The organism is Lactococcus sp. S47, assembly GCF_016517475.1.
Taxonomy (GTDB): domain Bacteria; phylum Bacillota; class Bacilli; order Lactobacillales; family Streptococcaceae; genus Lactococcus; species Lactococcus lactis.
This window is the reverse complement of the sequence record NZ_JACVUB010000006.1, coordinates 115343-172133: the sequence shown is the minus strand read 5'-3', so window position 1 is coordinate 172133 and position 56791 is coordinate 115343. Positions and strand designations below refer to the sequence as shown.

At 34.9% G+C, this 56791-nt stretch carries 60 protein-coding genes and 1 other RNA gene (2 of these 61 cut by a window edge); 37 read left to right on the top strand and 24 right to left on the bottom strand.

Translation table 11 applies throughout. The annotated features are described in order from the left end of the window. The 5 genes from cydC to lmrA form a co-directional block, all read left to right on the top strand. On the top strand, window positions 1-579 hold the final stretch of the coding sequence (gene cydC / locus IAE52_RS08015) for a thiol reductant ABC exporter subunit CydC (RefSeq protein WP_109990721.1). It extends 1143 nt beyond the left edge of the window; the window shows 579 of its 1722 coding nt (coding positions 1144-1722); the start codon falls outside the window, past its left edge; the stop codon is at window positions 577-579. A gap of 293 nt (window positions 580-872) precedes the next feature. Then, window positions 873-1748, top strand: a complete 876-nt coding sequence (locus tag IAE52_RS08010; protein WP_003129644.1) for a MarR family winged helix-turn-helix transcriptional regulator — start codon at window positions 873-875, stop codon at window positions 1746-1748. Window positions 1749-1773: 25 nt separating this feature from the next. Continuing rightward, window positions 1774-2262, top strand: coding sequence for a flavodoxin domain-containing protein (locus IAE52_RS08005; protein ID WP_033898739.1), 489 nt, complete (start codon window positions 1774-1776; stop codon window positions 2260-2262). Window positions 2263-2288: 26 nt separating this feature from the next. Next, window positions 2289-2963, top strand: a complete 675-nt coding sequence (locus IAE52_RS08000; protein WP_033898741.1) for an SGNH/GDSL hydrolase family protein — start codon at window positions 2289-2291, stop codon at window positions 2961-2963. A 101-nt stretch (window positions 2964-3064) separates the two neighbouring features. Next, the gene (gene lmrA / locus IAE52_RS07995; RefSeq protein WP_032943351.1) at window positions 3065-4819 is read left to right on the top strand and encodes a multidrug efflux ABC transporter LmrA; all 1755 of its coding nucleotides are present in this window, start codon (window positions 3065-3067) and stop codon (window positions 4817-4819) included. A gap of 18 nt (window positions 4820-4837) precedes the next feature. Here lmrA and IAE52_RS07990 read toward each other — a convergent pair whose 3' ends face one another. The 4 genes from IAE52_RS07990 to IAE52_RS07975 form a co-directional block, all read right to left on the bottom strand. Continuing rightward, window positions 4838-5449 (bottom strand): TMEM175 family protein, encoded by a 612-nt coding sequence (locus tag IAE52_RS07990; RefSeq protein ID WP_015426050.1) that lies wholly within the window; start codon window positions 5447-5449, stop codon window positions 4838-4840. Window positions 5450-5519: 70 nt separating this feature from the next. Next, the gene (locus IAE52_RS07985) at window positions 5520-6164 is read right to left on the bottom strand and encodes a DedA family protein (RefSeq protein WP_010905527.1); all 645 of its coding nucleotides are present in this window, start codon (window positions 6162-6164) and stop codon (window positions 5520-5522) included. Window positions 6165-6370: 206 nt separating this feature from the next. Further along, a complete protein-coding gene (locus IAE52_RS07980) occupies window positions 6371-8365 on the bottom strand; it encodes an ATP-binding cassette domain-containing protein (protein ID WP_058206616.1) in 1995 nt (664 codons plus the stop codon). Window positions 8366-8471: 106 nt separating this feature from the next. Beyond that, window positions 8472-8690 (bottom strand): zinc ribbon domain-containing protein, encoded by a 219-nt coding sequence (locus IAE52_RS07975; protein ID WP_003129656.1) that lies wholly within the window; start codon window positions 8688-8690, stop codon window positions 8472-8474. 209 nt (window positions 8691-8899) lie between these two features. On the opposite strand from IAE52_RS07975, the gene IAE52_RS07970 reads away from it, so the two are divergent. Next, entirely contained in the window at window positions 8900-9562 is a 663-nt protein-coding gene (locus IAE52_RS07970; RefSeq protein ID WP_003129657.1) for a YoaK family protein, read from the top strand. Between the two features lie 31 nt (window positions 9563-9593). Here the strand turns inward: IAE52_RS07970 and IAE52_RS07965 are convergent, their stop codons facing one another. Next, the gene (locus tag IAE52_RS07965; protein WP_081199383.1) at window positions 9594-10580 is read right to left on the bottom strand and encodes a zinc-binding alcohol dehydrogenase family protein; all 987 of its coding nucleotides are present in this window, start codon (window positions 10578-10580) and stop codon (window positions 9594-9596) included. Between the two features lie 167 nt (window positions 10581-10747). On the opposite strand from IAE52_RS07965, the gene IAE52_RS07960 reads away from it, so the two are divergent. From IAE52_RS07960 to ffs, 5 genes are all read left to right on the top strand, one after another. Further along, window positions 10748-11857 carry a vitamin B12 independent methionine synthase gene (locus IAE52_RS07960; RefSeq protein WP_003129660.1) on the top strand — a complete coding sequence of 370 codons (1110 nt, stop codon included), beginning with the start codon at window positions 10748-10750 and terminating at the stop codon, window positions 11855-11857. A gap of 125 nt (window positions 11858-11982) precedes the next feature. Then, on the top strand, window positions 11983-12735 hold the full coding sequence (locus IAE52_RS07955) for an MBL fold metallo-hydrolase (RefSeq protein ID WP_017864291.1): 753 nt from the start codon (window positions 11983-11985) through the stop codon (window positions 12733-12735). Continuing rightward, window positions 12723-13661 (top strand): metallophosphoesterase, encoded by a 939-nt coding sequence (locus tag IAE52_RS07950; protein ID WP_109990722.1) that lies wholly within the window; start codon window positions 12723-12725, stop codon window positions 13659-13661. The genes IAE52_RS07955 and IAE52_RS07950 overlap by 13 nt, the downstream gene beginning before the upstream one ends. Next, entirely contained in the window at window positions 13662-14129 is a 468-nt protein-coding gene (gene tadA, locus IAE52_RS07945) for a tRNA adenosine(34) deaminase TadA (protein ID WP_003129664.1), read from the top strand. It begins immediately after the preceding gene. A gap of 15 nt (window positions 14130-14144) precedes the next feature. After that, an RNA gene (gene ffs / locus IAE52_RS07940) (signal recognition particle sRNA small type) lies at window positions 14145-14230 on the top strand. Window positions 14231-14313: 83 nt separating this feature from the next. On the opposite strand, the gene IAE52_RS07935 is transcribed toward ffs, so the two are convergent. The 7 genes from IAE52_RS07935 to IAE52_RS07905 form a co-directional block, all read right to left on the bottom strand. Then, entirely contained in the window at window positions 14314-15507 is a 1194-nt protein-coding gene (locus IAE52_RS07935; RefSeq protein ID WP_200136767.1) for a site-specific integrase, read from the bottom strand. Between the two features lie 58 nt (window positions 15508-15565). Next, window positions 15566-15778: a DNA-binding protein gene (locus tag IAE52_RS07930; protein ID WP_200136766.1), complete on the bottom strand. Its 213-nt coding sequence runs from the start codon at window positions 15776-15778 to the stop codon at window positions 15566-15568. Continuing rightward, window positions 15771-16367: a replication protein gene (locus IAE52_RS07925; RefSeq protein WP_200136765.1), complete on the bottom strand. Its 597-nt coding sequence runs from the start codon at window positions 16365-16367 to the stop codon at window positions 15771-15773. Before IAE52_RS07925 ends, IAE52_RS07930 begins: the two co-directional genes overlap by 8 nt. 166 nt (window positions 16368-16533) lie before the next feature. Next, a complete protein-coding gene (locus IAE52_RS07920) occupies window positions 16534-17136 on the bottom strand; it encodes a hypothetical protein (RefSeq protein ID WP_200136764.1) in 603 nt (200 codons plus the stop codon). Next, window positions 17136-18206, bottom strand: a complete 1071-nt coding sequence (locus tag IAE52_RS07915) for a cell division protein FtsK (RefSeq protein WP_200136763.1) — start codon at window positions 18204-18206, stop codon at window positions 17136-17138. The genes IAE52_RS07920 and IAE52_RS07915 overlap by 1 nt, the downstream gene beginning before the upstream one ends. Then, entirely contained in the window at window positions 18206-18523 is a 318-nt protein-coding gene (locus tag IAE52_RS07910) for a hypothetical protein (RefSeq protein WP_200136762.1), read from the bottom strand. The genes IAE52_RS07915 and IAE52_RS07910 overlap by 1 nt, the downstream gene beginning before the upstream one ends. A 258-nt stretch (window positions 18524-18781) precedes the next feature. Beyond that, a complete protein-coding gene (locus IAE52_RS07905; RefSeq protein WP_200136761.1) occupies window positions 18782-19276 on the bottom strand; it encodes a hypothetical protein in 495 nt (164 codons plus the stop codon). A 596-nt stretch (window positions 19277-19872) separates the two neighbouring features. On the opposite strand from IAE52_RS07905, the gene IAE52_RS07900 reads away from it, so the two are divergent. The 16 genes from IAE52_RS07900 (at window position 19873) to IAE52_RS07830 (ending at window position 33081) form a co-directional block, all read left to right on the top strand. Next, entirely contained in the window at window positions 19873-20160 is a 288-nt protein-coding gene (locus IAE52_RS07900) for a hypothetical protein (protein WP_200136760.1), read from the top strand. Next, on the top strand, window positions 20160-20519 hold the full coding sequence (locus tag IAE52_RS07895) for a hypothetical protein (protein ID WP_200136759.1): 360 nt from the start codon (window positions 20160-20162) through the stop codon (window positions 20517-20519). The genes IAE52_RS07900 and IAE52_RS07895 overlap by 1 nt, the downstream gene beginning before the upstream one ends. Next, on the top strand, window positions 20510-21799 hold the full coding sequence (locus IAE52_RS07890; protein WP_200136758.1) for a hypothetical protein: 1290 nt from the start codon (window positions 20510-20512) through the stop codon (window positions 21797-21799). The genes IAE52_RS07895 and IAE52_RS07890 overlap by 10 nt, the downstream gene beginning before the upstream one ends. 1 nt (window position 21800) lies before the next feature. Beyond that, entirely contained in the window at window positions 21801-22184 is a 384-nt protein-coding gene (locus IAE52_RS07885; protein WP_200136757.1) for a hypothetical protein, read from the top strand. A gap of 11 nt (window positions 22185-22195) precedes the next feature. Next, complete coding sequence (locus IAE52_RS07880) at window positions 22196-22519, top strand: hypothetical protein (RefSeq protein WP_200136756.1); 324 nt, start codon at window positions 22196-22198, stop codon at window positions 22517-22519. A gap of 181 nt (window positions 22520-22700) precedes the next feature. Next, complete coding sequence (locus IAE52_RS07875) at window positions 22701-23477, top strand: ABC-three component system protein (RefSeq protein WP_200136755.1); 777 nt, start codon at window positions 22701-22703, stop codon at window positions 23475-23477. After that, window positions 23461-23685 (top strand): ABC-three component system middle component 7, encoded by a 225-nt coding sequence (locus IAE52_RS11715; RefSeq protein WP_370568107.1) that lies wholly within the window; start codon window positions 23461-23463, stop codon window positions 23683-23685. The genes IAE52_RS07875 and IAE52_RS11715 overlap by 17 nt, the downstream gene beginning before the upstream one ends. Beyond that, window positions 23666-25288 carry a DUF2326 domain-containing protein gene (locus tag IAE52_RS07870; protein WP_200136754.1) on the top strand — a complete coding sequence of 541 codons (1623 nt, stop codon included), beginning with the start codon at window positions 23666-23668 and terminating at the stop codon, window positions 25286-25288. The genes IAE52_RS11715 and IAE52_RS07870 overlap by 20 nt, the downstream gene beginning before the upstream one ends. Window positions 25289-25825: 537 nt before the next feature. Continuing rightward, window positions 25826-26821: a LacI family DNA-binding transcriptional regulator gene (locus IAE52_RS07865; protein WP_200136753.1), complete on the top strand. Its 996-nt coding sequence runs from the start codon at window positions 25826-25828 to the stop codon at window positions 26819-26821. A 73-nt stretch (window positions 26822-26894) separates the two neighbouring features. Further along, window positions 26895-27209, top strand: coding sequence for a PTS sugar transporter subunit IIB (locus tag IAE52_RS07860; protein ID WP_200136752.1), 315 nt, complete (start codon window positions 26895-26897; stop codon window positions 27207-27209). Between the two features lie 58 nt (window positions 27210-27267). Continuing rightward, window positions 27268-28548, top strand: coding sequence for a PTS sugar transporter subunit IIC (locus IAE52_RS07855; protein WP_233610970.1), 1281 nt, complete (start codon window positions 27268-27270; stop codon window positions 28546-28548). A gap of 60 nt (window positions 28549-28608) precedes the next feature. Next, entirely contained in the window at window positions 28609-29712 is a 1104-nt protein-coding gene (locus tag IAE52_RS07850; RefSeq protein ID WP_200136751.1) for a DUF871 domain-containing protein, read from the top strand. Then, window positions 29705-31714: an alpha-amylase family protein gene (locus tag IAE52_RS07845; RefSeq protein WP_200136750.1), complete on the top strand. Its 2010-nt coding sequence runs from the start codon at window positions 29705-29707 to the stop codon at window positions 31712-31714. Before IAE52_RS07850 ends, IAE52_RS07845 begins: the two co-directional genes overlap by 8 nt. Window positions 31715-31724: 10 nt before the next feature. Further along, complete coding sequence (locus IAE52_RS07840; protein WP_200136749.1) at window positions 31725-32066, top strand: PTS lactose/cellobiose transporter subunit IIA; 342 nt, start codon at window positions 31725-31727, stop codon at window positions 32064-32066. Continuing rightward, on the top strand, window positions 32063-32314 hold the full coding sequence (locus IAE52_RS07835; RefSeq protein ID WP_200136748.1) for a SemiSWEET transporter: 252 nt from the start codon (window positions 32063-32065) through the stop codon (window positions 32312-32314). The genes IAE52_RS07840 and IAE52_RS07835 overlap by 4 nt, the downstream gene beginning before the upstream one ends. Window positions 32315-32556: 242 nt before the next feature. After that, on the top strand, window positions 32557-33081 hold the full coding sequence (locus IAE52_RS07830) for a hypothetical protein (RefSeq protein ID WP_058211476.1): 525 nt from the start codon (window positions 32557-32559) through the stop codon (window positions 33079-33081). 32 nt (window positions 33082-33113) lie between these two features. Here the strand turns inward: IAE52_RS07830 and IAE52_RS07825 are convergent, their stop codons facing one another. From IAE52_RS07825 to IAE52_RS07790, 8 genes are all read right to left on the bottom strand, one after another. Continuing rightward, window positions 33114-33524: a PaaI family thioesterase gene (locus tag IAE52_RS07825; protein ID WP_109990723.1), complete on the bottom strand. Its 411-nt coding sequence runs from the start codon at window positions 33522-33524 to the stop codon at window positions 33114-33116. A 41-nt stretch (window positions 33525-33565) separates the two neighbouring features. Then, window positions 33566-33703: a hypothetical protein gene (locus IAE52_RS07820; RefSeq protein WP_155273343.1), complete on the bottom strand. Its 138-nt coding sequence runs from the start codon at window positions 33701-33703 to the stop codon at window positions 33566-33568. A gap of 174 nt (window positions 33704-33877) precedes the next feature. Then, window positions 33878-34990, bottom strand: coding sequence for an o-succinylbenzoate synthase (menC, locus tag IAE52_RS07815; protein ID WP_200136747.1), 1113 nt, complete (start codon window positions 34988-34990; stop codon window positions 33878-33880). Next, window positions 34987-36342, bottom strand: coding sequence for an o-succinylbenzoate--CoA ligase (gene menE / locus IAE52_RS07810; protein ID WP_200136746.1), 1356 nt, complete (start codon window positions 36340-36342; stop codon window positions 34987-34989). The genes menC and menE overlap by 4 nt, the downstream gene beginning before the upstream one ends. A 126-nt stretch (window positions 36343-36468) precedes the next feature. Continuing rightward, a complete protein-coding gene (menB, locus tag IAE52_RS07805) occupies window positions 36469-37311 on the bottom strand; it encodes a 1,4-dihydroxy-2-naphthoyl-CoA synthase (protein WP_003132444.1) in 843 nt (280 codons plus the stop codon). Between the two features lie 386 nt (window positions 37312-37697). Further along, a complete protein-coding gene (gene menH, locus IAE52_RS07800; RefSeq protein WP_033898767.1) occupies window positions 37698-38513 on the bottom strand; it encodes a 2-succinyl-6-hydroxy-2,4-cyclohexadiene-1-carboxylate synthase in 816 nt (271 codons plus the stop codon). After that, complete coding sequence (gene menD / locus IAE52_RS07795; protein ID WP_109990727.1) at window positions 38503-40185, bottom strand: 2-succinyl-5-enolpyruvyl-6-hydroxy-3-cyclohexene-1-carboxylic-acid synthase; 1683 nt, start codon at window positions 40183-40185, stop codon at window positions 38503-38505. Before menD ends, menH begins: the two co-directional genes overlap by 11 nt. A 52-nt stretch (window positions 40186-40237) precedes the next feature. After that, complete coding sequence (locus tag IAE52_RS07790) at window positions 40238-41377, bottom strand: isochorismate synthase (RefSeq protein ID WP_233610969.1); 1140 nt, start codon at window positions 41375-41377, stop codon at window positions 40238-40240. 413 nt (window positions 41378-41790) lie between these two features. On the opposite strand from IAE52_RS07790, the gene IAE52_RS07785 reads away from it, so the two are divergent. Genes IAE52_RS07785 through IAE52_RS07775 form a run of 3 tightly spaced genes read left to right on the top strand, consistent with a single transcriptional unit; the run spans window position 41791 to window position 44602 of the window. Continuing rightward, complete coding sequence (locus tag IAE52_RS07785; RefSeq protein ID WP_003132449.1) at window positions 41791-42372, top strand: GNAT family N-acetyltransferase; 582 nt, start codon at window positions 41791-41793, stop codon at window positions 42370-42372. Between the two features lie 6 nt (window positions 42373-42378). Beyond that, window positions 42379-43659, top strand: a complete 1281-nt coding sequence (locus IAE52_RS07780) for a DRTGG domain-containing protein (RefSeq protein ID WP_109990729.1) — start codon at window positions 42379-42381, stop codon at window positions 43657-43659. A 19-nt stretch (window positions 43660-43678) separates the two neighbouring features. Continuing rightward, the gene (locus IAE52_RS07775; protein ID WP_109990730.1) at window positions 43679-44602 is read left to right on the top strand and encodes a bifunctional oligoribonuclease/PAP phosphatase NrnA; all 924 of its coding nucleotides are present in this window, start codon (window positions 43679-43681) and stop codon (window positions 44600-44602) included. A gap of 128 nt (window positions 44603-44730) precedes the next feature. Here the strand turns inward: IAE52_RS07775 and IAE52_RS07770 are convergent, their stop codons facing one another. Then, window positions 44731-45699 carry an asparaginase gene (locus tag IAE52_RS07770; RefSeq protein WP_026138879.1) on the bottom strand — a complete coding sequence of 323 codons (969 nt, stop codon included), beginning with the start codon at window positions 45697-45699 and terminating at the stop codon, window positions 44731-44733. Between the two features lie 194 nt (window positions 45700-45893). On the opposite strand from IAE52_RS07770, the gene IAE52_RS07765 reads away from it, so the two are divergent. The 3 genes from IAE52_RS07765 (at window position 45894) to IAE52_RS07755 (ending at window position 49286) form a co-directional block, all read left to right on the top strand. Continuing rightward, window positions 45894-47282 carry a Cof-type HAD-IIB family hydrolase gene (locus IAE52_RS07765; RefSeq protein ID WP_012897434.1) on the top strand — a complete coding sequence of 463 codons (1389 nt, stop codon included), beginning with the start codon at window positions 45894-45896 and terminating at the stop codon, window positions 47280-47282. Between the two features lie 89 nt (window positions 47283-47371). Next, complete coding sequence (locus IAE52_RS07760; protein ID WP_003132455.1) at window positions 47372-47716, top strand: hypothetical protein; 345 nt, start codon at window positions 47372-47374, stop codon at window positions 47714-47716. Window positions 47717-47774: 58 nt separating this feature from the next. Next, a complete protein-coding gene (locus IAE52_RS07755; protein WP_010905537.1) occupies window positions 47775-49286 on the top strand; it encodes a flotillin family protein in 1512 nt (503 codons plus the stop codon). A 36-nt stretch (window positions 49287-49322) separates the two neighbouring features. Here the strand turns inward: IAE52_RS07755 and IAE52_RS07750 are convergent, their stop codons facing one another. From IAE52_RS07750 to IAE52_RS07740, 3 genes are all read right to left on the bottom strand, one after another. Next, window positions 49323-50675: an aspartate kinase gene (locus IAE52_RS07750; RefSeq protein WP_003132457.1), complete on the bottom strand. Its 1353-nt coding sequence runs from the start codon at window positions 50673-50675 to the stop codon at window positions 49323-49325. Window positions 50676-50904: 229 nt separating this feature from the next. After that, window positions 50905-51771, bottom strand: a complete 867-nt coding sequence (locus IAE52_RS07745) for a patatin-like phospholipase family protein (RefSeq protein WP_109990731.1) — start codon at window positions 51769-51771, stop codon at window positions 50905-50907. Continuing rightward, entirely contained in the window at window positions 51761-52237 is a 477-nt protein-coding gene (locus IAE52_RS07740; protein ID WP_025016742.1) for a MarR family winged helix-turn-helix transcriptional regulator, read from the bottom strand. The genes IAE52_RS07745 and IAE52_RS07740 overlap by 11 nt, the downstream gene beginning before the upstream one ends. 127 nt (window positions 52238-52364) lie before the next feature. Between IAE52_RS07740 and IAE52_RS07735 the strand changes: the two genes are divergently transcribed. The 4 genes from IAE52_RS07735 to dnaB form a co-directional block, all read left to right on the top strand. Further along, window positions 52365-53033 carry an HAD family phosphatase gene (locus IAE52_RS07735; RefSeq protein ID WP_109990732.1) on the top strand — a complete coding sequence of 223 codons (669 nt, stop codon included), beginning with the start codon at window positions 52365-52367 and terminating at the stop codon, window positions 53031-53033. A gap of 93 nt (window positions 53034-53126) precedes the next feature. Then, the gene (locus IAE52_RS07730; protein WP_003132463.1) at window positions 53127-55091 is read left to right on the top strand and encodes a DHH family phosphoesterase; all 1965 of its coding nucleotides are present in this window, start codon (window positions 53127-53129) and stop codon (window positions 55089-55091) included. Then, window positions 55088-55540: a 50S ribosomal protein L9 gene (gene rplI / locus IAE52_RS07725; protein ID WP_003132464.1), complete on the top strand. Its 453-nt coding sequence runs from the start codon at window positions 55088-55090 to the stop codon at window positions 55538-55540. The genes IAE52_RS07730 and rplI overlap by 4 nt, the downstream gene beginning before the upstream one ends. Before the next feature lie 5 nt (window positions 55541-55545). Continuing rightward, window positions 55546-56791, top strand: partial view of a replicative DNA helicase gene (gene dnaB / locus IAE52_RS07720; RefSeq protein WP_003132465.1) — the 5' portion only. 122 nt of this gene lie beyond the right edge of the window; 1246 of the gene's 1368 nt are visible here — the first part of the coding sequence; the start codon lies at window positions 55546-55548; the stop codon falls past the right edge of the window.

The following is a 56791-nucleotide window of genomic DNA, read 5'->3' as shown; positions in this document are numbered from 1 at the left end:
ATCAGAGGAGATTTAGTTCCCCAAAGTGGAAGTATTCAATTTTCTGGTGTTGAGCCATCTAAAGCTAAAAATGTTGAAGAAAAAATTGGTATCATTAATCAATCCCCTTATCTTTTTGCGACAAGCCTTCGTTCTAATTTGACTTTGGCGAAACTCAATGCCAGTGATGCTGAAATTTGGGAAGCTCTTGAATTAGTTGGCCTCCGTAAAATGGTTGAATCATTACCTCAAAAACTTCTGACACCAGTAGATGAAGCGGGAGAACGATTCTCTGGTGGAGAACGTCAACGCTTAGCCTTGGCACGGGTTCTTTTATCAGATGTTGATGTTGTAATTCTTGATGAACCAACTGTATCACTTGACCCAATCACAGAAAATCAACTCTTAAGTCTCTTTTTTGAACAGCTTCGTGATAAATCAATTATTTTTATTACTCATCATTTATTAGGTGTTCATCATATGGACCGAGTTCTATTTTTAGAAAATGGCTCGATTAAATTTGATGGAAAACCCGAGTCATTATTGGAGAATAACCCAACATTTAAAGAACTTTATCAACTTGATTTAGGAAATGAATAATATAAAAAATCAGTCTATGGGCTGATTTTTTTAATTTAGTTAGTTTTTGTGTTGACAAAACTAATTAAATGTTTTATAATCTTTTTTGTTAGGTAAATAAAAAATAAACTAACTAATTAATTTAAACTTTTCAAGAAATTAAAAGATAGTAAAGGAGAACCAATGATTAAGATGATAAAAATAATAATTCAAAAATTGAATTGGTTCATCAGACTTATTGAAGGCCCAGATGAACGACTAATCTATGCTTTTGATGACGAATTACAAAGAATTTGATATAAGGAGAATACATAATGTCAGAACAAACAAACAACTTATTGAATCTATTTTCAAAACTATTGCACAATCCAAACATCCTTTTTGCTTTAAGAGCAGATGGGATTTCAAAACAAATGAAAAATCGCGGTAACCGCAATGGAGCTCAAGGTTTACTCGTTGAATTATGGAATAAAGATGGTCTAACCAATGCAGAAATTGCCGAACTTCTTGATATTAAACCTTCAAGTGTAACAGCTCAGGTTAAACAATTAGAAGAAGCGGAAATGGTTATTCGTAAACAAGATGAGAATGATAAACGTGTCAGCCGCATTTTCTTGACTGATAAAGGTCGTGAAGCTCAAGAAACACGTGATACAATGCATAATGATATTTCAGAAACAATTTTTGGCAATCTAACAGATGAAGAACAAGAACAATTAGCCTTTCTAATGGAAAAATTAGTAGAAAATAACGACGCACGTAATGATCAAGATTTCCAACGAATGGCACAATTTTTCGGAAATCCATTTATGGAAAATATGATGAATGCTCATGACCGTCATGCATTTGGGAATCACATGCGCCGTGAAATGCAAAATTGGCAACGTGAAATGCGTCGTTCATCTCAAGAGATGAAACGTGGACAAAATCGTATGCGTCGTGACGAACGCTCACAAGCTCCGTTTGGTGAAGATTGGAAAGCCTTTGGTAAGCAGCTCAAAGATAGCTTTAGAAATAATTTTGGTGGAAGAGATCAAGCCGATTTTAATGAACATTGGGATCACTTTTCAGATGAAATGAAAAATCGTTTTGGTGATTTTGACGGAAACCGTCGTCCAGATTTTGATTCTAAACCAAAGACAGACAAAAATAAAGAACCTAAAAAACCAGAAAACTGGGATGATTTCTAAGGATTGAATAGATAAGGAGCGGAAAATGAGAACACTCATCGCTTACGCTGGTAAGACAGGAAATACTGCCAAGTGCGCTAGAAAGCTAGCGATACATTTAAATCAGGTCACACTTGTGGATTTAAATGCTGAAGTAGTAAATCCTAAAGATTTTGATGCTGTGATTGTTGCCAGCCCTGTTTATAGTCATAAATTTGAACGTTCAGTAGGCAGTTTCTTAAAAAAATATCAAGAAATTTTGCAAACGAAACCTTTTGCGGCATTCGTTACAATGGTTGAATATGATAGTTTTACGAAAGTGATTAAAAAAGAAATCGCCGAACCTTTGCGCAAAAATGCTGTAGCTATCGCAAACTTTGGAGGGGAGGTAAATAATTTGACCCCTTTTAACTGGCACGATAAAATTATTGCAAAATCAATGATAAAGCTAGAGTCTAAAAAACACCCGATTGAGTTTTTACCGGAAGCTGAGAAACAGTTTGTGGCTCAATTAAACAAAGTAGAGTGGATTTAAAATAGCTAAATTTATAGGAGAAGATAATGTCAAAAGAAACCAAAGCTCTTACGATAAACCCTCAGCTTGCAGCTTTTCAAGAAGAACTTCTTAAAAACTATGACAAGGCAAACCTATCAGCAAAAAAGGGACAAACTTTATTTGTTGGCTCATCATTAATGGAGATATTTCCTATTGAGAAGTGGGAGGAAGCTGGAGAAGTTACTTTTTCACACTATATCTACAATCGGGCGGTTAGAGCCACGACGACCTCATTTTTATTAGAACACATAGAGAGTCAAATTTTTAATTTGGAACCCTCAAAAATCTTTATTAATATTGGAACGAATGATATCGGTTTTGAGATTCCAGAAGAAGAGTTTTTGAATAACTATGATCAAATTCTTTCTCAAATAGAAAGTAAATTACCTCAAACGCAAGTTTATGTGATGCGCTACTATCCGATTAATACGGTTGATTTTGGTCAAGACTCAGATGAAAAAACTTTATTTGAAACGAGAAGTAATAAAAAGTTTCAAAAAGCTTCAGATAAAATAAAAAAACTTGCAGATAACCATCATTTTCACTTTATTGATGTTAATGATGGTTTATCTGATGAAAATGGCAATTTGAAAAAAGAATTAACTTTTGATGGAGCGCATCTAAATCCAGCGGGCTATCAACTTGTCTTAGAAAACCTCAAAGTTTATTTGGAAGAATAAAAAATAAATTAAGATAAAAAGTAATTGAAATCATTTCTTTTCGTCTTGAAATTCAATAATTAGAAAAAGGAAGTAAGCAAACAATGGAAAGAGGTCCACAAATGGCCAATCGTATCGAAGGAAAAGCGGTTGACAAAACATCCATTAAACATTTCGTCAAATTGATTCGTGCTGCAAAGCCACGTTATCTTTTCTTTATCATTGGGATTCTAGCAGGAATCGTTGGAACACTAATTCAATTACAAGTCCCCAAAATGGTTCAACCACTTGTTAATAGTTTTGGACATGGAGTAAACGGTGGCAAAGTTGCCTTAGTTATCGCTCTTTATATTGGTTCAGCTGCTGTTTCGGCTATTGCAGCAATTGTCCTTGGGATATTTGGTGAATCAGTTGTAAAAAATCTAAGGACGCGTGTCTGGGATAAAATGATTCATCTGCCAGTAAAATATTTTGATGAAGTTAAAACAGGAGAAATGAGTTCTCGTTTAGCCAACGATACCACCCAAGTTAAAAATTTAATTGCAAACAGTATTCCACAAGCTTTTACGTCTATTTTACTTTTGGTTGGTTCAATTGTCTTCATGCTTCAGATGCAATGGCGTTTGACCCTTGCCATGATTATTGCTGTTCCAGTAGTTATGCTCATTATGTTCCCGATTATGACTTTTGGCCAAAAAATTGGGCGAACTAGACAAGATTCTTTAGCAAATTTCCAAGGGATTGCTAGTGAATCATTATCAGAAATTCGCTTAGTAAAATCTTCAAATGCTGAAAAACAAGCCTCTAAAAAAGCAGAAAATGATGTCAATGCCCTTTATAAAATTGGGGTAAAAGAAGCCATCTTTGATGGTTTGATGTCACCAGTTATGATGTTATCAATGATGCTGATGATCTTTGGACTTCTTGCTTACGGAATTTATCTCATCTCAACAGGAGTCATGAGTCTTGGAACTTTGCTTGGAATGATGATGTATTTGATGAACTTAATCGGAGCCGTACCAACTGTAGCAACTTTCTTTACAGAACTTGCTAAAGCTTCAGGATCAACAGGTCGTTTGACCGAATTACTTGATGAAGAACAAGAAGTACTTCATCAAGGAGAAAGTCTTGATTTGGAAGGAAAAACCCTCTCAGCTCGCCATGTTGACTTTGCTTATGATGATTCTGAACAAATTTTACGTGATATCTCTTTTGAAGCTCAACCTAATTCAATTATTGCCTTTGCCGGACCTTCAGGTGGTGGTAAATCAACAATTTTCTCTCTTTTAGAACGTTTTTATCAACCAACGGCAGGAGAAATTACAATTGATGGTCAACCGATTGATAATATTTCTTTGGAAAATTGGCGGAGTCAAATTGGTTTTGTCAGTCAAGATTCAGCAATTATGGCTGGAACCATTCGTGAAAATTTAACTTATGGACTTGAAGGAGACTATACAGATGAAGACCTTTGGCAAGTTCTTGACTTAGCTTTTGCAAGAAGCTTTGTTGAAAATATGCCTGATCAACTTAATACGGAAGTTGGTGAACGAGGTGTGAAAATATCTGGTGGTCAAAGACAACGTTTAGCGATTGCTCGTGCTTTCTTGAGAAATCCAAAAATCCTGATGCTTGATGAAGCAACGGCTAGTTTAGATAGTGAATCAGAATCAATGGTTCAAAAGGCTTTAGATAGTTTGATGAAAGGTCGCACAACGCTCGTAATTGCGCATAGACTTTCAACAATTGTTGATGCGGATAAGATTTACTTCATTGAAAAAGGTCAAATCACAGGGAGTGGCAAACATAATGAACTTGTTGCCACACATCCACTCTATGCTAAGTATGTTTCAGAACAATTGACTGTTGGTCAATAAACTAAAAAGCTCAACGATTTAAGTTGAGCTTTTTTTATTTTGACTTCTTATTGTCGCAATAATCATTTCTCCTGCTGTATAAATGAATACAAAAGGGGGATAGAAGAAAGTGATAATGAAGCTAATGACCATTCCAATCTTCCAAAAAGGATTCCGTAAATAGTGATAAACTTCCATTTGAGCGATTAGTTCAGCCTTTTCTTTAGGATTGTCAGCAATAAAACAATCGGTCATATAACTATATGCAAATCCCCAAATATAAATCATCACGATAAAGAGTAGGGCAGGTGCTTTTGGTGAGTGGATTCCGAAATCATGAAAGAAGTCCATTGTGCGTCCAGCCCAAGCAGAAAGTACAGGAAGCATTGATAATGAGAGTACCCAAATCATGCAACTATGATAGATTCGACGAGTGATTTTCTCAGCCTGTGAAAGCATATATTGTTGATTAAACCAAGAAGTTGTAACATAGATAAAACTCAAAAGGTAAGCAATCAGATAGACGAGATTATCTTTCAAAAAATCAAGAATTCCACCTGTTTTAGGTAATTCGAATTCTAATAACATAATAGTCATTATTACTGCAATAATTGCATCAATAAAACCGGCTAAACGCCCTTTAGATACCATAAAATCTCCTTTGTATTACCAATTATAACAAAAGTTAATGAAATTTTATAAAAAAAATAAGCATTAAAGCTTATTTTTCTGTATCAGATGAATAGTTTTTATTTTTGGGGAAAAATCGTTTCTTGACAAAGATAAGAATCGCAAGGATGAAAATAATCCCTAAAATCACAACCACAACTGAAGAGTAAGAATCAAGAATTCCAGCAATCATCTCCCAGTTATCACCAAGAGCGGCTCCAAGGCACACTAGAACAATGTTCCAAATAAGTGTTCCCAAGGTTGTTAAAATAAGAAAACTTGGGAGTTTCATTTTAGCAGAACCAGCAGGGATTGAAATTAGACTTCTAATTAAAGGAATGAATCGACAGAAGAAGATTGTTGCATATCCTCTCTTTAAAAACCATTTTTCAGCTTTTGTGATGTCCTCTGGTTTAAGACGAAGTACTTTTCCTAAACGTCCAGAAACTAATTTTTCTAAGCGTTCAACGCTTAAAAGACGACCGACGAAGTAGAGTATCAATGCACCAAGCACAGAACCAATAGTGGCTGCGATAATCATGCCGATAATCCCCAGTTCGCTATAAGTAGTCATGAAACCACCGAAAGTTAAGATTACTTCGGAAGGAATTGGTGGGAAGATGTTCTCAATCATAATGAGAAAGGCAACACCAAAGTAGCCAAATTGGTTCATGACTTGGATAATTATTTCTTGCATTAATACTCCTTTTATTTGTCTATTACTTTAATTCTAACATAAGGCTGGAAGGCCACCAAACAATATAAAGTACAAAAAATAGGCTTTGTCTTTTGGCAAGGTCTATTTTTTGAAATCATAGGTTTACTGACAGAGGCTGTCAGTAGATAAACTTCATCTACAAGTTCTGTCAGTCATTTGAAATGACTGACAGAAGAATTTGTATGTTATTCAGAAGCGAGGGCTTCAATTGTGTTCAAACGTGCTGCACGTCCACTTGGAGCTAAACTTGCGAGGAGAGCAATTAATACAGCAACGATAATCGCAAAGATAATGTGTCCACCAGAAATTTGAACGATACTTGCCCCGTCAAGGAAACTACTTAGAGCTTTATTGATGAGGAATTGTCCGAGGTAGGCAAATCCAATAGCGATAGCGGCTGATGACAGACCAAGAATCAAGCTTTCAGCGGTGAAGAGACGAGAAATATCTTTCTTACGTCCACCGAGTGCGCGGATAACACCAATTTCTTTTGTCCGTTCAGCAACAGACATGTAAGTAGTAACAACAATCATAAAGATTGAGACAATCAAACTGATTCCGGCAATAGCGGCAAGAACATAGCTGACGATATTTGTAATATTAGTGATGACATCGAGGAATGAAGTAACACTATATGTAACAAATGCTTTTGTTCCATCAATTTTCAAGTTTTGGATGTCAGAAGTTGTTGATTTGACATTATCTACTTTATTAACTGTAACTACTGCATAAGTGGCATCACTATCTGCATTAGCAGATTCAAGAGCAGCTTTGACAGTATTGTAAGTGGCAATTAGGCTGCTAGAAGAGCTTGCTGGGCCTTGAGGATTTTTCAAAATACCAGATACAGTGAATTCTTTTGTAACTTCAACACTTGCTCCAGCAGCTGTTTTAGCTGGAATTTTTAAAGTAATTTTCTTACCAACTAATGATTTATAATCTTTATTTAATTCTTTAGCATCACTAGCATAGATTGCGATTTCGCCATCAGCAGGTTTTGAACCAGCAACGTAATCATCATTGATATTTGATTGAGTCCAAGTATCAAGAGTCATTAAACCAGATTTAGATTTATCACTGGCAGTAAGTGTTCCTAAGCCAGAAATTGAATAAGTTGGCTCAACTTTTTTGACGTTATCAACTTTTTTCAATTTTGAAAGATGAGCACTGTCAAGGTTAGTAGCAGCATTCCCAAGTTCCTGTTGCGTTTGTTGGAGTGCTTGCTCATTTCCTAATTTATTATCAGTTGTTGTCCGCTTGAAGATGGTAACCACATTCGGATTGACACTTGAAGTAATGGTGTCATTCATATATTTGGTTGCACCATTTCCTAGTCCTAAGAAAAAGATGACTGAGAACAGACCGATTGCTGTTCCGATTGCAATTAATAAATTAATTTTCCAAGAGTGAGTAAAGTGTTTAAAGGCTGTTCTGAAAGTATCACGATATGACAATGCTTTTGAGTTCATCCGTTGATGTGATTCAACAGGATAGGGTTCTTTTAGACGTTCGTCACCTGTGATTTGTCCATCGGCCAAACGGATAATTCTTGTACCGTAATCAGCAACTTCTTGTGAGTGAGTAACGACGATTACTGTCTTACCAGATTGAGCAATTTGACGTAAGAGTGCTAAAACTTCTTTCGTGTTTTGTGAGTCAAGAGCACCAGTAGGTTCATCAGCAAGAATAATTTCAGGGTCAGAAGCTAGGGCACGCGCGATTGCGACTCTTTGTTTTTGTCCTCCAGAAAGTTGTGATGGATTTTTCTTACGGTGTTCGTAAAGACCAACTTGTTTTGTGAGCTCAATCGCTCTTTCATGACGCTCTTTATCAGATAAGCTTGTCATTTTAAGACTGATTAAAATGTTATCTAATACACTCAAATAGCTAACAAGATTGAAAGATTGGAAGATGAAACCGATAGTATCTCGACGGTAAGCATCCATATCTTTTTCTTTTTTTGTTTTTTGAGCAAGGCCGTCAACGATGACATCCCCCTCATATTTACGGTCAAGTCCTCCAATGATATTCATCAGAGTTGACTTACCTCCCCCGGATTCTCCTAGGAGACTGACGAAATCACCACGTTCAAACTCGAGGTTGATTCCTTTGAGGACAGGAAATTCTTCTTTTCCAAGAAAATAGGATTTCCTAATATTTTTTAATTCCAAAACGGCCATAAAGACTCTCTTCCTTTTCTTAAAGTATGTACTTTACATTATAACTTAATTTTCTTAAATAAAAATAAGACCTAAGTCTTATTTTCAAATTTATTGACTACCTAAGCTAACCGTTCAGTAAAAAATCTAAAATATTCATTCCCGTACTCGTTTGTGCTTTGTAGAGTTCTGTATAACCACATTGAGAACAAGAAATAGTAATAAATTTCTTATTTTGAACATCAAAAATCTTTGAAAAATTTCCACCGGTTGCTTGAAGTTGATCTTCTTCAAAATTATGATTGCCACATTTGATACAAGTGTATTGTTGTTGATAGCCGTTCATTTTAACTCCTCCTCGTTAGTAAAGTGAAAAATCGCTTGTCTTCTTAATTATTTAAATCCATTATAACTCAAAAAAGTTGTTTCTTTTAGTCTTTTGAATCCGCTTCACTATTTAATATATTACTTAAATCTAGAATAATAAATAAAAAAGTGAAATTGAAACCATTATTGAAAAACAATGAGAATAATCTTTGTGATATAATTCTAATTATGGATAGACAAGTTAAAGAAAAACTGCGTATTGCATTAATTTTTGCATTAAATGCAGGTTTTATGGATGGTTTCTCATTTTTTCATTTTAATGACCGTTTTATTGGTGCACAATCAGGGAATGTTATTCAGGCGGGGATTAATATTGCTAAAGGAGATTTTGCTAGGTTTTGGGATTTTGCAATTCCGATTATCTTCTTTATATTAGGAGTAATGACTCGGGGCTTTTATTCTCACTATTTGATGAAACGTCGCCGTTTTGATGCCTCTTATTTGTTATTGGTTCAATGGTTAGGGGTGACAATTTTTGCCTTGGCTTATGGTTTGGGCTTGAAGATTCCTGTTTCCTTTTATGTTGGGATTTTCTCTTACTTTATGGCGATTCAATATGATACTTTTACAAAAGTTCATGGTCGTGCTTACGGAAGTATCTTTATGACAGGTAATATGAAGTCCATGTCGGCAAATCTTGCTCAGTATATCATTACCAAAGATAAACAAAAACTCCGGTCAGTTGGTATATATGCCGCGCTTATCAGTATTTTCTTTGCTGGAGCAGCTATTGCAACACTTGCTGGAAATTGGTTTGGAAGTTGGACAATGATGGGCTCTACTTTCATGATAGGGGCCGTTTATCTAATTGTTCGTTTTGATGAAATATAAAAATCCTCAAATAAGAGGATTTTTTTAAGCGTTAAGATAGGATAATTTTCCCTATTGTATGATTTTCTTCAATGAGTTCATGAGCTTTTTTCACATTCTCAGCGGTAATTGGTCCGAGATTCTGAGTCATTGTACTTTTTAGAACGTCATTATCTAGCCATTCAGAAACTTTATTTAAAATATCATGTTGACTTTGTAAATCGGATGTATTTGAGACGACTTTTGTAAACATCCATTCAAAGTTAAAACGTGCAGATTTATGAGCTAGTTGATCTAAATTAATAGCTTGCCCTGGTTCAACAATATTTGCAATCGAACCTTGTGGCGCAATTAACTCATTTACTGCTGGCATATGTTCAACAACGGCATTTAAAATTAAAATATAATCTACAAACTTAAAGCCAAGTTCATGAACTTGAGGAACCAAATTTTCATGATGATTGACGGTATAATCGGCGCCAAAATTTTTGACCCATTCAATGGCTTGAGGATTTGATGCCGTAGCAATCACTGTCAATCCGGCATTTTTGGCCATTTGGATTGCTACTGAGCCAACACCCCCTGCACCATTAATAATGAGGAGTGATTTTCCTTTGGATTCATCAGTCACTTCTAGTTTTTCAAAGAGAAGTTCATAGGCAGTCAAACTTGTTAGAGGCATAGCGACTGCTTTTTCTTTGGTCAGATTTTTGGGAGCAAAACCAACAATTCGTTCATCAACGGCTTGGAATTCAGCATTTGAACCTGAACGAGTAACATCACCGGCCCAAAACACTTTATCCCCAACCTTAAAAAGCTTAGTTTCACTCCCAAGTTCGACGACAGTTCCTAAACCATCCCAACCTAGAATTTTTGGTTCTGCTAAATTGCCTTTAATCCCTTTTCTAACCTTTGTATCAACTGGATTGATTGAGATTGCCTCGACTTTTATCAATAAATCATGGGGTCTTAAGATTGGCTTTTCTATTTCAAAGTCAATAAAATTTTTGCTAGAATCAATAGTTCCAATTGCTTTCATCTCTCTACCTCTCTTATAAGTAAAAGTTTATACCAGTCTGACTCCTAAGTCAATCACTTGAATTTAATATTAAATATTTACATCATGTCATTAAAAATTTCTAAGACCAAAGAAATGACGCTTTGCTACAATGGAATGAGTTAAACTAATAGAATCTAGGTAATTTCATGACAAAAACTTATAAGCATTATCATTTTGACCACGTTGGAAGTTTTCTCCGTCCCCAAACTTTAAAAGAAGCACGTTTGGCTTATTCAGAAGGGCAACTTCCATTAAGTGACTTTAAAAAAATTCAAGAATCTGAAATTAAGAGATTAGTGAAAGAAGAAGTGAACGTTGGCCTTAAAGCGGTGACAGATGGAGAATTTAATCGTTCGTGGTGGCACTTAGATTTCCTCTGGGGGCTTAATGGAGTTGGGACTTATGAACAAGAGGATTCTTATAAATTCCATGGTGCAAAAACAAGGACAACTAATATTGAATTGACTGGTAAAGTAGCTTTTAACCCAGAACATCCCTTTTTTGCGGATTTTAACTATTTAAAAAGTCTTTTACCAGAAGGAGTTGAACCTAAAGTTACTATTCCTTCACCTTCGTTAATTCCAAATCGTGATGGTCGTTCAGACCGTTGGCCAGAATTTTATGGAAGTTGGGAAGAATTCTTAGATGATTTGGCTCAAGCTTATCATGAAACTTTGCTCCATTTTTATGAATTGGGTGCGCGTTATATTCAACTGGACGATACGACTTGGGCTTATCTTATTGCCAGATTATTAGATGATCCAGAAAACCATGAAAAGTATGTTAAGATGTGTGAAGACATTGTCTATCTTGTTAATAAGCTCTTGAAGGATTTGCCTGAGGACTTGAGAGTTTCAACTCATATTTGTCGAGGAAATTTCAAATCAACTTATTTATTTGAGGGTTCTTATGAGCCTGTGGCAAAATACTTAGGTCAGCTTAATTATGATACTTTCTTTTTAGAATACGATGATGCTCGCTCAGGTTCTTTTGCTCCCTTAGCAGAAATTTGGAATCAAAGAAAAGATGTCTTGCTTGTGTTAGGACTTTTCACTTCTAAACATCCAGAACTTGAAAAGTATGAAGACATTAAAGCTCGCTTAGACGAGGCGCTTGAATCGATTCCACTTGAAAATTTGGCACTTTCAACACAATGTGGATTTGCTTCTACAGAAGAAGGAAACGATTTGACTGAAGAAGAAGAATGGGCTAAATTAGCACATATTAAAAAGATTGTGGATAAAATTTGGAAATAAAGTAAAAGTGGTGGATTCTACCACTTTTTTTGTTTGTCAGTAAAGATTAAATGGCGCATAAGCTAAATTAGCTTTGCTTTGTTATAATAGACTTAAGCAAAAAATAAAGAAAGCGAGAAAAAAATATGAAATTAACAGCACTAGGTGTTTGGGGCGGATATCCTACGCGCGATGCCGGAACAACCTCTTATCTTTTACAATCAGAATCAGGCTTTAACATGCTTTTAGATTGTGGTTCACGCGCAGTGACAGAACTTGAACATGAATTGCAACCAACTCAACTTGATGCAGTTATTTTGAGTCATTATCATGAAGACCATATTGCAGATTTGGGGGCTCTTCGCCAATATCGTCAGCTTTATCCATTGGGTCAAGATGGTTGGGATGGAATGATGTTGCCTATTTATGGCCATGGGGAAAATGAATATGAATTTTCTAAATTAACTTTGGATAAGGTTTCGGAAGGTCATCTTTATGATGTCGAAAATGGAACAAAAGTTGGTCCTTTTGATATTACTTTTCTAAAAACAGTTCATCCTGTGGTGAATTATGCCATGCGCATTGTTGAACGCAGAACGGGACAAGTTTTGATTTATACTGGAGATACGGGTTATTTTGATGAATTGACTGACTTTGCCAAAGAGGCTGACCTTCTTCTTGCTGATGTTTATTTCTTTAAAGATAAAGCAAAAATGCCTAATCACTTATCATCAATTGAAGCCGGTCAAATTGCTAAGGATGCAAAGGTTAAAAAATTAATTTTGACTCATCTGCCACAATTTGGTGATTTGGATATTTTACTGACAGAAGCAAAAGAAGCAGCGGGGGATGCTGTCATTACTGATTTAGCAGTTCCGCATAAAAAATGGCAACTTTGATAAGCCCTTTTAAAAAGCTAATTTTCCTCATTTCATTTGTTATTTTACTGACAGGAATTTTCTTTGGCTTTGTCAGTATCCAAAATTGTGTGCTTAATTACAATCCACCAAAAACGAAAAGTCAGATTGAACAATTGGTTAAAAAAAGTGCTGACAGTTCTAAAACGAGGTTTGTCAGTGATGATAAGCACTATCATCGTAATTTATTTGTTTCTGACATTCATGGACGCTTATCTGGCTTGAAAAAAACGCTGACAGAGATTCATTTTAGTAAAAATGACCGGCTTTTTGTCTTGGGAGATAGCATTGATCATGGCCGTTTTGGCTTTGATGCTTTACTTTATTTGTTGAAAACTTTGCCAGATGCTGGTTATCATGTGACAGTCATGATGGGAAATCATGAGCAAATGTGGTCAGAACTTGCAAGTGACGGTAAAACGGATGAAGAGCAACTTTCTAATGCAATTGGAACGATTGATATTTATGAAGGGGCTCCACCAAATGGCTGGCAGTATTCAATTGAAAACTGGAAAAAACTGTCAGTTACTGACAGACAATTTTTACTGACAGAAATGAAAAATAACTTTGGTCAGCCAGAACAGTTGATTGAAAAAATTGGAAATAAGTGGGTGGTACTCTCTCATAGTGCAAAAATGAGCCTTTCTTATGAAAAAGAGAAGACAAAAGATTTGTTTTGGGAACATTTGCCAGGTGATTCTTTTGAACGGCGAAATAGTGTTGCTAAAGCTGTGGGCGTACCAAACACTGATGTTCAGGTCTTTGTTGGTCATGTGAGTGGTTTTTTATTTGGGAAACATCGAAACTATATTTGTTTAGATAATACAATTGTCAATGGGACATTAGAACAATTTGAAGCAGTTCCAGTCAAAATATATTGTCTTGAACAAGAGAAATTTTTAGGATAAATGAATTTTACAGAAGAAGAAAAAGAATTTTTTATGAAGGAAGCACTCAAAGAAGCGCAGAAAGCAGCTGAAAATGAGGAAGTTCCGATTGGAGTTGTCATTGTCAAAGACGGCGAAATTATTGCGCGTGATTTCAATAGGCGAGAGCTTGATGGTCGGGCGACACATCATGCTGAAGTTTGTGCGATTGAAGCGGCAAATCAGGCAGTGGGAAATTGGCGACTTCTTGATTGCGCCCTCTTTGTTACCATTGAACCTTGTGTCATGTGTGCCGGAGCAATTGGGTTAGCGCGGATTCCACAAGTTTACTTTGGAGCGACAAATCCTAAATTTGGAGGAACGGTCAGTCTTTATCAGATTTTAGAAGACAAGCGACTGAATCATCGAGTCCAAGTAGAATCGGGGATTTTAGAAGACGAGTGTGCAAAAATCATGCAAGATTTCTTTAAAAATAGACGAAAAAAATAAATTGTGTTATAATAGTTTTCGGAGCAATAAGTTTCTTACGAAGCGTGTCAGGACCTGACGGTAGCAGCACTAAGTATGGAGCTTATGTGCTCTTTTTTTTTTGTTCAATTTCAAACTTCATGAATGTTTCATCAACAGTTCATAAAATCAATTGTTTCACTTCATAACAGAATTTTTATTTTCCTCATATTTCATTATATTCAATAATTTTTGGGGATTTCTTGGGGATTTTTTGATTATTAAAATTTTGTCCCCATGAAGTACTAGAATCTAAAGCTTGGCGCAGAGTTATACGATTCTCAGGTAAAATATGTGTATAAACTCCCATCATCATTCGAGGATCTTTATGTCCAACACGTTCCATAATCATTTTTTCGGGAACTCCCTTATTGACCAAATAAGTTATATGGGAATGCCGAAGCATGTGAAGTGAAAAATAATCAGGATTTTTGCCGAATAATTGTGTTTTAGCACCTTCATATTTTAGAAACTGTGAAAGACCAGTGTAATTAATTTGTTTCCTTTTTTCTGTAACAAATATAAACTCAGAATTATATTTCTTGAAGTTTTGCACAATGTTAAGACAATGAGAATTAACATCAATCTCTCTGATAGAATCAATTGTTTTAACATTGCCCAGTCGTCGCCGCTTTGTATCCCATGACTTTGTTATTGAAATTCTTCCATTCAATAAGTCTACATCAGACCAATTTAGAGCGAGGGCTTCTCCAATTCTAAGCCCAGTCCAAAAAAGAAATTCAATTAAATCGATTTTTCTATGTGTTTCATCATTGCTGGCATCAAATCTCATTTGCTTAATAAGTAAGTTAAATTCATCAAGTGTAAAAAACTTTTGTTTTAGCTTGGCAACACTCTCTTTAGTTCGTGTATCTTTTGGAAGATCAAGGCGGTCAATAGGATTAGATTCAATGTATTCTGCAACGTATGCATATTTAAAAATACTATTGATTCCACGCTTTAAAGCATGCATTGTTTTGATAGACTTTGAATTAAGTACAATATAGTCTTGTATATCTCTTGCTTTAATATCTTTGATTTTCTTTTTTCCAAATGTTTTCAAAAATACATTTAAAAAACAAGATTCTTGATAAAAAGAAGAAGGAGCAAGTTCCATTTTTCTTTTCTTGCTAGACTGATTACTCACTTCAGTAACAGTAATTGACTCTATCTTTTTCTCTTTAATTTCCCTTTTTTTAGTTTTCTCCTTAATTTTCCTCTCAATTAAGTTGAGTGCTTCTCTTTGTGATTCTCGTGTTTTTGATTTCATTGTTACACTAACTTCATGCCAACTTCCATCTGTATCTCTATACTTTTCACGGAAACGATATTTACCATTGGGCATTTTTTTTATATTCATAATTTCTCTTTTCTATTCAAAAAAGAGAGTAAATAGATACTCTCATTATAGCACAGGATCAAAGGGTTTTTATACGTTGGTTTGATTTCCAACGTAGGAAATCTTCAAAACCAGAAATACTGACTCTCACTGATTTAACTCCCCATTTAAGAATAATATTATGAAAATCAGGATTTCGTCGAACCTCTGTTAGGATATTATCTAAAGTACGAGGTGGAATGCTGAATATTTCAGCAATTTCTGATTTTTTTGCATATACTTTTTTAGTCATTTTTATACTCCTTTATGTAAATTTGTGGTTTGCTCAAATTGTAACGTTTTGAATCAAGATAAATTTTGAAAAAATAACTCTTGTCAAAAACAAATTGTAAAAAGTGGGGGTAGTGTTCCGCAATTAAATCTGTAAAGTCCGCAAATTCTTGGACCTCTGAATCTCTCATGACTTGATAAAGTTGCCCCAGTAAATCAGGGCTATTCTCCGTAAGGAATTGTTCAAGGTTGAATCCACAGCCACTTTCAATTTCATTGATATCGTATTTTGTTTTATCAGGGTTTTCTGCATGTGTGAAATAATCAAACATGCCTTTGGGGGACATTACCACTTCCACGTGTGAAGGGGCATTTAATTTCTCTGAAACGAGGTCGGATACTTGTGTGTAGCTTTTGAGTGATTCAAAGAATAAAGCCCCGTGTTTATGTGATTTTTTAAATTCGCCAGTTGTTGAATTGACGTCTTTATCATGCCAAGGGCTTAAAATAAATGGTACATGGAGTTCTTCAAGCCTTCCCAGATAATCCTCAGGAGTAGATTCCTGATAAATTAAGAAAGCCCACTTGTTCGAACGTTTCTCTTTTTTCATAATTTTCTCATTTCATGATTAATGATTATTGATTCAATGGGGGTCGTAGTAAGCCCCATTGAATCTTTTATTTTTGTGTTTAGAACAAACCCTTTGGAGAAGAGCTTGTGTTGATTTGAAACAGGGGGCTTTTTTGTTTGCCTTTGGCACAAAAGCCCCCTGTTTTTTATCTTTTTGTCCCTTTTAGCCAAAGGGCTTGTTCAATACGTTCAAAGTTTGAAATGAGGTATTGAGGGTAGCGACTGGCAATTTCCTCTTTTATCTCATTTTCAAGTGCTTTTAGTATTTTTTGAGCCTGATAACTTTTGGGCAAGCTTAAATAAAGGATGAGTTCCTTCTCGTTGAGTTCTAGTATTAGTTTTCTAACCGCTTGATTATACTTTGAGAGCGTTAAATCTTGAGCAGAAGTGCTTTCCTCTTTTGAGTTCTTACGTTCATCCTGAAGGAGAAATTTTCTAAGGCGATAAGAGCCACGAATAGACAGGTAAAGATTTTTTATTCGGTCTTTTTTGAAACGCTCAATTACTTCTAAACTAAGGAATAAAAAAGAGAGACAAGCGAGGGTTATTGCAATCAAGATAAAGAGATGATGAATAAAGAGAAAGTGAGTTAAAAAGGATTTGAGTTGGGGGAAAGAGGCTGAAACCTTCAATCTTTCATTTAGCCAGTTCAGTAGTTCAAAGAGGAGCGAGAGGACAAAGGCGATGAAAGCAGAGAGGATTCCCTTTCTAAAGGCAATAAACCGCCTCATGAAACATGTTTTTTTCATTATAGTATCCCTTCTTGTGTGTAGAATGTTGGGGTTAAAAGTGGTAAGACTTGATAAGGATGCTCATTATCAATGACTTGGATTAAGCCCGTTCCTTTTCCAATTGGAATAACGATTCCTGAGGGGTCTAAATCGGGGAAAAGAAATTGAATCGTTTTAGAATTAATATTTCCAATCTGAATCAAAACATTCATTTGTTCTCTGACCGAAACAGGAACGGCATTATAATCAAAACGTTGGCTTACTAATACGAGGTGGCAACGGGTGGCACGTCCCAATAATGCAATGGTGCTTAAAAGAGAGAGAAAACTCTCTTTAATGGTTTTATTCACCCCCTCTGTTAACGCGAGCGTTTCATCAATAACAAGGGTAAAATGTTCGAATTCATGATGTGGATTTTCAAAAAGAATCGCTTGTCTTTCATAGATGACAGCTATCATTTTACTTAGGGTGTCATTAATTTCACTAACAAAATCACTCTTACTCCGATTTGAAGAGGGATGGATTACAGGGATATGATGTGTTTTCGCCCACCGTGAAGGAGTATCATATTTGGGGTCACAAATGATGAGTTGTGACATGGTAGCGAGCATTTCAAGGAGATAGGTTAAGGCATAACTTTTTCCTGAACCGCTATTTCCGGCAATCACAATGCCTGTTACTTTATCAAAATCAAGCGTTAAGTTTTCCATGAGTGGAATTTTATTGCCTTTATTTTCTTGTGCAAAAGTGGTTAAATTCGGAATGACTAACCGTTTAGAGATTCCTTTAAACCAAGGGAAGAACAAAGCTCGTTGAACATGAAAATCATCGGAATCTAAAGGGACAAAGTAAGCGGAGTTTTGTTTTAAGACGGTATATTGTGGATAGAGTGACGCATTCGCAATCACAAATATTTTTTGATACAAGTCATTATCAATCAAATAGCCCGCAGGCAAGCGAGGGATAAAATAGAATCCCTCTGCTTTGACCTCCAAGCCAAAAGCGTTACAATAACTTGTTTCACCATCTACATTTAAAGCCATGTTTAGACTTTGAAGGAGATAGCGCTCAAGTTCATCTAGTGTCATTATTTCACAACTTTCAATTTTTTAGCTTTGAAGTAGACATTTGATCGAATCTCAATGCCTTCTAATTGTTCGAATTCAACGATCGAGAGAAAGTCTGGAAGTTCTGGTTCCTCTTCAAATTTAATGGTAAAAGGATTCAATCCTTTTTGAATGAACCACAATTTATAACCTGTGATTTCGTCCGTTCGTTTGTTATCAATAAATTTGTGTTGTATTTCAATAAAAGAAGTCACACATTGAATGGGTAAGCTAAGGTCAATATGTTTTTTTGCAGTATCGACACTGTAACTGTTTGAGCGAGTATTATTTAATTTCATTGGGATTTCCTCCATAAAAGATTGACTGTCAGCACACAGCCAAGTGAAGTGCTTAATTCTTCATGACGAATAAACACGAGTGACGACCAAAAGATTGTGCTGAAATCCTTTGATGAACACTATTATAAATGAGATAAAAAATAAAAGATATAGGAGTGCGCCCCCTTTTTTTGAAGGGCAAAAATCCTGATTTAAAAAGCTTTCTTATTTGAAGTTCTTTGAAAATAACAAAAAAGTATAGGAGTGAATTCCTATACTTTAAATTTTTTCCCAATTTTCATACCCATTTTCTGTTAAAAATTTATTAATTTCACTGAAAGGTTGAAGATAGTAGGTATTGATTAAATAGTCAAAAATTCTATCTTTTTCACTCTCACCAAAGCAATAACCATAGAGATTTAAAATAAACATTGAAATTTTAGGAGGAAGATGTAGGACGATACAAAGGCGACAAAGTTTTTCCTTTGACGGAGTTGTATTTTTTTCAAAACTATACCAATCAGTTAAAGTTGTTGTATCAGTAGCCATTCTTAGGCAGATTTGTCTTTTAGTAAGATTGGATTGGAATATTACATCATGTAAAATTAGTTTTTTGTTCCGCTTATTTCCATTCTCATCGTATTGGAGGGAAAAAAGAAATGAATCAATATCTTTGAAGACACTTGAAGCATTATTTTTTATTGCAAAACGTGTTAAATAATCTGTCTCTTTTGATGATATCTTTTTGGTATTATATTTGTCATCATTATTCATCTTTTCCCTCCCTTCTTTCATTTTGTTTTATTATATCTTGTTTAAAATTTCGACCTAAAAGAATCCCTTTTTTACTAAAATCAATATAAAATGGAAAGTTTTTTATCGTGAATTTTTCTCTTTTTTGTGAATTAGACAACAAAAAAACTCAAGTAAGCCTTACTTGAGCCTTTATATTTATTTTTGGGCATAACAAAAACGCTCTCGAAGATTTATATTTCATAAGGTAATATAAAACTAGACAACGTTTTTGTCTTTTGGGATTGTCTAGTTTCCCTTGAACAAAAACTTTTATTTTAGAATTTCATTGTAGCAAGTTTGAAAATCAAAAGCAACCCAAATTAGCGTGGTTAAGCGCTCTATAGTGAGAAGTATGACGGAGAGTTTACAGTTTTTCCGAATGAATAGAGCGGAACTAGGAGATTAGGGAAGTATGGGGAAGAATCAGGCTCTAAAAAAAATAATTCCAACGGATTAATTTTTAATATTATTTTTTTAATGACATATTATTAAAATTGTAATTATTGTTTGCATAACTGTAAAAAAGGAAGTATAATGAGCTTAATAAAATATAAATTTTAAAAGTGAGGGTTTATATGGGGACGTCAAAAATTAGTTCCAGTACTGCAGTTGCAGAAAATGCGATTTCAAAATTACAGGGTTCAACTTTTTCACATCAAGGGCAACAAGTTGAAACTTCAGGAACTACGTTAAAATGCATGAGTTCCGCAAAACAGTTGAATAACGACTTGCTTAAAGATTTGAATGAGTTAGTACACTCGATTCAAGGTCAATCTAAAAAAGTCAAAGGGTTAGCGGAAATGATTGAAAGTCGAGACCGACAAGATGCGAGAGACTTAGCTACAATGAATTGGGGATTCTAGTGCAAAGAGATAAAAATGCAGACCAACGCTTAGAATTAAATCGTCAAATTGCTCATAAAGAAAGTCAGCTTGACGAATTGAATCAAGAAAAGCAAAATTACATACGTCAAATTGAACATTATCAAGATGAGATGAATCGTCTTTATCGTGAAGAAGAAGAACTTTATTATAACATTGAGCAAAGTGGGCGTTCGTTGGGGTGGAATGCTTCGTCTTGGCGAGAAGTTCGACGTGCCATCTTAGGCTTTTCCAGAAGTCAATTAGAACAAATGGAACAAGACTTTCGTAATGAGGCCATTCAGCTTCAAAACGAAATAGAAGAGGCTCAACGAGAAAGGAATGCTTTGCCATGGGATTAAAATATTCGAAAGCAGACGGAGAAAGTCTTGTTTCTGCTTTAACTACTAATGTTTCAAGTGCTGAAGAAATCATCAATGATTTGCAAGAGGGAGTGAATCACTTGATTTCTCAATTAGATAACCCTTCTTCGGGACTTTCAGGAAAAGCTTATCATGCAGCGAACACACTTTTCAAACAAATTGTTGTACCAACTTTGTCTGAACTTAAAAGTGCAACCACCACGATTCAATCAGAATTGACGACCTACAAGAATAGCATTAAAGCCTTTGACCGCTATCCAGACGCTGTTTATGATAAAAATGAGTTTGAACGTTTGCTTAATATCAAGCGTCAGCAAAAAGCTTTAACCGAGAACCATATCAATATTTTCATGCAGGCTTTAAGTACTGCTCTTTCAAAGACAGCGACCGAAAACCTTATCTTTGAGGGCAAGGGCCTAGAAAGTGTCGTGAATCATTATGAAAAAGAAATTCGAGAACTGGAAGAGAAAAAACAAATTTTAGAAGAGGTTGAAAGTCAAACGAGTTCTCTATTTGAACATAGCTTACAAGACTTTAAACAGGCTTTGCAAGGAGCTAAAGCCCTAAAACAAGGCTCGTTTGATTCTAAAGGAAACTTTACGTTTAACAAGAATCAAGACATGAGCTGGTATAAAAAGTTGACAGGTAAAGATGTCAACGATTCATTAATCTCTAAAAAAGATGATGAAATTACCCTTAAAGACCTCTTGGAAGTAAATGTCTCAAAAGAAAACCAAGCGACTTTCGAGCAATTGAAAAAAATATCTGAAGCGACCGGGATGTCTCTTCAAGCAGTTTGGAATTTATTTTCTGAAAGTAAGAAAAAAGAATTTAGTGAAAATTTTGAGGACTTTCAAAAATTTATAAAATATGGAAAAAACGAATGGAATAAGGCTGTTAAAACTCCTGAAGTTCATGGTGATGATACAATAAAAATTATCACAATCTATTATGAATATGGTGGAACAACGTATACTGCTGTTTATAAGGTGAACGAAACTACAAATACACTCCTTTTTCAAAGTGGTGGTGGTTGGGTTGATGAATTTAAAACTTATAATTTTGGTGCTGACCAACGAGATGATTTATATGGTGGAGATTTTGGAGAAAATGGTCCAGCTGATAATAAAGAAGTTTTCTTTGATGGTGTTTTAGGCTTAGAAAGTGCTCTACAAATTGATTCTGAAGTGAGAAAATCTTTTAAAATACAAGAAGATACAATGTCTGGAACAAAATATTTAGAAAGCATAGATAATTAGTATGACGGATAGACAATTAAATTTTTATAAGAGGATTTTAACTTTATCTAGAAGTAATCAAACGACATCTGAAGAAAAAAAATATTTGTTGTTGGCAGCAGACGCACTTGATAAAGGGAGTGATTTTAAGAAAACCATTAACACTTTATGTCGAGCTTTCAAGGCCCTCGACAAAGGTAAGTTACAAGCTAATGGTTTAACGATTGGTTCAAAGCTACTTTTTGAAGATTTGAAATCTATTTACGGAGAACCTCAATCTACAGATATATATGCTGAAAAATTAGCGTCAGTGCAAAAAGGAAGACAAAATTATCAAAAGGCTTCAATTTGGGTTTCTATTATTTTAGGTGGGATTATAATTATTTATTATATTTTTGCAAAATAAAAGGAGTTGAAATGTTAACAGACAGACAAAAGAAATTTTTAACTCAAATGACAGAATTAATCAAAGAGAATTCTAGTGCAACTTATAAAGAAAAAGTATATTTAAAGCGAAGTGTTGAAGCTATACAGTTTGATACTAAGTTTCAAGATGGAGTAAATGCTTTGAATTTATCTTTAAAGGGGCTAGTAGAGCGAAAAAAAGAACTATCACCTGAAGTCTTAAAACTTAATAAAGAATTAGTTGAAATTTACGGAGAACCTGGATATAGAACGGGTGTTAAAGATACCAGTGTGTCTCCGGGAGTAAATGCAGCTTTTTCTAGTATTATTCCTTAAAAAATAAAAAGCCCTTTTGGGCTTTTTTCTAATTGTTTGAGATATTCTGAAGGGGATAAGTAAAATAACTCAATTCCTATAAATTAAATGTAATATATAAAAGGTATAGTGAGCGGTTGCAAAATAATGAAAAAACTTGTAAAATTAGGGTAATATTAAAAAACTAGGAGAAATTATATTTATGGAGAAAGCAAGGGTAATAGCGAGTCTCACCAAAATATCTACAATATTACTACCTGAAGTTAATGGTAGGTGTCCTTTATGCGGTAAATATCCGCTATCTCAGGAAAAAAATGGAAGAATATTAAAAAATTATGAAGTTGCTCACATTTATCCCCATTCTCCAACAAAGGAACAATTAAAGGTGTTACAAGGGGTTCCAAGAGCTGATGACATAGAGAGTCTAGATAATGTGATTTTGCTATGTAAAGATTGTCACTCTAAACAAGACTTTCATACTACGGTAGAAGATTATACGAACTTATTTAATATAAAGAAGAGGCTACAAAATAATGCAATAAGTAGAGAAAGGCTAAGTAATAATAATATTGACGAATCTATTTTAAATATAATACATTCTTTGAAAAATTTAAAAAAAGCTGATTTGAAACGTTTAGATTTAAAAATGGAGCCACTTAAAATAAGTCAAAAAGTTAAAGATGATTTTTTACTTTTAGATGCTATAAAGGATAAAGTATTAAGATACTATCGCTTTATTCAAGAACAATTTCAAATCCTAGAGGGTTACTCATCTAATAATTTTGAGATAGTTGCAAGTCAAATAAGAACTGCATATTTAAAAGCGAACTCTTCAGGAATTTCTCAGGAAGAAGTTTTTAATCAGTTAGTATCATGGTTAGAAAATATTAATTCTGAAACAAGTAGTAATATAGCATGCCAAATTATTATTGCTTTTTTTGTACAAGATTGTGAGGTTTTTGATGAGATTTCCAAGTAAGGTAACTCCATATTCAGATAGTATTTTCCCGTTAGCTATTAAAAATTTAAAATTAGTAGGGAATGACTCTATAAAAGTTTTGGAACTTTATAAAAAGTCCGGAATGGTCTCGACAGAATTTATAGATTCGCTGTGCTTATTATATGCTTTAAAAAAAATACAATTAAACGAACAAGGAGAACTTGAAAATGTTATTAGAGTTAAGTAGTGATAAATTTTTTACTTTTGGTGAAAAAAGAAAAAAAATAGTTTTTAAAAAAGGATTAAACATAGTCACTGGAGATGATAATAAAAGTAACTCTATAGGTAAGAGCACATTCTTAATGATTATCGACTTTTGTTTTGGCGGAAAGGACTATATTGATAAAGGAAAAGACATAGTTGCGAATATAGGACATCATGTAATAAATTTTGCGTTTGATTTTGAAGGAGAGATTTATTACTTTTCTAGAAATACAAGTACTCCTAATATTGTTAATGTTTGTGATAAGAGTTATAGAATTTTGGAGGGAAGAGACCTAGATGTAAAATCTTTTACGAGCCTTCTCAAATCAATGTATAAATTAGAAATTAATTTATCCTTTAGGGATATAATATCCAAATATTTTAGAGTTTATGGGAGAGATGTTACAAAAGAATCAAAACCTTTAGCAGTTGGAAATGAAGCTGAAGATAAGTCTGTAAAGAGACTTTTAAAGTTATATAATTATGACTTCAGTCAAATGGAGAAAAAAGTTGATACAGAAGTGGAAAAAAAGAATATCTTTAGAAAATCTATTAATTCGGGGATTCAAGAAAGAATTGGTAAACGAGAATATGATAAAAATAATAAACTAATTGAACAGAAGCAAAATGAAGTTCTGGAATTGTCAGAAAATTTTATTGGCACACATGAGGCAGAACAAATTGCTAATTTAAAGTTAGAACTAAGTCAACTGAAAAGGCAAAAAAATAAAATAGAAATGGAAAAAGCAATCACTATTGAGAATAGAAGTCAGTTGTATTTTGATGAGGAAGAAGCGATAAAATTTTTTCCAAATATTGATGTAAAAAAAATATCACAGATTGAAAATTTTCATAAAAATATCACAAATATTTTAAAAAGTGAGATTGATGAGGAAATAAAACAAAAGCAATCAGTTTTAAACGATATAAATAATCAAATAAAAAATATTGAGGATCGATTATCTCAGTTTTCTTCTTTCAAAGATATAAGTAGAAAACAGCTTATTTTTGTACAGGAAGCACAACAACTTGTTGATGAATTAGAAAGTAAAAATAAAATATATGTTCAGGAGGTAGAGCTAAAAGAATCAAGTGTTAAAGCAATTGATGACTTGAATGATATGCTTGAAAAGCCAATAGAAGAAATTTCGAATCGTATTAATCAAAGTTTAAAAAATTATAATTCTATTATTTTTCATTCTAAAGATAGAATTTCTCCAAAGATTAATTTTAAACTTAATAAAATGAAAAAATGGATGTATGATTTCAAAACTGAGAATGATACGGGAACGGGAGCAGCTTTTAAAAGTATGATTTTACTTGATTTAACTATTTTGAAAGAAACTGTACTTCCAGCAGTTGCACATGATTCCTTTCTTTTTACAGATATAGAGAACTCAACTGTTTGTGAGATAGTAAAAATATATAATCAATTTTCCAAACAAATTTTTGTTGCATTAACTGATAAAGTCAGCTATGGAGATCCAGAAGCAGGACGTATAATTAAAGAGAAGGAGGTTTTGTATTTGTCAGCTAATGGCAATGAGTTATTTGGAGAGAGTTGGAAGACAGAACGAAAAAAATGACATAAAAATAAGTTCATCATCATAAGATGAACTTATTTTTATATCAGGAACGTTATAATTCTTGTCCAATTATCTAGTTTATAGGTGTAATAAAAAATATAGCAGTTTACACTATATTTATGCTGTATGCTATGCAATAGGAAACTTCGGGGAAGTCTCTCAATATCTGTAATTTTTGTTTCAGTTATAGCAGGAGTTTGGAGAGATAATAGTCAAAATCATTTATGTTAATATTCCAAGCAAAAACCTTATAGCAATCGAGCTTTAAGGTTTTCTTTGTTCATACATCTTATATTGTCAAAGTAAAATGTGAAGAAGAAAGTATTCCTATTGATTTATAATGAATAATATTGAATTTTAAAGTCATAAAAATTAGTAATAAATCTATACCTCGACCTATACTGAAGTGTAATGAAACTCTTATTTCGTTTTTAAGTTCAGTTATAAATACTCAGTAAAGAATATATAAAAGTAAAAAAATAGAAGAAATTATGATAAGCTTATGATATAAAAAGATTGGTAGTTTAGGTGTAATTTATGGTAACGATTAGAGAAGTCGCAAAAAAAGCAGGTGTTTCTATAGGAACAGTTTCAAGGTATTTGAATGGGCATCAATTAAAAAAGGCAAATATGATTAATGTTAAAGAAGCTATTGATTTTCTGGGATTTGAAGAAAACATTATTGCCAAAGGCCTAAAGAACAATAGAAGTCATTCAATTGGAGTGCTTGTAAATTCTTTAACAGATGTTTTTGCGACTTCCATTGTTTCGAATTTGGAAAACTATTTAGAAGAAAATAACTATAGCCTACTTTTGGGAGACTACCAAAATGATTACAAAAAATTAGAAAAAAAATTGGAATTTTTAAGATCTAGATCAGTAGATGGGATAGTAGTATTTCATTTAGAAAAGAGTTTGCCTATTTTAAGCAAATTAAGAGAAGAAGGTGTGGCAATTGTCGCTGTTGACTCTCCAATAAAAGGATTTAAAACTGATACAGTATTGGTAGATAATTACCAAGCTTCTTTTAATGCTGTTGAAAAATTATATGAAAATGGTCATAGAAATATAGGGATTGTATCAGGAACTACAAATAGATACATTGGAGCAGAACGTTTTAAGGGTTATAGAGAGTTCATGGAATCAAAAGAGATATTTTCTAAAAGTTTAGTTGTTAATGGGGATTACACAAAGGAAGCAGGCTATCGTGGTGCTTTGAAGCTATTAGAAAATGAAAAGCTAACAGCTATTTATTCAACGAATTACTATATGACTCTAGGAGTAGTACAAGCATTATTTGAAAAGAAAATCAAAATTCCAGATAATATTTCAATTATTGGTTTCGATCATTTTGAACTTAGTGATATTATTGAACCTAAATTAACCGTAATTGAACAACCTATTAAAGAAATGGGACTTAAAATTGGTGAATTAATTTTGGAAAGAATAAAAGATAAAAATCAAGGTCAAACAGCAACAATTGAAATTAGCACAAATTTATTATGGAGAAAATCAGTAAAAAAAATAAATTAGGGTTGTAATTAAATCGCTTTCATGTTATACTGTTCTTGTAAAATTAAAACGGTTCAAAAAAAGGAGGACATTTATGAAAATTTTACTTGCGTGTGGTGGTGGAATGAGCTCTTCTATCTTAGCTGAAAATCTAGTTGCTGAAGCTAAAAAACAGGGGAATAATGACTTTATGATGGAAGCGACTGGTACGGAAGAAGTTTCTTTAAAAATGCAACAGGATAACTGGGACGCGTTGTTATTGGCTCCGCAGGTTAGCTTCCGAAAAGAGCACTTACAAAAAGACGCTGATAGTTATGGGATTCCATTAATTCCAATTGAAGGAATCCTATATACACCTATGGGGATTCCAGACTTATACAAATTGATACAAGAAAAAGTTCATAAATAAAGATATTCTTTATTTAATTTAAAATTAAACCGGTTCAAAAATAAAAGGAAATAAAAAAATGAACAAAATAAATTTTAATAAGATAGTTCAGACAATGGGGAACATTGCTAATAACCGATATCTAACAGCTGTTAGAAATGGTATGAGCGTTATTATTCCCGTAACCATCATTGGTTCAATTTTTATCATCATGTTGAACTTACCTATTGATGCTTGGAAAGATTTTATTACTCCCTATGCTGATAAATTGACGATTCCAATGGACTTTACAATGAACTTCATGTCTGTATATGTTTGTATAGGTGTTGCTTCAAGTTTATGTGAAGTTTATAAGATTGATAAAGTGTCTACGAGTGTGTTAGCAGTACTTGCTTTCTTAATTGCTGCAATTTCTCCTGCTACAATTGCTGAAGGTGTAGCTAAAAAAGCTGGCTTATCTGTTAGCGGAACTTTTTTACCAATGGGTAATTTTGGTGCTGGGGGTTTATTCACAGCAATAATTGTTTCAATTTTCACAGTAGAAGTTGTTCGTTTCTGTATAAAGAAAAATATGGTTATCAAGATGCCACACGGTGTCCCAACTTCTGTCATTAATTCGTTTGCTGCCTTGATTCCTGGAGCACTTGTTATTGTCGCTGTTTGGATTATTAAAGTAGGTTTAAATTTCGACATTAATAGTGCTTTACAGTGGGTATTTTCTCCAATAAGATATTTTGCTGGAGACAATGTACTATCCGTGATTGTTCCAATTCTATTAATTACAATTGTTTGGGTATTTGGTATTCACGGCATGATTATTGCAACACCTATTCTATATCCATTTTGGTATGATAATTTGAATGCCAATATCAATGCGGCAGCTACAGGGCAAGTGGTTCCTCATTTTATGACAGAACAGTTTTTCCAATGGTTTATTTGGATTGGTGGAGCTGGAGCAACACTTTCCCTTGCTTTTCTAATGGCCTTCTTTGGAAAATCTGAATTTAGTAAAAAAATGGGGCGTTTTACTTTAGTACCAGGTATTTTCAATATCAATGAGCCACTTATCTTCGGTGTTCCAATAGTAATGAATCCGTTTTTCGCCATTCCATTTGTATTAGCTCCAGTAGTAATGGGGATTATTACTTATTTAGCAATGGGAGTTTTCCATTTGGTAAATTACCCGATTGCAATTGCTCCATGGACACTTCCTGCTCCGATTGGGGCAATGATGGCAACAGGTTTAGATTGGAGAGCAGCAGTACTTGCGATTATAAACATTATTGTAGCAGGATTAATCTACTATCCATTCTTTAAGGCTTTTGATAAAAATATGATTGCAAAAGAACAAGAAGCTTGAAGAGAATTGGACATTTCAACTGGCTTTTAGCAAGAAATCAAGAATTAGAAGGAAGAAACAATGTTAGGAATTTCTATTTATCCTTATAAGGAAAATATTAAAGAGACATTAGCTTATATCGAATTAGCTTCAAAGTATAACTTTAAAAGAGTGTTTACCAACTTATTGATGATTGAGCAAGGAAAGGAAGAAGAAACATTAGAAAGTTTAAAAGTTTCAATTAAACATGCTAGAAAATATGGAATGGAAGTGATATTAGATTTAAATCCAGCTGTTTTTGAACAATTAAATATTAGCTATCATGATTTGACTTTCTTTAAAGAGATGGGAGCTACAGGAGTACGCTTGGATTCTACTTTTGATGGACTAGTTGAATCATTAATAACATTTGATGATTCACAACTAGATTTAGAGATAAATATTAGCAATGATACTTATTACTTAGAAAATGTAATTTCTTATCAACCTAATATGAAGCGGATCATTGGTTGCCACAATTTTTATCCACAAAGGTTTACAGGACTAGATTATGACTATTTCATAAAATGCTCAAAAAAATATAAAGAAATGGGGCTACGAACAGCAGCATTTGTAAATTCTCATTCAGCAGATCATGGGCCTCATATGTATACAAATGGTCTTTGTACCTTAGAATTGCACAGAGACTTACCAATAGAAATACAAGCAAAACATCTAATTGCAACGGGATTGATTGACGATATTATCATCGCTAATGCATATGCAAGTGAGGAAGAACTTAGCTTACTGAGCAATTTGAGAGATGATCAAATTGAACTTGACGTTATATTTGATTCGAAAACTACTTCTTTAGAAAAAGAAGTGATTCTTAATAACCAACATTTTAATCGGGGAGATATCAATAGTTATAGTATTCGTTCAACATTTGTTAAACTAAAATATCAAGAACAAAGTATTCCGGAACACAATACCAAGGAAAAGGTTGAATTTGGAGATATCACACTAGGGAATAATTCTTTTGGTCAGTACAAGGGTGAGGTCAATATTGTTAAAAAAGAAATGCCCAATGCAGCTCATGAAAAAAATGTTGTTGCGAGAATTACTGAGGATAATCAATTTTTAGTAGAGTATATCAAACCTTGGACTAAATTTAGATTTAGAGAGGTAAAAAGAGAAATTGAGTAATTTACCCTATCGCCAGGTGCATCTTGATTTCCATACACCTGCTCTTCCATTTACATTAGGGAGGCATTTTGAAAAGAAAAATTTTCAAAAAATACTAAAAAGTGCTCGGATTAATTCAGTAACTTTAACAGGAAGATGCCATCATGGCCATATTTATTATGATACTAAACTTCCAGCGAAACATCCTCAGTTAGCTAATGATTTTCTCATGATGGAGGTTGATGCCTGTCATGAAGTAGGAATTAAAGCTCCAATTTATCTCACGGTGGGCTGGGACGCCTTCTCAGCAGATCGTCATCCGGAATGGTTGGAAAGAAAACCAGATGGTAGTCTCTACGGATTTGATGATTATGGTCAACTTTCTCCAGGCTGGAAAACTTTATGCTTTAATACTCCTTACCTTGACTATCTTAAATATCAAATTGTTGATACAATGAAACATTTTGGATCAAAGTTAGATGGTTTATTTTTTGATATTGTTTGGCAAGATCCTTGTTCATGTAATTACTGTATTGAAAAAATGCTGAATCTTAATTTAGATCCAACTAATGAAAAGGATAGAATCTCATTTGCAAAACTGACAGAACAATTTTTGAAAGATGAGATATCTGCTACTGTAAAGGGTGAATCTAATGACTGTCCAGTATTTTTTAATGAAGGAAATATTTTACCTTCAATTCGTAAAAATTTATCGGAATATAGCCATTTGGAAATAGAGTCACTTCCAAGTGGAGAATGGGGTTATCAACACTTTCCAACAACAGTAAGGTATGCTAAAAATCTTGGCAAAGAATATGTGGGCATGACAGGTAAATTTCACAAGGTTTGGGCCGATTTTGGAAGCTATAAAAATAAGGCTGCACTTGAATATGAAACATTTCTTGCCTTAGCTCATGGAGCAAAATGTTCAATTGGAGATCAAATGTACCCTGATGGGACACTACAGTTGGCGACTTATGAATTAATAGGCTCTGTTTATCGTCAAGTAGAGAAGTTGGAAAAATATAACGATGGTAGTCAAGCATTGACTGAAATTGCCATTGTCCATCCAGGTATAATTGCTGATAGTGAATTAAAAGTCGATTTATCCTTAGCTGGAGCAGTCAATATGCTAAATGAAAAGCATTATCAATTTGATATTGTGGATCAATGGATGGATTGGACTAAGTATAAGCTAATCATTCTTCCTGATAAAATTATTATATCAGAAGGGCTTAAGAGAAAAATACAAGAGTACTTTGAGAAAACTGATGGAAAAATTTTGGCAACTTATAAAAGTGGTTTAGATGCAGAAAATAGATTTTTGTCAGACTGGGGAATTAATTATATTGGTAAAAATACATTTGTTCCAACTTATGGAAAATACCATGGGCTTTTTGAAAATCATTTGCCCAATGGAGAACTTGTTCTTCATGGTGAGGGGCTTTTAGTATCTCCACAAGGAGCACAAGTTTTAGGTGATGAATATCGACCTTTATTCCAGAGAAACTACCAGCATTATTATTCACATTTTCAAGCACCGGTTTCTGAGAATAAAGAAAATCCTGTGGCAACAAGCAGTGACCGTGTTTATTACTTTAGTCACCCCCTATTTGAAATGTATAAACGCCAAGGAGTTTTGCAATATAAACAAATGATAAATCTTACCGTAGATGAAGCATTGGGACAGACCGTTTTAAAAACGAACATGCCTTCTAGTGGAGATATTATTTTAAATCATAATAAGGAGAGAGGAGAGTTAATTTTAAATCTTTTGAATTATATTCCTCAAAGAAAAGCGATAGAATTGGATACAATTGAAGAAGTTATTCCTCTTTATAATGTAAAAATTGTTTTGTCAGTAGAAAGTATCAGTAAACAAATCAATATTGATATTAAAAAAATTAAAAGCGTCAAAGTAGTTCAAAATAATGATGAAATTGAATATAGAGTAAAAGATAACTCTCTGGAATTTGTTGTCCCAGAAGTTAAGGGTTATGAAATTGTGACATTAAAATACTAAAGGAGAAGAAATGGAAGGTTTAGAGTTGATTGCTTTCAATATTATTGGAATGGTTGGGAGTGCAAAATCAAAAGTAATGGAAAGCATGACAAAAGCAAGAACTGGCGAATTTGAAGTAGCAGAACAGTTAATCAAAGAAGCAAATGAATTCCTAGTTCAAGGTGAAAAAGAACACTTTCAAGTTATTACGCAGGAAGCTAAAGAGAAAAATGTTGAATTGACCCTTCTTTTCATGCATGCAGAAGATCAGCTGATGTCTACGGTGACTTTGAGAGATATTGCTAATGAAATGATTGAGAATTATCGGATGATGTTTAATTTGAAATCCTTGATTGACGGGAACTTAGAATGATCATTATAGGTTTAATTGCTGGTGGATTAACCAGTGTCTCCTTTATTCCTCAAGCCATTAAGACGATAAGGACTCAAAATACTTCTGGTATTTCACTTACTACATATATGTTATTCACAATAGGTGTAGCTCTATGGGTGATTTATGGATATTTCACTGAAGATTTTGCTATTTTATTAACAAACCTAATTACTGTTATGCCTTCATTAACAATTTTAATTATGAAGGTAAGAAATAGCTTTAAATGAATATTATATCCTTGTAAAGGAGTAGAGCGAGATATAAGATATTTAAAAACAGTTCATATTATTCATGAACTGTTTTTTTATCTATTCACTCTCTTATGGGGATGTTCTTGGGAATTTATATGTTATAAAATCTCAAAACAGCTTAATATAAGTTATTAGAGCATTTTATCAACTTATGTGCTCTTTTTTTGTATCCTTATTTATGGTAAAGTATCATTATAAAGATGACAAAGGAGGAGTTTATGAAAAATGAAAATTGGAAAAATGTGAAATGGGTAATTTTAGTTTTAGTGGTAATTTTGATTCCTTTAGTAATTTTTAAATCTTGTCAGAGTTTGACTAAAAGTCAAAATGAGAAGAAAAATAAAAAAGATTCAATTCATTTTTTGCATGGCGCTTGGATTTCAGATGTAAGATTACCAATGTCTAAAGAGCTCAAGGTACAATTTTATCGAGCCAATTTGGATAATGAGTCTCATTTTAAGTATGGTAAAGAACAAGTGGAGTTAATATTTAGAGAATTGAAAAATGGTCGAGGGAATATTGATGGGGAATTTGTAAGAGAAAATTCTGTTTATCGCCCATTGAATGAACTCGACAAAGATGGTTTTCGACCAGTGAAAATAAATATTAATAAAAGAGGAGAAGAAGCTTTTTTCCGTTATAAAGTTATTAATAAAAATAAAGTAAAAATGAGAATTCTTCCTTCAGGAAGTGATAAGGTTGCTGATGAATTTGAGGTTTATTTTATAAGAGAAAATGGTTAACTTACGCCGTCTAAAAAAACTCTGACTATTTGTCAGAGTTTTTTTTGTGGTACCAAAGCATTGACCACTGTGATTTGAGAAATGAGCGTTTCATTTTCGTCAGTGATTTTGATTTCCCAGACATGGTTGCGTTTGCCATTTTTGAGGAGAAGACCGCGGGCATTTACGAAACCTTCGCATTTTTTTGGATTGAGATGGTTGGCGTTAATGCTTTGACCAAAGGCAAAATATTGACCGGAGCCGATTGCATTACTTGCCATACCAGCTGTGATTTCAGCGAGAGCAAGACTTGCACCTCCATTTAAAAAGCCGTGTGGTTGAGCATGAAAATCGCTGAGAATCATTTTACTTGAGAATTTATAAATTTTACTGACAGACTTGTCAGAATTCTCGTCAGTAAAAACTTGAAAATCTGTGATATTGAGTTGGTCAATCATGTTCATTGGAAAATCTCCTTAATAAGATGTGAGACCGCCCTAGGGCCTTAGCACTTTAGTGCACGAGCTTCGGGGACAGCGACAAGCAAGTTTGTCGCTGACTGTCTTGAAATGATGAAAAATGCCTTTTTGGCTGACGCTTGCCCTGCCAGCAAGTACTTGCGATTCTCGTTGCGCTTTAGCATGGACATTCGAGCGTAGCGAAGAACAGTACTTAGCTAGCGACATTGCCAAAAGAGACAACGGAGCGGATGTAGGAAAAAAGTGGTTCTGCTTGAAGCAGAGCTTCAAGGTTGTGGATGAAATTTGCGAAGTAAAATTTACTTGTAAGTAGAGGTTCCAGTTTTTTTCTTTTTCGTTCATCTAAAGTAGGTCATAATTAATTTATTTACAGTATAACCTTTGAGTAGCGTTTCATTAACTGACAGACCGATACCAATTCCAGTCGGGACGGTCATCCAACCGTTTGGAAATGCAATTTCTGGTTGAATGAGGTCTATGTCAAAATAATGCTTAGAATCGGATAAATCACCGGCCATAGCATTTCCAGAAAGCGCAGCGAGTTGGACATGGAGTATTTTTGAGATACCAGACTCAACCATACTGCCAATCCAAAAGCCAATCTGATGCTGCCTGCAAAATTCGATAGCTTTTTGCGTTTGATAAAGTCCACCTAAACGACCTATTTTTACATTGAGCATCGTTTGAAAAGGAAGTTCTGTCAGTATTTTTAGACTTTCTAAATCTTGAACGGATTCGTCAAAGCAAATTGGTGTTAAGAAGTTTTCTGTCAGTAATTTTAATTCAGATAAATCTTTGATATCAAAAGGTTCTTCGATACAAGCCAGACCAAGTTCGTCTAGCTCTTTGATGACTGGCCAGTCTGTCAGTTGAAAACTTCGATTGGCATCAAGAGCAAATGTAATTTGTGGATATCTTTTTACCAGCTTTTTAATCAAGTCAGTCCCAATTTGTGGACTAATTTTTAATTTAATTCTTTTGACGCCACTGTTAATAAGTTGGTCAATTTCCTTAATGGTTTGCTCGTCAGACATTTGTCCAAGCACCGCACCACGTGGGATTTTATCAGCTAATTTTTCTTGAAAAAGTCCAGCAATCAAATTTTCATTTTTTCCTTTAAAATACAAATCTAGAAGTGCATTTTCTAGTCCGGCCAGTGCCATTGGTAAGGGATTTCTAAAAAATTCATGTATTTCAAAAGGGTGTGAGAAGTCTTTTTGCAAAATTTCTGGCAGGTAAGTTTCTTCCAAGATTTTCCAAGAATCAGCAAAAGTTTCTGAAGTATAAAAAGGAGTCGTGAAAGCAACAACCTCACCAAATCCCGAAAGTCCGTTAGGACTTTCAACTTTTATAATAATTGTATCTCGGAGATTTAAGGAACCTTTGGCGGTCTTAAAATTAAATTTCATAGGGAGTTGAACATGAAACATTGTAATTTTTTCAATTATCATCCTTTAAGCTCTTTTCTCAAGATTTTTCCAGAAGCATTTTTGGGCAATTCATCCATGAAAGTGATGGATTGTGGTCGTTTGTATTTTGCCAGTTTTTCAGTGAGAAAGTTTTCTAATTTTTCTTGGGAAATATTGCCTGAAACGAAGAGAATTGGCACTTGTCCCCACTTGGCATCTGGCTTAGCAACAAGTGCACATTCCTTGATTTCAGGAAGAGAATAAACTAAATCTTCGATTTCTTTGGGGTAAATATTTTCACCGCCAGAAATAATGATATCTTTTCTGCGATTGAGCAGATAGAGAAAACCGTCCGCGTCAAGATAACCAATATCGCCTGTTTCAAAAGCTGTGCCGTAAGGCTTTTGGCCTAGGTAAGCTTTCATCAACATCGGAGATTTTAACCAAATTTCACCAACGCCAGCAAGGTCAGCTTGACGAATCTCAATTTCAACACCTGGTAAAGGCCGCCCGACAGAGCTTGTTTTATCAGGGAAATCTAAAATATTAAAAGTGACAGATTGTGAAAAACTTTCAGTCATTCCATAAGTTTTGTAAATAGGAAGCCCTAATTCTTGGCATTTTTTGATTAAAGGTTCGGGAATAAATTCACCACCAAGTAGAATTAAACGTAAGTTATTGCTATGCAATTTGTCAGCAATTCTTGTAAGGAGGGTTGGGACGATTGAAACCATGTTGATTTTCCCAGAATTGATCATTTCAAGAAGTTGGTTTTCATCAAATTTATCAACAACGGTCGCTGATGTTGCATTATATAAAGTACGCATAATAATGGAAAGCCCAGAGACATGAAACATGGGTAAGATGACAAGCCAATTATCATTGTCATAAGCGCCAAGCGTTTCCTTTGAGGCTTTGACGTGATTTGAAATCATGCCCCAAGTAATAGGGACAGATTTAAATTTTCCGGTAGTAGCGGAAGTGTTCATGATGACCGCAATTTTTTCAGCAGAAAAATCTGCTGACAGACTTACAGGGCAAGGGTTACTAGTCCAAATTTCTGAAAAAGAAATGCTGTCAGTAATTTTTTCTGTCAGTGAATCCGATGTGAAGACTGTCTCAATCTCGAGTTCCTTGATTTGGTCAGCTAGTTCATATTCGGTCAAGTGTGTATTTAATAGAAGAACTTCTTTTGACAAACCGAGCAAGGCAAACAAAACGACTGCCATTTCAACAGAGTTTTCTGAAAGGAGCGCAACCCGTGATTGATTGTCAATAAGAGGAGCCAAATGTTCCGCCATCTTATTGACTTCCTGATTGATTTGGGCAAAAGTATAGTCATTTAAAAATTGTTTTTGGGGATAAAGTTCCGCCTGTTTTTTTAACCATTTCATATTTTAAGATGTGAGCGAACTCGATTTTCTCCTTTCTGTGTATTTTTTACTGACAGAAATCCTGTCAGTAACTTTTAAATCACAAAAAGCGTCAAAAAGACGCTTTGTCAGCAATTTTGGAAATTTTTATGGGAATTTTGGGAATTGGTCAAAATCAGGTTTGCGTTTTTCTTTGAAAGCATCGCGTCCTTCTTTGGCTTCATCCGTCGTATAGAACATAAGTGTTGCATCTCCTGCAAATTGTTGCAGTCCAGCAAGTCCGTCAGTTGCAGCATTCATTGAACCTTTGAGCATACGAAGCGCCATTGGTGAGAGGGCAAGCATTTCTTGGGCCCATTGAACGGTTTCTTCTTCAAGACGGTCAAATGGAACAACAGTATTAACCATTCCCATGTCCATTGCTTCTTGGGCAGTATATTGACGGCAGAGGAACCATATTTCACGTGCTTTCTTTTGCCCAACCATAGCGGCAAGTAAACCAGCACCATAACCAGCATCAAAAGAACCAACACGCGGACCAGTTTGCCCAAATTTTGCGTTTTCAGAAGCGATAGTCAAATCACAAACGATATGTAACACGTGACCTCCACCAATGGCAAAACCATTTACCATAGCAATGACAGGTTTTGGTGTAATCCGAATCAAATGTTGCAAATCTAAAACGTTCAAACGAGGAATTTGGTCTTCACCAACATATCCACCATTTCCACGTACTTTTTGGTCTCCACCAGAACAAAAGGCTTCTTTATCTTCACCTTTTCCATGATTTGCACCGGTCAAAATAATCACGCCGACATTGGTATCATCACGAGCGACGCTAAAAGCATCAATCATTTCAACGACAGTTTTGGGACGGAAGGCATTGCGGACTTCAGGACGATTGATGGTAATTTTAGCAATTCCATCATAAGTTTCATAAATAATATCTTCGTAGTTACGGTTGAGAGCAACCCAGTTAAATTTTGACATGATTCTCCTTTAAGATGTGAGGACGAGCGCTAGAAGTTGTGAAAATTAGAAAAATGCGGTTCTGGGCATAGCCCAAGTTCCATTTTATCTATTTTCATCAACTTCTGCGAGTCCGAACTCAATTAAAATTAAGATGTGAGGGGCCCTAGGGTCTTTACGCTTTAGCGCTTAGACTCCAGGGGCAGCAACAAACTGATATTTTTGATGTCAGATTGTCGTTGAGTGTTTAGAAGTTATGAAGTTCTATTATTTTCATTAACTTTCATAAGTCCACTTAGAAAAATTATTTTTATTGTATTTATTTCTGTCAGTAAAACTAATTCATCAGTTTTACTGACAGAAGTGATATAGGCATTACTTTTCAATTATATCATAAAGCATTTTGACTAAGGTAAAAATTCCTCTAGTTTTTTTTGATAGGTGACCGGATTTTCTAGATGAATATTATGACCAGAAGCAGCAACAGAAATCCAAGTGACATTCGGATTTGGAGCAAAAATTTCTTTAGCAATTTTTGAATATTTTTCGTCTAAATCACCAGATAAATAGAGAATGTTGGATTTTATTAAAGAAATTTTATCGCCAACATAGGGAAGCTGGCCTTGACCTGTTCCATTCAAAGTTTGGGCAAGAGCTAAGGGTGAATTGCTTGCACGGCTTTCCCAAATTTCCTGTTGAATTTTTACTGACAGCTTTTTTTGTGATTCAAAAAGTGAAATATTAGCCCAAAAGTCAGCAAACCAAGCAGACCCATTTAACAAAATCTTCTGTCCTAATTCTTCGTCAGCCAGTCGTCTTTTTTTGCGGTCTTCACTAGATAAAAGCCCAGGACCAGTTGATTCTAAAATCAAATATTTAACAGGAGCTGACGGATAAGCAAGGCAATAACGAAGCGCCAATCGTCCGCCCATTGAATAGCCAAGAAGTGAAAAAGCATTTCCGTCAGTAAATTGCGCAAATAGCGAGTGCAGATTTTTCAAAATCGCCTCAAGTTTATAAGGGGCAAGTTCCTTTGGTTTTGCTGATGAACCGTGACCTAACAAATCGATAGCAACAATTTTGTAGCCGGCCAAATGAAGATTTCGCCAGGTATTAGAACTTTCAGAAAAACCATGCAGTGCAAATAGGACCTCTCCAGTCCCCCAAATACGGACAGCATAATCAAAACCATCAATAGTAATTATTTTTTTATCAATTTTCATAAGTTGTATATTTTTGATGTAAAGCAAGACTTAAATCTTTATCCGTTTTAATTTCCAAAAGATGAATGCCAGATTGATGAAGAGAAGCTTCAAATTGCTGACCAAAATCAGCATAGCCACTGATCAAATGATAATCTAAACCAGTCAACTCAGCCAGTCCAGCAAAATTTAAACCATGAGGAGTTGAAAAAAGATAATCAAAATTCGGTACGCCTTTTTGAGCTAAATGATGAAAAATCCCACCACCGTCATTATTAAATAGCACAATAGTCAGATTAAGTTCATGTGTTTTACCAACAATTAAACCATTTAAATCGTGTAGCATTGACAAATCCCCAGTCAATAAAACCGTCGGTTTACCCGTTGTAGCAATTCCGAGTGCAGTTGATTCAGTCCCGTCAATGCCATTCACACCACGATTTCCTAGAATTCTAACTTTGGCATCCGCTTTTTTCCACCAATAATCAATATCTCTGATTTCCATACTATTTGAAACAAGAAGTTGAGCATCCAGTGCTTCCAAATGTTTTTGTAGTTCTTGGACATAACGTCCTTCAAAAGGACTTTCTTCATAAGTCACTTTTTCAAGAAGTTGTCGCATTTTTTCTTGAGCATTTTGCCATTTTTCCAAATAAGAACTATCAGAATTTACTTTTTTAATTGAAGAAGCAAAAGGGAGAACATCAGACTGAACCATCGTTGTCGTTGTCAAACTAGGGTTGCGATAATCAAGAGCAGGGTCAACTTGAATAAATTCAGCTTCGTTATTGAAAACAACGAATTGTTGCAAACGTTTAGAAACAGGCATTTGTCCAAAAAGCAGAATAGCATCCGCTTTTAATTGAGTTTTTAAATCATTATTTGCTAAAAAAGCATCATAAGAGTCTATGACCAAAGGATGATTATGATTACGCAGATTAGAAAGTGGATCCGCTAAAATTGGAGCTTTTAATTGTTCCGCAAGTTTTAAAAGTGATTCAGAATAATCTTTGTCAAAATTGGCACCGGCTAAAATTAATGTTTTTCCAGAAAGCAATGTTTCATCAAATGGAAGTATCACTTGTGCTTGTCCCTTATAGAATTTAAAGGCATGTTTAGAACGTCCTTTTTCATAATTTTCACTTTTTAATTCTGGAACTAAAGGATCACGCAAGGGAACATTGATTTGCACAGGACCCGAAAGAGGGGAAATAGCTGATAAGACAGCTCGTTGTGCGACTTTACGTGGATAGGTCCAAAAGTTTTCTGTCTGAGACTGCTTTTGAATATGTGGAGCTTCAAGATTTTCAAAATGATTAACAAAATTTCCAAAAAATCTGGTCTGTTCGACTGTTTGAGGAGCTCCAACGAATTGAAGCTCAGCCGGTCTGTCCGCCGTTAAAATAATAAGGGGAACTCGACTCATTTTTGCTTCAAGGACAGCTGGGAAATGATGAGCCGCAGCAGAACCTGAAGTACAAACTAAAACAACAGGACGTTTTTTCGCTTTAGCAATTCCCAGAGCAAAAAAAGCAGCCGAACGTTCATCAATGTTGACATAAGTATCGTATTTTTTGTATTCCTCAAAGAGCATGGCTAAAGCCGTTGAACGTGAACCTGGACTAAAAACAGCTTCACGTACCCCTAAATTGAAAAGTTCATCAACAAAGGGAGCTAAATATTCATTGGTCATGACTATCTCCATTTCTAATTTAAAAATTAAAATCGTAAAATATTTTAAAAAGTTACAAAGCTTCTAAAATGGTTTTTAATTTTACCTTGGTTTCTCTAAATTCTTCTAAAGCATCGGAAGAAGGGATAATTCCACACCCTGCATAAGCATAAAGTTTCTTGTCCACAATCAAAGCCGAACGAATCCCGACAATCATTGTGCCATTTCCTTTGCTGTCAATTAAGCCAAGAGGTGCAGCATATAGTCCTCGCTCATGATTTTCATGCTTTCTGAGGAATTCGAGGGCCTCATGACGAGGCTCTCCTCCAAGAGCAGGCGTTGGGTGAAGCTGTTTTGTCCAATCAATAAGTGAAAGCTCAGAATTTTTAGCACTTAAAATTGTCCGAAGATGATAAACATTTTTCAACTCCATTAATTCGGTTGTTCCAACCGTTACTGTCTCAGCTTTTTCAAGCAGATTTCTTTTTATTTTTTGGACAACAATATCATGCTCTAAAAGATTTTTGGGGTCTGTCAGCAATTTTTGCCCCGCATTTTCCATTGTTTTTGGAAAAGTTCCAGCTAAGGCATAACTAAGGAGTTGGTCATTTTCTTTTTGAACTAAAATTTCGGGCGATGCTCCAAGGAAAATTCTTTTTCCTTTTTGATAAGCAAAAATAAAAGCATTTGGATTATTATCTAATAAATTTTGGATGATACTTTCGAGTTCAAAAGAGGTTTGACTTGTAAATTCAAGTTCTCTTGAAGCGACAATTTTTCGACTTTTTCCGTCAGCAAAATTTTTTTGAATGGCATAAAAAAGTTCTTGCCAAGCCGAAAAATCAGAAGCTTTTTCAGTGAGTTGATGCTTAAGTTTTGGAATAGTGATTTCAGGAATTTCTCGTGGGCTATCACAAGTGAGGGTGTAAGAATTTTCCTTATTGACAACGAAATAATGTTTAAAAGCAATGGTTTCGCCACCGAAATTTTCCCAAAGTTCTCCTTTAATGTCATCAAAAAAAGTCTGACTATGAAAGAGATAGGGATAGTCAGAAAACTTATCATGTTCAAGGTCAATGGCTTTCAAACGCTCACAGCCAATAACAAAAGTTTCTTTTTGAGGGTCAAACCAAAAGAAACGCTCACTTTCTGAAAAGTTTGCCCAGAAAGCTAAGGGGTTATTTAATTTTAAATTGATTTTTATATAATTCATTTTTTCTACCATAAAAATTATAACATAGCTCAGCATAGTAGAGGAATAATGAGCCCTAAAATTACAAATCTTCATTCATTTTTCATAGACTTTCTGATATAAGTATCACTGCTTATAACACGCTAAAGCGTGAACGCGCAGACAGAAGCCACTATGGTGTCCTTCCTAGATACCTTATTACTCACTCAGCGGAAAATTATCGTTCCCGCTTCGTTCGGTCATAATGCTCATTGTTCGTATCTTCACTGGCCGTGCCAGCGATGTAGTTGCGAAGACTCGCTTCGTCAAAGCGTAGCTGTTGGCGCTTTAGCACTTACAGATAGGCTTGTATTTTTATCAGGCCTTAATGATTAAATTTAGTGTTAAAAACTATGATATAATTAAAATCATGAAAACATTCAAAAAGGAGTGCCATGAATATTTATGTCAAATTAGCTGAGTTTAGCATTATTGAAACAAAGCGATTGCTTTTGCGTCCCTTTGATTTAAAAGATGCTGAGGACATGTTTGACTATTCAGGTAATCCTGAAAATCTAAAATTTGTTTTTGCCCCGCATCTATCACTTTCAGAAACACGTTTTTCAATTGCTAACGATTATATGAAAAGTCCTTTAGGGAAATGGGCAATTGAGTTGAAATCTGAACATCGGCTGATTGGAGATATTCATTTTGTGAAAATTTCTGATAAAAACCAGTCTGCGGAAATTGGTTATGTTTTAAATCAAAATTATTGGAATCAAGGGTTACTGACAGAAGCATTAAAAGTACTGACAGAATTTTCTTTTGAACAATTTGGACTTAAAAAGTTGATTTTATTGATTGATAAAGAAAATGTTCCGTCTAAAAAAGTTGCCCTTAAATCAGGCTATCACTTAGTTAAAAAATTTAAAGGGACGAATCAATACAGCAAAAAAATTAGAGATTTTGAACAATATGAACTTGGAAAAAGTGACGATGAAATTTATCAAAAAAATTCAGAGATTGGGGAAATTTGAAGTTTTATGTCAAAGCACGAAGAAATATTAAATTATATTGAAGGTTTGGAAATTGGTAAACAAGTCAGTGTACGTGGGATTGCCAATCGAATGAAAGTCGCTGATGGAACGGCATATCGCGCAATCAAAGAAGCAGAAATACTAGGTTTGGTAGCCGTAAATGACCGTTCTGGAACCGTTAGAGTGGCAGTTAAAGGACAAAAAGTAGCCAATCGATTAACCTTTGGTAAACTTGCAGAAATAGCTAATGCTGATGTTTTAGGTGGACTTGCTGGATTAGAAGTCGAATTTAGCAAATTTGTGATTTCAGCCATGCAAAGAGAATCCTTCAAGCGCTATCTCTCGCCCAATGGTCTAGTCATCGTTGGTGACCGAAAAGAGATTCAAAATCTAGCCCTTAGAGAGCAGAATGCTGTTTTAGTTACAGGGGGCTTTGATGTTGATCAAGAGGTTGTCAACTATGCTAATCAATTAGGAATTCCTCTTTTACGGACATCCTATGATACCTTTACCGTTGCCAATCGTATCAGTCACGCTCTGGCTAATGAACTCATCAAAAAAGATATTATTACGGTTGGAGATGTCTTTCATCAAAAAAGGGCAACCTTACGGGAAGAAGATACAGTCAAAGATTTTTTGGATTTAGTTAAAAAAACGAATGACAGTCGTTTTGCCGTCGTCAACACTTACAACGTTGTTGTGGGTGTAGTTGCCATGCGGGATGTTACAAATAAGAAAAACGATACTCCACTCAACAAAGTAATGACAAGGGCCAATGTTGCAAGAGCAAGTATGACAGTGGCGAGCGTTTCGCAAAAGATGATTTACGAAGGCTATGATATGATGCCTGTCGTTTACGAAAATTATACTTACGCAGGAATTATTACCAAGTCAGACCTTCTACAAAGCTTACAAAAAGCCCAGGAAGAAAGTCAGGTTGCTCACACTTTCAGTGATAATATTGCTAATTGTTTGGTAGAAAAAGGCTCAGCCTACAACGTGACGGTCGAGCCATTTATGATAAATAGTGTCGGAACAATAGCTAATGGTGTTTTTGCAGAACTAATTACGCAAGTGGTTCAAAGGGTCTTTGCCAAAAAAAGACGACGGAATATTATCGTTGAAGCATTAAACATGCACATGTTAGGTGCTGCTGCCATTGATAATGTTTTAGAAATTTATCCAAAGGTAATCGGAGAAACACGAATTGGTGCAATGGTTGATTGTGAAATTTATCATGTCAATAACATCGTAGCTAAAGTTCTAGTCAATGTACAATTAACATAAAAAATTATAAGAGGAAAAAATGAACGAAATTTTAGAAAAAATAAAAGCCTATGAGCTTATTCTCATTCACAGACATAAAAATCCAGACCCAGATGCCATTGGTTCTCAAGCCGGACTCCGGGCAATTTTGAGGGAAAATTTCCCCGAAAAAAGAATCTATGCAGTAGGTTATGACGAGCCAACCCTAACCTATTTGGCTGAAATGGATTTGATCGAACTTAGAGAAGATGAAAAATATCTTTCTATTGTTTGTGACACAGCAAACACACCGCGAATTGACGATGACCGCTACAAAAATGCTGATTTTCTAATTAAAATTGACCACCATCCAAATGATGATGCTTATGGAGATTTGTTGCTAGTAGAACCTGAACGTAGCTCAGCATCAGAAATTGTTGCCGATTTTGCCTTTGAAACAGGCCTTAAATTGAATGCAGAAGCTGCTCGCCTCCTTTATGCAGGAATTATTGGAGATACAGGACGTTTCTTGTACCCAGCCACTTCGGCGAATACTTTAAAAGTAGCTTCAAAATTAGCAGAATTTCCATTTGACCGTCCAGCTTTAGGACGAGAAATGTCGTCATTTGATATGAAAGTTGCTCGCTTACAAGGATTTGTTTATGAAAATATGGAAGTTTCAGAAAAAGGAGCTGCACGTGTTTTATTAACTCAAGAAATTTTGAAAAAATTTGATTTACGTGACGCAGAAACTTCAAGTATTGTTTCTACACCAGGAAATATTCGGGGAATTGAATCTTGGGCAATTTTTGTGGAACAAGCCGATGGACATTTCCGAGTAAGAATGCGTTCAAAAGTAAAGCCAATTAATGAAATTGCTAAAAGACATGATGGCGGAGGCCATGCACTAGCTTCCGGAGCTAATTCTTATTCTTTAGAAGAAAATCAACAAATTTGGCAAGAATTACAAGATAATTTAAAATAAATTTACTGACGAAAATAATTTCTCAGTCAGCTGATAATTCTGTCAGTAGCGATTGATTAATGAGCTTTAAATCAGTAAAAGAAAGAATCATCAGTCAGCTGATGATTCTTTTTTGTCAGTAATTTTTTTTAATTCTCCAAGAAAGGCCGTAATTCTGATAAATCTTTCAAGCCAGCATTCAATGCAATAATCAATTTAATACGTGCTTTTTGAGAATTGACTTCATCAGCAAACATCACGCCAGCTTCATAGAGTTGGGAACCACCGCCTTGATAGGAATAGACAGGTTCAGCAATTCCGTTAAAACAACGAGAAACAAGAACGACAGGAACCTTAGCATCTAGTAATCTTTGAAGCGATTGACTAGCAATAGGTGGGAGATTTCCCGCACCTAATGCTTCAATGACAAGACCGTCTAGTTGTTCCAAATTGAGTAAATCTAAAATTTCCCCAGTCATCCCAGCAAATGCTTTGACAATTGGCACTTTTCCATGAACAGTTGCAACGTCTAAATGTTGATTTTCACTATCTTTATGGAAATAAATAATTTTATTTTTTGTCAGTAAACCGACAGGACCATGTGTAGGTGTTTGAAAAGTTGAAACATTAGTCGTGTGTGTTTTAGTGACATAACGAGCAGAATGAATCTCGTCATTCATAACAACAAGTACGCCACGGTCACTTGAATTACTGTCAGCAGCGACGCGAATAGCTGTCAGTAAATTATAAATTCCGTCAGTTCCTAATTCATTACTTGAGCGCATGGCACCAGTTAAAACAATTGGTTTACCACGCGAAAGAGTAGTGTCAAGGAAAAAAGCTGTTTCTTCAAGTGTGTCAGTTCCATGTGTAATGACCACTCCATCAAAATCCTCAGCAATAAAAGCTGTTTTGATTCGATTTTTCAAAACCAACATATCTGATAAAGTGACATGTGGACTAGGTAAGTTAAAAATATCCTCTGTCACTAAGTTTACTTCATCAAACTGCATGCTCACAGCATTCATTGGATTGACTGCATTTGGGGAAACATGACCATTTTCATCTTCCGCCATCGAAATTGTTCCACCAGTGTGGAGAATTAAGATTTTTTTCATCATTATTTCCTTATCTATCTATAATAAACAATAATTAAATATTTAAATTTAAAGACTCCGAATAAAAGCCAGCATTAGCATTATATCAAAATTTAGTCCAGAAAAAAATAACTAATAAATGAAATAGAATTAAAATTACTGTATAATTTAGTTAATAAATGAAAGCTTTGCCAAAGCTAGAAAAGATTTGAGAGATGGATATAAAAGCAGTATTTTTTGATTTAGATGGAACCCTGTTTACTTCAACACGAGGAGTAGCAACAAGTACTCGTAAAGCAATACAAGAGCTACGTCAAAAAGATATTTTTGTCGGGATTGCCACCGGGCGAGGCCCAGCTTTTGTCATGCCATTATTAGAAGATTTAGATTTAGACTTTGCTGTAAGTTACAACGGTCAGTATATTTTCACACCAAAAGAAGTGATTTTCCAAAATCCTTTAGAACAAAAATCCTTAAAAAACCTGATAAATTATGCCACTGAAAACCATTCTGACATCTCTTTGGGAACAGCCCACGGTGTAAATGGCTCTGGCCTTTTAAAATTTGGCGAGACACGTTTAGCCAGTTTTTTGTCAGGCGTTTTGCCCTCAGGTACTTCCGGGGTGGCAAGAAACAGTTTTAAACACATTATTCGCAGAGTCTTACCGCAAAATTCAAATTTAGCTGATAATGAAGAAGAAGTAATTTATCAGGCGATGATGGTTGCAACAAGAAACGAAACGGCTCGCCTACAGGAGGCATTTCCAGAATTACTGGTGACACGAAGCAATCCTTATTCTGTTGACTTAATTTCAAAATCAGGAGGAAAATTACCAGGAATTCAAAGATTAGGAGAACACTATGGCTTTACTTTAGACCAAGTCATGTGTTTTGGCGATTCGGAAAATGATTTGACGATGATTTCTGGAGTTGGTTATGGGATTGCGATGGGCAATGCTGTACCAGAAGTGAAAAAGATTGCGACTTATATTACAGATACCAATAATCAAGATGGAATCGCCAAAGCATTAGCTTACTATGGCTTAATTCATTATTCTGTTGAAAAGGACTTTGTTTCTAAAGACCAAAACTTCAATAAAGTAAAAGATTTCCACCGATTAATGGACGGAAAAACACAAGAAATTCCTAAAGCCTTTTCACCAACAGAAGCAAGTTTCCGGGCTGATTTCAAAGTCGAAGAAATTGTCGAATTTCTTTACGCCTCTGCTGACGGTAACCAAGAGAAATTTACAGAACTTGTGAATAATTTACATCAAGCCGTTGATAAGGCAGCAAATAAAGTGACTTTAAAAGAGCATAATGAAGACAGCTTGACTGGCCAAGTAGATGCTATGATTGATTTGCTCTATTTCACTTATGGCTCGCTTGTTCTTTCAGGAATTGACCCTTATGAAATCTTCAATGCTGTTCATCGAGCAAATATGGGGAAAATTTTTCCAGATGGACGTCCACACTTTGACCCGATTACACACAAAGTCTTAAAACCAGAAGATTGGGAAGAAAAATTTGCTCCAGAAGGAAAAATAAAAAAAGAACTAGAACGACAAAAAAGAGTAGCCGCTAAAAAACACGAAAATAAATAAGAAAATAACAATTTTTTACTGATAAGCTTCTTCATAAAATGGTATAATATTAAGAAAGCGTAACAAAAGGCTTTCAAGGAGAATAAGGGATGCTATTTATTATTATTACTTTGATTATCATTGTACTCATCATCTTTTTAACAATCTTATTACTCCCAGGAATGGCATTTTTTAACAAAATGTCCGATCAAAAGTATAATGCGGATGAAAAAGATTTACTGACAGGAATTTTGACAACAGCCATCAGTTCAAAAGAGGCGACTGGCGAAGTTATGACGACCTTTGTCAATGAATCACGTAAAACAATGCCTGCAAAAATTTATCTACCAAATAAGGACAATATCGAGCAAATTGAATCAGGAGCACAAGTTCTGATTATCGAGAGTAAGGCAGGAATTGCTTACGTTATTCCTTATCAACAAACGATTTATTAGCAATAGAGAACCTAAAAATTGCTCAAATAAATAAAATTTATTATACAAAGGAGACATTATGCCACTACTTTATATTTTGGCAATTGTGGTGATTGTTATCATCTTAATTCTATTAGGAATTATCGCTGCAAACTACAAAAAATCAGGACCTCAAGCGGCCCTTATCGTTTATGGTTCAGGCCTAGGTTCAAAAGGTGTCAATAAAGACTCACAAGGGAATCGATTAAAAGTGGTTCGTGGTTCTGGTACCTTTGTTTTACCAATCTTCCAAAATGCGAGATACCTCAGCTTACAATCTGCTGCAATCGATATTAAAACGGAAAAAGTTCTCTCGAAAGATAAAATTCCAGTAACGGTTGAAGCCACAGCTATGATTAAAGTAGGTTCTACTTTGCAAGATATTGCGACAGCTGCTGAGCAATTTTTAGGTAAAAGAGATGAACAACGTGACGCAATGGCTGACCAAGTGCTTCGTGGACATCTTCGGGCGATTGTTGGAACAATGACAGTATCTGAACTAATCGAAGACCGTAATAAGTTTTCAGCTGAAGTTCAAGGTCAAGCAGGGACTGACCTCTCAAAAATGGGACTTTCAATCGTTTCATTCGTTATTAATGACATTCGTGATGACCAAAACTACATCAAAGCATTAGGTGCTAAAGAAGTAGCGCGTGTTCAACAAGAAGCAGCGATTGCTGTTGCAAATGCCGACAAGGAAACACGTATTCAAAAAGCAGCGGCTGATCAAGATGCCCAAAAAGCTGAAGCACTTGCCGCAACTCAAGTTGCCAATGCCCAAAAGGAAAAAGCAATCAGTTTAGCTCACTATGAGCAAGAACAATCAATTGCTGCTGCTGAAGCAAAAGCTCAAGCTGACCAAGCCCAAGCCTCTGCTGACCAAGCTTACGCGATTCAAGAAGCAATTTCTAAAAAAGAAACAACTGAAGCTGAAATGCAAGTTGAATTGATTAAAAAGCAAAGAGAAACTGACTTAGAAACCCAAGAAGTTCTCCGTAAAGCACAAGAAAATGAAGCCAATGTCGTAAAAGCTGCTGAAGCTGCCAAGGCTGCACAAATTGCTAAAGCCGAAGCCGATGCGCGTGAACGCGAAGTGAGAGCACAGGCTGAAGCAGCCGCTATTGAAGCTACAGCCAAAGCCACTGCTAAACAACGTGAAGTAACAGCAATGGCCGAAGCTACAGCTATTGAAGCAACTGGTAAAGCTGAAGCCGAAGCGATTCGCCTTAAAGGGCTTGCCGAAGCCGAAGCAATTGATAAAAAAGCCGAAGCAATGCAAAAAATGAATGATGCGGCTAAATTGAACATGGCACTTGAAATTCTGCCAGAAGTTGTTGCTAGTGTATCAAGTAATCTTCAAGCTGTTGATTCTATTAATATTTATGGTGGAGAAGGCTCGTCAAAAATTCTCGGAATGTCACAAGAAAGCCTTAAACAAGGCCTTGATGTCTTAGGAACAATGGGAATTGACGTCCCTGACTTATTAAATAATTTTAGCAGTCGTGGTAATTCCAATGAGACACTTGAAAAAGTCGAAAAAATAGAAGAATAAAAAACAGCTCTTAGAGCTGTTTTTTATTAACATATTTTAGTCAAAAAAGGCTGAATAAATTGCTTTTAGAGCTTCTTTTTCGTATTTTTCTTTGACAATAAACATGACGGAAACTTCGCTTGAACCTTGCGAAAGCATAGCGATTGAAATGCCCTGTTTAGAAAGTGCTGCCGTTGCTCTAGCGGTAACCCCAACGTGTTCTTTCATATCTTCACCAACAATGGTGATAATAGAGAAATCACGGTCAATATAGACTTCATCCGGATGGAGCGATTCTGTAAGATTAGAAATAAGGGCTTTTGAAATAGGTTGAGTTAGATAGCGGCTGCGAATAATGATAGACATGTCATCAATACCAGTTGGCATATGCTCAAAACGAACTCCTAAATTTTCCAATACAGAAAGGACTTTTCGGCCGAATCCAACTTCACGGTTCATCAGATATTTACTGACATAAAGAGAAGAGAAGGCACTAGATGAAGCAATTCCAACGACAGGTGAGCCTTTAGTCTCTCTTTGAACAACAATTTTTGTTCCGGGATGATCAGGGTTATTTGTATTCTTGATGACCAAAGGAACATGGGCACGATAGGCAGGAACGAGTGCTTCGTCATGTAAAACAGAAAAACCAGAATAAGCAAGTTCTCGCATTTCACGGTAAGTTAATTCAGAGATATAAGCTGGATTCTTAACGATGCCAGGGTGAGCAGCGAAAATTCCATTCACATCAGTAAAGTTTTCATAGAGTTCAGCTCGCACACCAGCAGCAATAATTGAGCCAGTAATATCAGAACCACCACGGGAAAAAGTGCAAACCTCCCCCTCTTTTGTGATTCCAAAAAAACCAGGGATGATTAATGTTTCTTCAAGTTCATTAAGATATTTAATATGTTCATAAGCTCCACCAAGCAATCGAGCATTTCCAGGATCAGATGAAACCATAATTCCAGCATCTGATGGATGAACATAGCGACTTGGTAAGCCAGAATGATTGAAAAAATCTGCGACTAATTTAGCATTATTATTTTCACCAGCGGCTAAAAAAGTATCATAAGTAAAAACATTATCTAAATCTAACTGGGCTAAATGGTTGATATTTTCTGCGATTTGATTAATGACTGGACTTTTTAAGCCAAGTTCATCATAGATTTCTCGAAATCTTTCAATAATCCAATTCTGATAATAGTGAATTCCTTTTTCATCAGCTGATTTATAAGCTTTATAATAAGCAATCAAAGCATCGGTAACTTTAGTATCAGCCCCCGAACGTTTGCCTGGTGCAGAAACCACAATAAATTTTCTTTGTTTATCGGCTTGAACAATATCAAAAACTTTTTTGATTTGCGAAGCTGATGCGAGAGACGAACCTCCAAATTTTGCAACTTTCACTAAATATTACCTTCCTTCAAGATTAAATTAAATTATAAATTGATTTATTATAGCTAATTTTCAGATAATTTTCAATAAATAACTCATTTATAGCCTATTTTCTTTCTGCAGTATTCAATAAATAATTATTTTGATGATAATACTTAAAAAACATACATTAAAAGTAGTTAATGTATGTTTTAATTTGTTAAGAGACAATTTGAAAGTTAGTGTCTTCAAAAGAAATGAATTATAACCAGCGTTCTTTTATCAGAGCAGCCTCAGCTTGTCCTTGTTCACGACCTGCTTGAGCAACAAAGGGACGAATTTTTGCTTCCACCGTATTATAGTTAAAATCTTTTAAGATATTCATTGTTTTTTCAGAGGGAAGAACCAGGCTGGTTTCTGTCCCTTTTTTCTCTAATTGAGCGAGTATATCCTCTAATTTATATGGAACATCGACAGGTAGTCCAGTTGAAAGAACAAGCATCTTGTCGGCATCAGCAACGACATCTGGATTTTCCATTGAAAAAGAACCACCATCAAAAAAATGTTTTCCATTGATTTCAACTGAAGGCCAGACGCCTTGAAGGGCTCCACTTGCTTGTAAAGCCACTAGAATATCAACATTTGAATTTTCATCAAAAACTTGACGCTCAATATCCTCAATACTGGTTGCAACGATTCGTAATTTGCTGTTCCAGCGGGCTTGACCTGAACCATAACGTTCTTTAAGCATAGCTAATCGTTCCTCCTTAGAGATAAAAGGTTGGGTTTTCTTAGAAATTTCAGCTTCAGCAGCAATCCATTCTTTGGCTGAATGAGAATTTTTAGCAATGTTCTCAAATGTTTTGAAAAGCTCTCCCATTTTTTCATCGGAGATGGGAGTGATTTCACTAATCTCTTTTTCAATCTGTTCCTTCCAGATTAAATCCCAATCTTTATCTGAGCTAACAATTACGCTTGCTTGTGAACCAGCAGAAGTTCCAACAAAAATATCGGCCTCTCTAATGGGCAGCCCAGCTTCTTCTAGACCTCTAAGATATCCAAGTTCCCAAGCGATACCAAAATGTCCGCCACCACCTAATACAACCGCTCTTTTTAAATTATTTGTCATTTTTCTTCTTTTCCTCTTCATAAATTTGATTTGCATTTTGAGTCATTTGATTCAATACTTTAAATGCAATTGCTTTTTCTTGGGGATCAATTCCGTCTGATAGCAAGTTTTCTCTCTCTTTTGTCATTTCTTCAATTTGAGTTTGGATGTCTCTTGCTTTTTGAGTCAATGAGACACGATAAACGCGTTTATCTTTTTCATCGCGGACTCTGCTAACGTATTCTTTTTCAATCAGGCCTTTAATTGCTCGATGAACACTAGATTTATCGATACTTAAATCATCAGTAATTTGCTCTTGGCTTTGATTGTCTTTGATATATAAAGAAATCAAACAAAGCAATTGAATATAATTGATGTCAAAAGGCACTAAGCGTTTTGTGAAATAAATATAACCTCTTCTATAAATTTCAGAAGAAAGCTTCCCAATAAATTGGATTCCTTGATATTCATATTGATTGTCTTCCATAAATTCCTCCGTCGAATATAATATATCTCAAATTAGTTGTCTTGTCAACTAATTTCTGTGTAAAATAAAAATACTTTTATAATGAAGTCTATTGAACCATGCTTAGATACTGTGCTATAATGGTTCTATGAAATTTAAAGCAGTGATTTTTGATATGGATGGTGTTCTTGTTGACACCGAACGTTATTATTTACAAAGAAGAGAAGAATTTTTTGGCGATCATGGAATTTCTATTAGTCACTTGACGCCTAGCGATTTTATTGGTGGAAATATGAAAGATATTTGGCCACGAATTTTGCAAGGGTCTTTTGATGAAGAAAAAGCGAGTGAATTGCAAGAAGACTATGAGCAATTCAAAGAAAATCATCCGATGCCTTATGCAGAACTTTTATTTTCTGATGTGCCTGATATTTTAGAATTTTTGCGTCATAAAGAAGTAAAAATTGCACTTGCTTCAAGTTCGTCAATGTTTGATATCAAACAAATGTTAGATATACATCAATTGAGTTCTTATTTTGAAGTAGTGGTTTCAGGAAATGACTTTAAACAAACGAAACCAAATCCAGAAATTTATCAATCAACAATGAAGAAATTGGGTGTAACACCTTCTGAAACATTAATTATTGAGGATTCTGAAAAAGGAATTCAAGCTGGAGAAGCAGCTGGTGCGACCGTTTGGGCAATTGAAGACAAACGCTTTGGCATGAATCAAGAGAAGGCTGACTTAAAGGTAGATTCACTGACAGCTATTCAAAAATTACTGACAGAATCATCACTAAAGATGATAAAGGCTTAATAAACATTTTAAAAGAAAAAATCACTGACAAATCGGTGATTCTTTAAGTTTTTTCTGTCCTATGTTAAAATAGAGGAATATAGGAGTAATATTATGAATTTTGTCCGTCGGTTTTCACCGCTTGCTATTATTATCATAATGGTTATTGTTCAAATCATTGAGACTGTTGTTGTTCATGTTTCAGCAACACGTTGGTCAATTTGGATTTATTTGTTGATTTTGAACATAGCGATTACACTCATTTTACTATCACAAACTCAAAACTATCAATTGCGTCGTCAAGATTTTATTCGTAAAATTAATGATGAAGCAGAAAATTCGCTCAATGCTACCTTGGATAATATGCCAATTGGGGTCATCCGTTTTAATAGTGAAACCTTTGAACCTGAATGGTTTAATCCATTCATTGATATGATTTTTAAGGGAAATGACAAAGTTATCAATCGTGACGATATTAAAAAGATATTGAAAAATGCGAGCGATGACCAGTATATCACCCTTGGTAAGCAAAAATATGTCGCAGAACTTGATTCTGATAAGAATCTTATTTATTTAATTGATGCCACAAAAGAAGTTGCTTTTAAATCAGAATTTAATGACAGTCGTGCGGTTATTGGTGCGATTTCTGTTGACAATTATGATGATGCTACAGATTTAATTACTGACAGTGGTCGAACAGCTATTAATAGTTTTATCGCTTCATTTTTAGAAGAATTTGCTGACAAATACGGAGTTTATCTTCGCCGTATTAATAGCAGTCGCCATTATTTTTTCTGTGATTATCGTATTCTTGAAAAAATGATTAACGATAAATTTTCTGTTCTAAAAGAATTTCGAGAACTTTCATCTCAAAAAGAAATTCCTTTGACTCTTTCAGTTGGTGTGGCTTATGGTTGGAATGATTTTCCAGTTATTGGTAAAGTTGCTCTAAATAATCTTGAATTAGCCCAAGTCCGTGGTGGAGATCAAGTTGTACTGAGAGAAAATACTCCTCAAGCTCGTCCTGTTTATTTCGGCGGTAATTCCGAAAGTAGAACGCAAAAAAGCAGAACAAGAGCACGGGCCATTTCAACAGCACTTCGGACAATTATTGCCGAAGCAGAAGATGTCTTTATTGTAGGACATCGCTTTACAGATATGGATGCGCTTGGAGCAGCGGTGGCTATGAAGGCATTTGCTAATATGTCTGGAAAAGAAGCCTTTGTCGTTTATGATCCTGAACAGTTATTGCCAGATGTTGAGCGTGCAATTAATAAAATGAATGAGTCTTCTGATGGTTTTACGCATATTGTCCAGTTAGAAACTGCCCAAAAACTGAAGAAAAAAGATTCATTACTTATCATGGTTGACCATTCAAAAACAAGTCAAACCTTAAATCTTGAATTCTATAAATCATTTGAGAAATTAGTAGTCATTGACCACCACAGACGTGATGATGATTTTCCAGAACATGCACTTCTGTCATATATTGAATCATCAGCAAGCTCTGCTAGTGAATTAACTGTCGAAATTCTTCAATTCCATGATAACAATCAAAGAAAAATGTCAACCATTGAAGCTAGTATTGTTCTTGCGGGTATTGAATTAGACACTAAAAACTTTACAAAAACAACGACCGAAAGAACATTTGAAGCAGCAGCTTATCTACGCTCTCGTGGAGCTGATAACGATTTAATTAAAATGATTATGGCTACTGACTTTGATAAATATAAGAAGGCCAATGAAATTGTTCTTAATGCAAAAATGGTTTTACCAGGAATTGCTTTAGGAGTTGGACTTAAACATCAAAAATATGATAATATAGCAACAGCAAAAGCTGCTGACACTCTCCTAGATATGGCAGGGATTACTGCTGCATTTGCAATTACACAACATACTAATGGCTATATTTCTATTTCTGCTCGTTCTCGAAATGGTTTTAATGTTCAAACGATTATGGAGCAAATGGGTGGGGGTGGACATTTTAATAATGCTGCAACCCAAATATATGAAAAATATATCGATGAAGTGCAAGAAGATTTAATTGAAATACTAAAAGAAAGAGAAAACGAAAAATGAAAGTTGTATTCTTAGAAGACGTTAAAGGACAAGGAAAAAAAGGTCAAATTAAAGAAGTACCAACAGGTTATGCTCAAAACTTTTTAATTAAGAAAAATTTGGCAAAAGTTGCTACAGCAGCTGCTCTTTCTGAAGTGAAAGGTCAAGCCAAAGCTAAGGAAAAAGAAGAAGCAGAACTTTTAGCAGAAGCAAAAGCCCTTAAAGAAGTTCTTGAAAAAGAAGACACTGTTGTTGAAATCAAAATGAAAGTTGGACAAACAGGTCACACTTTTGGTGCTGTAGATAAAGCAGATATCGCAAAAGCCCTTAAAAGTCAATTTAATCTCAAGTTAGATAAACGCAAAATTCAATTGATTAACAAAATTCAAGCTTTGGGAACAAAAGATGTACCAGTTAAACTTCACCGTGATGTGACAGCCGTGGTTAAAGTCAAAATTAGCGAGGCCTAAACTAAATGCCCGAAATTGATTTAATAAAAGCCCCGCCTCAAGACCTAGCCGCTGAGCAGGCCGTTCTTGGGGCTGTTTTTTTAGATAGCGAACGCTTAGTCGAAATTAAAGAATTTTTAAGTTCAGATGATTTCTATAAAAATGCTCACAAGATAATTTTTCGGACAATGGAAAAATTATCTGATGCTCGTGAAGCAATTGACGTCTTAACCATTCGTTCACATCTTGAAAATCAAGGGGAGCTGGAGGCAATTGGGGGGATTGCTTATATTGCAGAACTTGCCACCGCAACCCCCACCGCAGCAAATGCGGCCTATTATGCCAAGATTGTTGCTGAAAAATCATTACTCCGTCAACTGATAAATCGTCTAACTGAATCAGTCGAAAAAGCTTATGAACAAGATTCACCAGCGGACGATATTTTAGCTCAAGCAGAAAAAAGTTTAATTGACGTCCAACAAGGACGTAATACAAATGGCTTTAAGAAAATTTCTGATGTCCTAGCGATTCATATGGATGACCTTGAGCAAAAAGCTCAACAAAAGTCTAATATTACAGGTATCGCAACAGGTTATCCCGCTTTAGATAACATGACAACAGGTCTTCATGAAGAAGAATTGATTATTCTTGCGGCTCGTCCAGCGGTTGGTAAAACAGCTTTTGCCTTAAATATTGCTCAAAATATTGGGACAAAGCAAGACCGGACCGTTGCAATTTTCTCTCTTGAAATGGGGGCAGAAAGTCTTGTCAGCCGGATGATTGCTGCCGAAGGTTCAATTGATTCACACAGCTTACGTACTGGACAATTAAATGACCAAGAATGGAATGATTATTTCATGGCAACAGGGACTTTATCAAGAGCAAGTATTTATATTGATGACACACCAGGGATAAAGATTTCTGAAATTCGGGCGCGTTCAAGAAAATTAGCCCAAGAAACAGGAAATCTTGGTTTGATTGTTATTGACTACTTACAATTGATTTCTGGAACTGGTCGAGAAAATCGTCAACAAGAAGTTTCTGAAATTTCTCGTCAGTTAAAAATTTTAGCTAAAGAATTAAAAGTTCCTGTTATTGCCCTTTCACAGCTCTCACGTGGAGTGGAACAACGTCAAGATAAACGACCAGTTTTGTCTGATATCCGTGAATCTGGGTCAATCGAGCAAGATGCCGATATTGTCGCATTTCTTTATCGAGATGACTATTATGAACGTGGAACTGGTGAAGATGAAGACGGTGAAGAGATTCTGG

Bases quoted from the DNA above. Each gene is read 5' to 3' on its own strand.
- IAE52_RS07865 (WP_200136753.1), top strand. From the start codon at position 25,826: ATGGTAACGATTAGAGAAGTCGCAAAAAAAGCAGGTGTTTCTATAGGA.
- IAE52_RS07835 (WP_200136748.1), top strand. From the start codon at position 32,063: ATGATCATTATAGGTTTAATTGCTGGTGGATTAACCAGTGTCTCCTTT.
- IAE52_RS07905 (WP_200136761.1), bottom strand. From the start codon at position 19,276: ATGAATAATGATGACAAATATAATACCAAAAAGATATCATCAAAAGAG.
- IAE52_RS07935 (WP_200136767.1), bottom strand. From the start codon at position 15,507: ATGAATATAAAAAAAATGCCCAATGGTAAATATCGTTTCCGTGAAAAG.
- IAE52_RS07990 (WP_015426050.1), bottom strand. From the start codon at position 5,449: ATGGTATCTAAAGGGCGTTTAGCCGGTTTTATTGATGCAATTATTGCA.
- rplI (WP_003132464.1), top strand. From the start codon at position 55,088: ATGAAAGTTGTATTCTTAGAAGACGTTAAAGGACAAGGAAAAAAAGGT.
- IAE52_RS07855 (WP_233610970.1), top strand. From the start codon at position 27,268: ATGAACAAAATAAATTTTAATAAGATAGTTCAGACAATGGGGAACATT.
- IAE52_RS07960 (WP_003129660.1), top strand. From the start codon at position 10,748: ATGACAAAAACTTATAAGCATTATCATTTTGACCACGTTGGAAGTTTT.
- menB (WP_003132444.1), bottom strand. From the start codon at position 37,311: ATGTCAAAATTTAACTGGGTTGCTCTCAACCGTAACTACGAAGATATT.
- IAE52_RS07925 (WP_200136765.1), bottom strand. From the start codon at position 16,367: ATGAAAAAAGAGAAACGTTCGAACAAGTGGGCTTTCTTAATTTATCAG.
- IAE52_RS07850 (WP_200136751.1), top strand. From the start codon at position 28,609: ATGTTAGGAATTTCTATTTATCCTTATAAGGAAAATATTAAAGAGACA.
- IAE52_RS07980 (WP_058206616.1), bottom strand. From the start codon at position 8,365: ATGGCCGTTTTGGAATTAAAAAATATTAGGAAATCCTATTTTCTTGGA.
- IAE52_RS07745 (WP_109990731.1), bottom strand. From the start codon at position 51,771: ATGACAAATAATTTAAAAAGAGCGGTTGTATTAGGTGGTGGCGGACAT.
- IAE52_RS07860 (WP_200136752.1), top strand. From the start codon at position 26,895: ATGAAAATTTTACTTGCGTGTGGTGGTGGAATGAGCTCTTCTATCTTA.
- IAE52_RS08010 (WP_003129644.1), top strand. From the start codon at position 873: ATGTCAGAACAAACAAACAACTTATTGAATCTATTTTCAAAACTATTG.
- IAE52_RS07900 (WP_200136760.1), top strand. From the start codon at position 19,873: ATGGGGACGTCAAAAATTAGTTCCAGTACTGCAGTTGCAGAAAATGCG.
- IAE52_RS07880 (WP_200136756.1), top strand. From the start codon at position 22,196: ATGTTAACAGACAGACAAAAGAAATTTTTAACTCAAATGACAGAATTA.
- IAE52_RS07915 (WP_200136763.1), bottom strand. From the start codon at position 18,206: ATGACACTAGATGAACTTGAGCGCTATCTCCTTCAAAGTCTAAACATG.
- IAE52_RS07975 (WP_003129656.1), bottom strand. From the start codon at position 8,690: ATGAACGGCTATCAACAACAATACACTTGTATCAAATGTGGCAATCAT.
- IAE52_RS11715 (WP_370568107.1), top strand. From the start codon at position 23,461: ATGAGATTTCCAAGTAAGGTAACTCCATATTCAGATAGTATTTTCCCG.
- IAE52_RS07775 (WP_109990730.1), top strand. From the start codon at position 43,679: ATGAACGAAATTTTAGAAAAAATAAAAGCCTATGAGCTTATTCTCATT.
- IAE52_RS07735 (WP_109990732.1), top strand. From the start codon at position 52,365: ATGAAATTTAAAGCAGTGATTTTTGATATGGATGGTGTTCTTGTTGAC.
- IAE52_RS07840 (WP_200136749.1), top strand. From the start codon at position 31,725: ATGGAAGGTTTAGAGTTGATTGCTTTCAATATTATTGGAATGGTTGGG.
- IAE52_RS07985 (WP_010905527.1), bottom strand. From the start codon at position 6,164: ATGCAAGAAATAATTATCCAAGTCATGAACCAATTTGGCTACTTTGGT.
- IAE52_RS07755 (WP_010905537.1), top strand. From the start codon at position 47,775: ATGCCACTACTTTATATTTTGGCAATTGTGGTGATTGTTATCATCTTA.
- IAE52_RS07770 (WP_026138879.1), bottom strand. From the start codon at position 45,699: ATGAAAAAAATCTTAATTCTCCACACTGGTGGAACAATTTCGATGGCG.
- IAE52_RS07780 (WP_109990729.1), top strand. From the start codon at position 42,379: ATGTCAAAGCACGAAGAAATATTAAATTATATTGAAGGTTTGGAAATT.
- IAE52_RS07830 (WP_058211476.1), top strand. From the start codon at position 32,557: ATGAAAAATGAAAATTGGAAAAATGTGAAATGGGTAATTTTAGTTTTA.
- IAE52_RS08005 (WP_033898739.1), top strand. From the start codon at position 1,774: ATGAGAACACTCATCGCTTACGCTGGTAAGACAGGAAATACTGCCAAG.
- IAE52_RS07875 (WP_200136755.1), top strand. From the start codon at position 22,701: ATGGAGAAAGCAAGGGTAATAGCGAGTCTCACCAAAATATCTACAATA.
- menD (WP_109990727.1), bottom strand. From the start codon at position 40,185: ATGACCAATGAATATTTAGCTCCCTTTGTTGATGAACTTTTCAATTTA.
- IAE52_RS07950 (WP_109990722.1), top strand. From the start codon at position 12,723: ATGGCAACTTTGATAAGCCCTTTTAAAAAGCTAATTTTCCTCATTTCA.
- tadA (WP_003129664.1), top strand. From the start codon at position 13,662: ATGAATTTTACAGAAGAAGAAAAAGAATTTTTTATGAAGGAAGCACTC.
- IAE52_RS07870 (WP_200136754.1), top strand. From the start codon at position 23,666: ATGTTATTAGAGTTAAGTAGTGATAAATTTTTTACTTTTGGTGAAAAA.
- IAE52_RS07910 (WP_200136762.1), bottom strand. From the start codon at position 18,523: ATGAAATTAAATAATACTCGCTCAAACAGTTACAGTGTCGATACTGCA.
- IAE52_RS07825 (WP_109990723.1), bottom strand. From the start codon at position 33,524: ATGAACATGATTGACCAACTCAATATCACAGATTTTCAAGTTTTTACT.
- IAE52_RS07955 (WP_017864291.1), top strand. From the start codon at position 11,983: ATGAAATTAACAGCACTAGGTGTTTGGGGCGGATATCCTACGCGCGAT.
- IAE52_RS07765 (WP_012897434.1), top strand. From the start codon at position 45,894: ATGGATATAAAAGCAGTATTTTTTGATTTAGATGGAACCCTGTTTACT.
- IAE52_RS07930 (WP_200136766.1), bottom strand. From the start codon at position 15,778: ATGACTAAAAAAGTATATGCAAAAAAATCAGAAATTGCTGAAATATTC.
- IAE52_RS07740 (WP_025016742.1), bottom strand. From the start codon at position 52,237: ATGGAAGACAATCAATATGAATATCAAGGAATCCAATTTATTGGGAAG.
- lmrA (WP_032943351.1), top strand. From the start codon at position 3,065: ATGGCCAATCGTATCGAAGGAAAAGCGGTTGACAAAACATCCATTAAA.
- IAE52_RS07760 (WP_003132455.1), top strand. From the start codon at position 47,372: ATGCTATTTATTATTATTACTTTGATTATCATTGTACTCATCATCTTT.
- IAE52_RS07885 (WP_200136757.1), top strand. From the start codon at position 21,801: ATGACGGATAGACAATTAAATTTTTATAAGAGGATTTTAACTTTATCT.
- menH (WP_033898767.1), bottom strand. From the start codon at position 38,513: ATGAAAATTGATAAAAAAATAATTACTATTGATGGTTTTGATTATGCT.
- menC (WP_200136747.1), bottom strand. From the start codon at position 34,990: ATGATAATTGAAAAAATTACAATGTTTCATGTTCAACTCCCTATGAAA.
- IAE52_RS07730 (WP_003132463.1), top strand. From the start codon at position 53,127: ATGAATTTTGTCCGTCGGTTTTCACCGCTTGCTATTATTATCATAATG.
- IAE52_RS07920 (WP_200136764.1), bottom strand. From the start codon at position 17,136: ATGAAAAAAACATGTTTCATGAGGCGGTTTATTGCCTTTAGAAAGGGA.
- menE (WP_200136746.1), bottom strand. From the start codon at position 36,342: ATGAAATGGTTAAAAAAACAGGCGGAACTTTATCCCCAAAAACAATTT.
- IAE52_RS07965 (WP_081199383.1), bottom strand. From the start codon at position 10,580: ATGAAAGCAATTGGAACTATTGATTCTAGCAAAAATTTTATTGACTTT.
- IAE52_RS07970 (WP_003129657.1), top strand. From the start codon at position 8,900: ATGGATAGACAAGTTAAAGAAAAACTGCGTATTGCATTAATTTTTGCA.
- IAE52_RS07785 (WP_003132449.1), top strand. From the start codon at position 41,791: ATGAATATTTATGTCAAATTAGCTGAGTTTAGCATTATTGAAACAAAG.
- IAE52_RS07790 (WP_233610969.1), bottom strand. From the start codon at position 41,377: ATGAATTATATAAAAATCAATTTAAAATTAAATAACCCCTTAGCTTTC.
- IAE52_RS07820 (WP_155273343.1), bottom strand. From the start codon at position 33,703: ATGCTAAAGCGCAACGAGAATCGCAAGTACTTGCTGGCAGGGCAAGCG.
- IAE52_RS07890 (WP_200136758.1), top strand. From the start codon at position 20,510: ATGGGATTAAAATATTCGAAAGCAGACGGAGAAAGTCTTGTTTCTGCT.
- IAE52_RS08000 (WP_033898741.1), top strand. From the start codon at position 2,289: ATGTCAAAAGAAACCAAAGCTCTTACGATAAACCCTCAGCTTGCAGCT.